The sequence below is a fragment of the Maricaulis virginensis genome (genome assembly GCF_027922185.1).
Classification (GTDB): domain Bacteria; phylum Pseudomonadota; class Alphaproteobacteria; order Caulobacterales; family Maricaulaceae; genus Maricaulis; species Maricaulis virginensis.
The window spans coordinates 169,117-223,922 of record NZ_BSFE01000002.1 but is presented as its reverse complement, the minus strand read 5'-3'; the positions used below and the strand labels follow the sequence as shown (position 1 = coordinate 223,922).

The window sequence follows — 54,806 nt, the reverse complement described above, 5'->3', positions numbered from 1 at the left end:
CGCCCAGGAAACGCTCCAGCTCACTGATGTGATAGCTCACCGTGGATGGCGCCACGCCGAGCCTGACCGCAGCCGCACGGAAGGAGCCTTCCTGCAGGACGGTCCCGAAGGTCGCCAGGGATTTGAGCCGATCCAGCATATCGATGATTTTTCGATCAATGAGTTTCAACTCGCCAGCCTAATCGACCGCAAAGCGAATTGATAGATCAGCTGAAACGGGAGACACGCGATGGGAAACCTGCTGGCGATGGGCATCTTCGCCCTGACAATGTCGATCTCGCCGGGACCGGCAAACATGATCACCCTGTCGGCCGGACTGCATCACGGCGCACGCCGGGCCCTGCCCTTCGTGCTCGGCTGCACGATCGGTTTCACGGCCCTGCTCGTGAGCATAGGTCTGGCAGCCAGTATTCTGGCCCGGCTTGGGCCGGTCTGGCAGATCGGCATGGCCGTCCTGGGCGCCGCTGTGATCGTCTATTTCGGTGTCCGCATCGCCTTCGCCCCGACCGGCTTGCAGACCGAAGACCGGCCGGCCCTGCCCGGCCTCTGGCAGGGTGTGCTGCTGCAATGGGTGAACCCGAAGGCCTGGGGTGCCTGCCTGGCGGCTGTGTCCCTGTTCGAACTGGCAGGAGCGGGTGACCGGCTGGCCGTATTCTCCAGCCTCTATTTCGTGATCTGTCTGTTCGGGATCGGCGCCTGGGCGGTGCTCGGACGCAGCATACGCCGCTTCCTGGTCTCACCCCTGCGCATGCGGCTGTTCAATCTGGCGATCGGCGGCACGCTGGTGCTGCTTGCGGCCGGCCTGGTCGCCGACGGGTTGATGCGATCTGCGGCGAGCTGACCCGGTCAGCTTTTCGGGCGGCAGCGAAACCGCGTCAGGCCAACAGCATCGGCATCGGGATAGGCGTCGACCTTGCGGGTGGTCACCTGGGCCGCGGCGACCGCCGCCGGTTCCAGGGCGATATCGAGAATGGTCCCGCACAAGCTTTCCTGCAGGTCGAACTGCTTCTCGCCCAGCGCCTTGATACCGTTGAGGATGTAGTCGTAATCGACGACCGTGGCGATGTCGTCCGTGCCGCACCAGGCCTTGGACACCAGGGTGACGACATCCACCAGCACGCGCTGTTTCACGCCGCGCTCATAGTCGTGAATGCCGATCTCGACATCCAGCTTCACGCCCTCCAGGCGGTAGACGAAGACATCCTCGCCGGTGGCACTGGCGAGCGCGTTCTCGATCACCTGATCCAGTCTCATGGCCGTCTCAGTCCTCCGGCACACCGGCGGCATACATCACATCCCCGTCGCGGGCGTCGAGATGCTGGCCGCCATCCACGATGATCGTCTCGCCCGTCATCGACGGTGTCGCAAGGATGAAGCGCACCGCGCGGATGATGTCCTCGGGCGTGGACCCGCCCTGCATCGGGTTCATCCGGTGCGCACGGGCGAATTCCTCGGGCGACTGGCCGCCGGATGGCAGGGTGATGCCCGGTGCCACCCCATTCACCCGCACGCGCGGGGCGAAAGCCATGGCCATGGTGGTGGTCGCACCGAGGAGCGCCTGTTTGGCCAGGGTATAGGAAAAGAAGTCGGGATTGAGGTTGAAGAGCTTCTGGTCGAGCAGGTTGATGATGCAGCCGGACGCGCGGTCCTCGTGTCGCCTTGCCATCGCAGACGCGAGCAATACCGGCGCCACAAGGTTTACACGCAGCGTGTGTTCGAGTTGCACAGGTGTGACCGTTTCCGGACGGTCGGGCTCGAAGATCGACGCGGAATTGATCAGCGCATCGACACGCCCCACCCCGTCCATGAACCCCGCGATGCCGGCCGTGTCGTCCATGTCGAACCGGACCGTGTCCGCCGAACCGCCCGCATCGCGGATCGCCGCGGCGACGGCCTCAGCGTCCGTGCCGGAGGTGTTGTAGTGCACGACGACGTGCCAGCCATCCGCACCGAGCGCGGCAGCTATTTTGGCACCCAGGCGCTTGCCGCCGCCGGTCACGAGGGCGATCTTGTCGGACATGGCAACCTCGAAGTCTCAATCCGGTCCGATAGATGGCCTTTCCGAACCGGCGAAGCAATCGCTCGCCGGACCGAAAGTCATCGCCGACTACGTCAAGCGGCTGCCGCCCAGGCCCGGCGTCTACCGGATGATCGGCGAGGACGGGCAGATTCTCTATGTCGGCAAGGCGCGCAATCTGAAGAACCGGGTGAGCAATTACGCCGCCGGCCGCGGCCATTCCAATCGCATCGCGCTGATGATCGCGCTGACGCACTCCATGGAGTTCGTGGTCACCCAGACCGAGACCGAGGCGCTGCTGCTGGAAGCCAACCTCATCAAGCGCCTGAAGCCGCGCTTCAACATCCTGCTGCGCGACGACAAGAGCTTCCCCTACATCCTGATCCGCAAGGACCATCCGGCGCCGCAATTGCTCAAGCATCGCGGCGTGCGCAAGACGAAGGGCGATTATTTCGGCCCCTTTGCCTCGGTCGGCGCGGTGAACCAGACACTGAACACGCTGCAGAAAGCCTTCCTGATCCGCACCTGTACCGACAGCGTCTATGAGGGCCGCTCGCGCCCCTGCATGCTCTACCAGATCAAGCGCTGTGCCGGGCCCTGTGTCGATCTGGTCGAACCGGCCGCCTATGACGAGCTGGTCAAGGAGGCGACGGACTTCCTGCGCGGCCGCTCCAACGCCCTGCGCCAGGAGCTGCAGGCCCGCATGAGCGAAGCGGCCGAGGCGATGGATTTCGAAACCGCCGCCAGGCTGCGCGACCGGATCCGCGCGATTGCGGCCGTGACGACCGATCAGGGCATCAATCCGGACGGGGTGGAGGAGGCCGATGTCATCGCCATCGCCCAGGATGGCGGCAAGTCCTGTGTCCAGGTCTTCTTCTTCCGGGCCGGCCAGAACTGGGGCAACCAGTCCTTCTTCCCGCGCCATGAAAGCGACGCCGAACCGGCTGACGTGCTGGCCGCCTTCCTGGCGCAATTCTACGACGACAAGCCGGCGCCGGGCCTGATCCTCCTGTCGCACGAGATCGAGGAAGCCGAGCTGCTGGCCGAGGCCCTGTCGCTGCGGGCCGAGCGCAAGGTGCAGCTGCACACGCCCCAGCGCGGCGAAAAGCGCAAACTGGTCGAGCGCACAGCGACGAACGCGAAGGAGGCGCTCGCCCGGCGGCTGTCGGAAAGTGCCACCCAGACCCAGCTCCTCAAGGGCGTGCAGCGGGTTTTCGAACTGGAGAACATCCCCCAGCGCATCGAGGTCTATGACAACTCGCATATCCAGGGCACGAACGCGCTGGGCGCGATGATCGTGGCGGGGCCGGACGGTTTCGAGAAGAACGCTTATCGCCGCTTCAACATGAAGGGCGACGACGCGGCCACCAACGACGATTTCGCGATGATGCAGGCCATGCTGCGCCGCCGCCTGTCGCGCCTGATCAAGGAGCGCGCGGAAGGCGCCCCCGTGCCCGACCTGATCCTGATCGATGGCGGCAAGGGGCAATTGTCGTCGGTGATGGAAGTCGCTGCCGAACTCGGCGTGACCGACATCACCATCGCCGCCATCGCCAAAGGGCCCGAACGCGATGCCGGCCGCGAGGCCTTCTACCTGCCGGGCAAGGCCCCGTTCAAACTGCCGCAGAAGGATCCGGTGCTCTACTATCTGCAGCGTCTTCGCGACGAGGCCCACCGCTTTGCCATCGGCGGCCACCGGGCCAAGCGCAAGAAGCAGATGGCGGAAAACCCGCTGGACGATATTCCCGGCATCGGACCGTCCCGCAAGAAGGCCCTGCTGGCCCATTTCGGCTCGGCGAAGGCGGTGCGAAATGCAGCTCTGGCCGATCTCGAAGCGGTTGACGGCGTGTCAAAAGCCATGGCCAAAAGGATCCACGACTGGTTCCAGAGGTAATCCGCGTGCTGAAAGCCCTGCCCAACATCATCACCATATTGCGCATCGCGCTGGCCGTCAGCGGCGCCTGGGCCCTGTGGCAATCCTATTTCTGGTCGATCGACTACAATGTTCCGCTCTGGCTGGGCGATGCCTCGGTCGCCGCCCGCTCGCTGGGCGCCTTTGCCATCGCCGCTTTCGTCGTCGCCGCCATCAGCGACTGGCTGGACGGCTGGCTCGCCCGGCGCCTGTCGGCCGAATCCCGCCTGGGCTCGGTGCTCGACCCCGTCGCCGACAAGCTGCTCGTCGATGCCTATCTGCTGGTCTACACGATGATCCTGGGCAGCCCTGTCACACTGGCCGTGCCGGTTGCCGCCATCGTGCTGCGCGATGCCGTCATCACGCTCACCCGGATGGTGGGCCGCGGCGGGGCGGAACCGGCCCTTCCCGTTTCCGCCTCGGCCAAGCTGAAGACCGCCATCGCCATGGTCGTGACGGCCTTTCCCCTCATTGCCGCCATCGCCGGCATCCATACCGTGCTGTGGGTGGTGGAGGGCTGGATCATTGCCGTCTGGCTGACCGCCGCACTGAGCCTAGCGACCGGGCTGGGTTATCTGCGCCGCAAGCCGCAGGCCTGAACTTGAGCCGCGCGGCGGCACAGGCCATTCTGGACAGGACACAGATCAGGAGACGGCATGGCGGAGCTGGCCGGCGGTGATGCCCATATTCTCGTCGTCGACGATGACGACCGGATCAGGACCCTTCTCAAGCGCTACCTCCAGGAACGCGGCTTCCGCGTCTCCACGGCGCCGAATGCCGCCAAGGCCCTGTCGACCCTCAACTCGCTCGCCTTCGATCTCCTGGTTCTCGATGTGATGATGCCGGGCATGAACGGGTTCGAGCTGACCGAAGCCGTGCGCAAGCGGGGCGATACGCCCATCCTGCTGCTCACCGCCCGCGGCGAGGCCGAGGACCGTATCAAGGGGCTGTCGCTGGGCGCCGACGACTATCTCGCCAAACCCTTCGAGCCGGAAGAACTGGTCTTGCGGATCAATGCGATCCTGCGCCGGGCGCGGCCGGTGACGGCGGCAATCCGGCAGGTCGCTTTCGGCGACTGGCATTTCGACATCGGCCGGGAAAGCCTGAGCCGGCGGGGCGAACCGGTGCGGCTCACCGGCGGGGAAGCCGCTCTGCTGGCGGCACTGGCCGCATCGGCCGGACAGACCGTCTCCCGGCTGTCCCTGTCCGAACGCACGGGTGGCGGTGAACGGGCCGTCGACGTCCAGGTCACACGGCTGCGGCGCAAGATCGAGACAGACCCCAAGGAGCCGCTCCACCTCCAGACCGTCCGCGGCGAAGGCTATCGCCTCGCGGCCGATCCGATCTTCGAGGACTGAGCCTCGTGGAAGTACGTCTTTTTTACTCGGAGTTTTTGCCCACCCCTTCTCCCCGGGGAGAAGGTGCCCGAAGGGCGGATGAGGGGGACATCCCGCTAGCGCCGGAGGAGGCGATGGCTGTGTCTTCCCCCTCTCCCCGGCCCTCTCCCAAGGGAGAGGGCGTGCCCGCCCGCGCCTGCGCAAGCTATCCGGCCGGGTTGGCGCAGAGAGGCACACTGCCATGGGCCTGATGCGCCGCTACCTGCCCAAGGGACTGTTTGCCCGCACCCTGCTGATCATCGTCCTGCCGGTGGCGCTGATGCAGGTCGCCGTCGCGTGGTCCTTTTTCGAGGAGCACTGGGAAACGGTGACCAGCCGGCTGTCGGAAGGTGTGGCCGGCGATATCGCCATGATGACGGCGCTCTACGAGTCCGACCAGGAAACACCCGCCGCCTTCGAACGCCACGCCGAGATGGCCTATGAGACGATGCGGCTCTCGGTCGATTTCCGCCCCGGCGAGACCCTGCCCACCTCGCGGCGCTCCTCCTTCTTCCGCACGCTCGACCGCACCCTGCGCAGCGCGCTGTCGGCCCAGATCGACAATGATTTCTGGTTCGATACCACGCGCTATCCCAGCTATGTCGATGTGCGGGTCGAGGTCGAGGGCGGCGTTTTGCGCTATATCGCCCTGCGCGAACGGGTGTTTGCCACCACGGGCCATATCTTCCTGTTGTGGATCATCGGCGCGACGACGCTGCTGACGGCCGTCTCGATCGTCTTCATCCGCAACCAGGTCAAGCCGATCCGCCGCCTCGCCGACGCGGCGGAACAATTCGGCCGCGGTCAGGATGTCGACCATTTCCGTCCGGCCGGCGCGACCGAGGTGCGCCAGGCGGCCCATGCCTTCCTGGAAATGCGCGCCCGTATCCGCCGCCACCTGGAACAGCGCACGGCCCTGCTGGCCGGGGTCAGCCACGACCTGCGCACGCCGCTCACCCGGCTGAAACTGCAGCTGGCCCTGATGCCGGAAAGCCCCGAGCGCGAAGACGCCAAGAAGGATATCGCGGAGATGGAGGAGATGCTGGACGAGTATCTCGACTTCGCCCGCGGTCAGGCGAGCGAAGAGACGGCTCGCAGCGACCTGGTCGAACTGGCCCGGGAAACCGTGGATGCCGCCGTGCGCCAGGGCGGCGATATCGAATTTGTCGCCGATGGCAGTATCGAAAGCGATATCCGGGCCGGCACGGTGAAGCGCTCGCTCGCCAATCTGATCTCGAACGCCCTCGCCTTCGGCAAGAAGGCGCGCGTCACCGTGCGCCGCGCCGGTTCACGGGTCGAGATCGTGGTCGAGGATGACGGTCCGGGTATTCCGCCGGATCAGTATGAAGAGGCGCTCAAACCCTTCAACCGGCTGGATGAGAGCCGCAACCAGAACCGCAAGGGCGTCGGCCTCGGCCTCGCCATCGCCCGCGACGTCGCCCGCAATCACGGCGGCGACATCCGCCTCGGCGAAAGCGATCTGGGCGGTTTGAAAGCGGTGATCAGCCTGCCGGGGTAACGCTGTACTGCACGCCAGTTTTCCCGGACGAGACACCAGGGGACACGACGCCAAGGGACACGTACCAAAGGTACATGTCCCTCTCGATGCCCCTAGCGTTCGCGGCCGCCATTGCCGCTATTGGCGGCCAGCTGGCGGGAGCGGCGCTCGGCCGCGGCCACGGCCTGGCGGACCAGCTCGGGCAGTCCGCCGCCACCGCCCATCAGCACATCGAGCGCAGCCTGGGTAGTCCCCCCGACCGGCGTGACGGCCCGGCGCAATTCCTGCGGCGACTTTTTCGACGAGGCGAGCAGCGCCCCGGCGCCCACGATCGTTTCGCGCGCCAGACGTTCGGCCAGGTCCCGCGGCAGGCCTTCGGCAACGCCGGCGCCTGCAAGGGCTTCGGCGAGCAGGAAGACATAGGCCGGACCGGCCCCGGACACGGCACCGACAGCACCGATCAGACGCTCGTCATGCACCCATTCCACACTGCCCGCCCCCTTGAGCAGGCGCGTGATTTCCGCTTCCAGCGCGTCACCCGCCTCGTTGGCCACGCACACCGTCACCCCGGCCCCGATTTCCGAGGCGGTATTGGGGATGGCACGCATGATCGGCCGGTCGCCAAAGGCCAGCGCCAGGCGGTTCAGCGACACGCCGGCAATGGTCGAGAGCAGCGCGGTGTCGTCGCGCATGACCTGGTTGAGATGGGCCGCGACAGTGTCGGCGGCCTGCACCTTGATGGCCAGGACGACGAGATCGGCCCGCTCGGCTTGCTCAAGACTCAGCGCTTCGCTGATCGTGAAATCGTGCTTCTCGGCCAGCGCCTGGATGGTCTCGCCCGGCGACGGGTCGACCACGATGAGGTTTTCGGCCGCGACCTTGGCGCGCTTGCCGCCGCGCAGCCAGGCGGCGGCCAGGGCCCCGCCCATATGACCCCCGCCGATAAGGGCAATCTTTTCAATCTTCGACATGGTGCGCCTCAGGCCTCACCTGCCGTTTCGAACATGGCGGCAGCGGCCGCCTCCTCGACATTCTTTCCGCCCCACACAAGGAAGTGGAAGGCCGGATAGAAGCGCTCGCCGGCCTCGCGCGCAGCCGAAATCATGGCGGCCGCCTGGGCCGGCGACACGGTCTCGCCATTGGGCAGGGACAGGGCGTGGCGATAGACGATCGAGCCGTCCTCGAACCAGACGTCGAAATGGCCCAGCCACAGCTTTTCGTTCAGGCGCGCCACCAGTTCGCAGACATCGCGGAACTTGTTGGAGGGCACTTTCAGGTCGAGACTGGCACAGATGTGCAGCGCTTCGAGCTCTTCACGCCAGGCGAACCAGATCTGGTGATCGCGCCACGCGCCGGAGGCCGTCAGGTGCAGCTCGCCCATCTCGTCGCGATCATAAGGATACTGCTCGGCAATAACCGCCTGTTCGACCGCGTCGAGGGGGTCGGTCACAGAGGGTGCGAATTCATCTGACAGGAGGTCCATGGAGTACGTTCCTTCGTCTGCGCTGCACATCACACCGTGCATGGACGGTATGACCGCGCTGCGTCAGGCGCAATAAAAAGCGGCCTGTGCGGCCGTGTCAGTTCGTGGATTTCGGCGCGCGGGCCTTCGTGGCCGGCTTCTTCGCGCGGCTCGCCGCCTTCGGCTGGGCCGGCGTTTCCAGCGCCTCGAGACGGGCTTTCAGCGCATCGATCTCGGCCCGCGAATCGTCGAGCGCCGCCTTCACGGCGTCGAATTCCTCACGGCTCACCAGATCCATGTCGGCGATCATGCGATCCGCACGCGCCCGGAAAACGGCGCGCGCCTCCTCGCCCATCGCCTGTGCGGCGCCGAAGGCGTCGGTCATCAGATCGGCAAAATCATTCAGAAGCGGGTTGCGCGTTTGCATCAAAGAAAGCCATTAGAGTGACGAACGGCCACCTATATGCGGCCCATGGCGGAAAAGCGCAACGCGCCGATCCGTCACATCTGCATGTGCCACCCGCAACCCGCTGAGTCATTCATGGAATTCTGTCCGCCCAGCTTCGACCTGATCGACCCCATCCTGTTCACGATCGGCCCGTTCGACCTGTTCGGCATGGAATTGCGTTTCGATCTGCGCTGGTACGCGCTGGCCTATATTGCCGGCCTGCTGCTCGGCTGGCGCTACATGATCGCCCTCGCCCGGCGGCCGCAGATCTGGCACCCGGCCGGCGCGAAGAAACCCAAGGCCCCCTTCACGGAAACCCAGGTGGACGATCTGCTGATCTGGGCCACGCTGGGCGTCATCGCCGGCGGGCGGCTGGGCTATGTCATCTTCTACATGCCCGACATGATCTGGGAACGGCCGCAGGACATTGTGCTGGGTATCACCGATGGCGGCATGGCCTTCCATGGCGGGTTGATCGGCGTCTCGCTGGCGCTCTTCGTCTTCGCCCGCCGCGAAAAGCTGGATCTGATGCGCATCGCCGATGCGGCTGCGGTGGTGACCCCGATCGGTCTCCTGTTCGGCCGGCTGGCCAACTTCATCAATGGTGAGCTGTGGGGCCGTCCGACCGACCTGCCCTGGGGCCTGCGCTTTGCCACCGACCCCTTGTGCACACCGCGCCATCCCAGCCAGCTCTACGAAGCGGCGCTGGAAGGCCTGGCCCTGTTCGCCATCGTCAATATCGCGACCTGGAAATTCCGCTCGCTGGAAAAGCCGGGCCTCAATGCCGGTCTCTTCCTGTTGAGCTACGGCCTGTTCCGGGCCCTGCTGGAAACCGTGCGCGAGCCGGATGCGCACATGCCCGAAGCCCTGCGCGGCTATGTCACCATGGGCATGCTGCTCTCGCTGCCGATGATCGCCGCGGGCGTCTGGCTGATCCGCCGCGCCCTCAAACCCGCCGCTGCCGCCAGGGCCTGAGCCATGATTGCCGACCGCCTGCGTGACCGGATCCGCCAGACGGGTCCGATGTCCATCGCCGCCTTCATGACCGAAGCGCTGTTCGATCCGCGCGAGGGTTACTACGCCACCAAGGATCCGATCGGCGCCGGGGCGGACTTCATCACCGCACCGGAAATCAGCCAGATGTTCGGCGAGCTGATGGGATTGTGGGCGGCGCAGTCCTGGATGGATATGGGCAAGCCTGCGGCCTTCCAGCTCGTCGAGCTGGGTCCCGGCCGCGGCACCATGATGGCGGATGCGCTGCGGGCCGCCCGCACGGTGCCCGGCTTCGTGGATGCGGCGCACGTCGTGCTGATCGAGGCCTCGGCCGCGCTGAAGGCCGTACAGGCGCAAACGCTGGGGCCGACCGGCGCACAGATCCGCTGGGTGGACCGGCTGGAGAGCGTGCCGGCGGGGCCCGCCATCGTACTGGGCAATGAATTCCTCGACTGCCTGCCCGTGCGCCAGGCCATCCGCCGCGGCGACGACTGGCATGAGCGGATGATCGGGCTGGACGCGGACGAGGCCTTCGTCTTCGTGCTCGGCCCGCCGCTGGGTGCCGATGCGGATCTCATTCCCGAACGCCTGCGCGATGCGCCCGAGGACAGCCTGGCCGAGCTGCGGCCCGGCGACCGCCAGGTCGTCGATGCGCTGGCCGCCCGCTTTGCCGAAGCACCCGGCCGCGCCCTCTTCATCGACTACGGCCCCGCCACGAGCGAGACCGGCGACACGCTGCAGGCCGTCAAGGCTCATAAGAAAGTACCGCCGCTGGAAGCGCCAGGCACAGCCGACCTCACCGCCCGTGTCGATTTCGAGAGCCTCGCAGCCGCTGCGCGCGCTGCGGGACTGACCGTCAGCGGTCCGGTGACCCAGGGCGATTTCCTTGTCGGACTGGGGCTGGAAGCGCGTGCTGCCGCGCTGTGCCAGGCCGCGCCGGACAAGCGCGCCGTCTTCGCCCGCCAGGTCTGGCGGCTGACCGATCCGGAGCAGATGGGCACGCTGTTCAAACTCGTCTGCCTCGACGCGGACGGCCTGCCGGCCCCGCCGGGATTCGCCGCACGCTGAGCATTTCAGCTTCAATCCCCGGCGTGCGTCTGTTAATCAGCGCGCGAGTGTGACTGCCGGGGACCACCAGCCATGAAACTGATGTCGGGAACGGCCAATCGCGAGTTGGCCAGAGCGATTGCCGATTACCTGGATGCGCCCCTGTGCGCGAGCGAGATCGAACGCTTCGCCGATGGCGAGATCTTCGTGCGGATCGACGAGAATGTGCGGGGCGAAGACGTCTTCGTCATCCAGTCGACCTCCTCGCCGGCCAATGACCATCTGATGGAGCTGCTGATCTGCATCGACGCGCTGGTGCGCGCCAGTGCGCGGCGGATCACGGCGGTCATTCCCTATTTCGGCTACGCCCGGCAGGACCGGAAAACCGGCGGCCGCACGCCGATCTCCGCCAAGCTGGTCGCCAATCTGATCGCCAAGGCCGGCGCCGACCGCGTTCTCACGGTCGACCTGCATGCCGGCCAGATCCAGGGCTTTTTCGACATCCCGACCGACAATCTCTTCGCCACCAAGGTGATGGAGGACGATATCCGCCGGCGCTACCAGACCGACAATCTGCTGATCGTCTCGCCGGATGTCGGCGGCGTGGTGCGCGCCCGGGCGCTGGCCAAGCTGCTCGATGCCGAGATCGCCATCGTCGACAAGCGCCGCCCCAAGGCCGGCGTGGCCGAAGTGATGAACATCATCGGTGAGGTCGAAGGCCGCCGCTGCATCCTGTTCGACGACATGTGCGATTCGGGCGGCACGCTGGTCAACGCCGCCGACGCGCTGCTGGCCAAGGGCGCGACCGAAGTGTCGGCCTATGTCACCCACGGCGTGCTGTCCAAGGATGCCCAGGGCCGGGTCGCCAAGTCGCAGCTGCGCGAACTGGTCGTCACCGACTCGATTCTCGAACCGCCGAATTCCACCCAGACCGAAAAGGTGCGCCGCCTCTCCGTCGCCCCGCTGCTCGGCGAAGCGATCCGCCGGATCGCCAATGACGAGTCGGTCTCCAAGCTGTTCGATTGACACAATCAAAGGCCGCTTGTACGTTTTTTCCCACCGATGATTGAAACGGATGGTGGTTGTGCGGACCTTATTGCTGGGGGCCGTTGGGCTTCTTTGCGGCGGCATCCTGCAGGATGCATGGGCGTCTCAGGACTCCGAACAGGAACACGCTTCCGGTGCATCTCCGGCAGAGTCCGCCTGCCCGGCTGCGAGCAACGGAATCTTCTATTACCGCGACCGGCAAACAGGCGTTGTTGCACGTGTTGACCGGTTTATCGGCCTCGCAGATGCCGACGCCGTGAGAGACGCGGCAGGTGCCGCCGAAGCTGCCTCCGGCCGCGACCTCGTTGATGCGATGTCCTCAATCGTCAGCGGCCGGGACTGCGACGGCAATAACGTCGTCGACGGATACGACCACATCTTCCTGCATGGGGCACCGGTCGGTTTCACGCCGGAACAGTGGGCAGAGGTGCAAACCACCCATGCAGACAGTTTGCGGTTCACACCGTGGTAGATTGTCTGAGTCGCTGACTCTTCCCTGCCGTCGCGGTTGCGCGGCGCTTGTGGATCGGTTATAGCCCGCCGCTCGAAATAACACTGTGGCACGAGGCCATGACAGATCGCCGCCCGCCTTGATCCGGCTGGAGGCGGCGTTTGCATTTAAGGAACAGGACCGATGAGCTCCAACATCGTTCTCAACGTCGACGTTCGTGAAGGCACCGGCAAGGGCGCAGCCCGCGCGGCTCGCCGTGAAGATCTGGTCCCGGGCGTCCTCTATGGCGGCGACCAGGATCCGGTCTCCATCAACCTGCGCGGCAACGAGATCCGCAAGGCCCTGCTGACCGGCCAGTTCATCTCCCACATGATGGAGCTGGAGCACGAAGGCAAGCGCCAGAAGGTCATCGCCCGCGACATCCAGTTCCACCCGGTGTCCGACGCCCCGATGCATGTTGACCTGTTCCGCGTGACCGAGAAGACCCGGATCGACGTGGAAGTCACCGTCCACTTCATCAATGAAGAGAAGTGCCCGGGCCTCAAGCGCGGCGGCGTGCTGAACGTGGTCCGCCACGTGGTCGAGCTGAACTGCCCGGCCGGCGCCATCCCGGAATCGATCGAAGCCGACCTGAGCGGCCTCGATATCGGCGACTCCATCCACATCTCGGCCATTCCGCTGCCGAAGGGTGTGACCTCCACCATCACCGACCGTGACTTCACCGTCGCCACCCTGCAGGGTTCGCGCGCCGTGCTGACGCCGGAAGCCGAAGACGAAGATGCGACCCCGGCCGAGCCGGAAGTCATCAACCAGAAGAGCGACGACGCGTAATCACTCGCCGCGACATTTCTGGAGCGTACAATCAGCGAAGCCGGGCCCGGCTTCGCTGATTTCATATCCGGCCTGCGCAATGACGGGAGCAGACGCCGATGATGATCCTCGCCGGCCTCGGCAATTACGAACCGAAATACCTGCGCAACCGGCACAATGTCGGCTTCATGGCACTGGACGTGATTGCCCATGCCTGGAGCGCCGGGCCCTGGCGCAAGCGCTTCCAGAGCCAGGCCTGCGAACTGGTGATCGGCTCGCAGAAGCTGCTCCTGCTCAAGCCGCAGACCTTCTACAACAATTCCGGACACGCTGTCGGCGAGGCCGCGAACTTCTACAGGGTTCCGCCGGAGAATGTTGTCGTCTTCCACGACGAGCTGGACCTGGCGCCCGGCAAGTTCCGCATGAAGACCGGCGGCGGCGCCGCCGGCAATAACGGCATCAAGTCGATCACCGCCCAGATCGGCCCGGACTTCCGCCGCGCCCGTATCGGCATCGGCCACCCCGGCGACAAGGGCCGGGTCACCGGCTATGTCCTCTCCGACTTCGCCAAGTCCGAGGAAGACTGGCTGATCGACCTGCTGGACGCGATCGCCGACAGTCTCGACCTGCTGGCCAGGGGCGAATTCGACGCTTTCCAGACCCGCGTGACGCACAAGGCGCCCGCACCGGAGCCGGCAAAGCGCGGACGGCCGGACGAGGTTTAGGCAGGTCGCCCGATTGCTTTTCCTCCCCATTCCACGGGGAGGTGGATCGCCGCCAAGCGGCGAGACGAAGGGGCGCCGCATCAGCGGTATCGTGTTCGAGACAAGCTCCGCCCCGGCAGATGATCTGCGCAGGCATGCTGAAACCGGCCGGCAGCGAAAGGGTTGGGGCCTTCACCCCGGACACGCTTTCCCCGGCCGTTTGCCGGGGCCTGTGATTGCGGACGGCCTGAACACAAACGCCTTCTTGTGCCGGGCCCCGGAACCGGGTCCGGGGAAAGAAGAAAGTATTTCCGGCGACCCGATGCTGCGCATCGGCCCACTTCCCCACGCGTGGGGAAGAAACCTCTCCCCCCACTGACACGGCAGTCGACCCCGCGGCCCATTCTTCTTATAAGGCGCGCTCGGACCAGCAAGGGACATCCATCATGGGATTCAAATGCGGCATCGTCGGTCTGCCGAATGTCGGCAAGTCGACCCTGTTCAACGCCCTCACCCAGACGGCGGCGGCGCAGGCGGCGAATTATCCCTTCTGCACGATCGAGCCGAATGTCGGCGATGTCGCCGTGCCGGAACCCCGCCTGAAAAAACTGGCCGAGATAGCCGGGTCCAAGGAAATCATCCCGGCGCGGATGAATTTCGTCGATATCGCGGGCCTTGTGGCCGGCGCGTCCAAGGGTGAAGGCCTGGGCAACCAGTTCCTCGCGAATATCCGCGAGACCGATGCCATCGCCTATGTGCTGCGCTGTTTCGACGATGACGACGTCACCCACGTCGCCAACAAGATCGACCCGCTCGCCGATCTGGAAACGGTCGAGACCGAGCTGATGCTGGCCGACCTGGAAAGCCTGGAGAAGCGCCGCGCCAATCTGGAAAAGAAGGCGAAGACCGGCGACAAGGAGGCGAAGGCCACCCTGTCCCTGATCGACCTGGCCCTTGAACAGCTGAACAATGGCCGCCCGGCACGCTTTGCCGAGGTGCCCAAGGAAGAGCGCAAGGCCTGGCGCGGCCTGCAGCTGCTGACCACCAAGCCCGTCCTGTTCATCGCCAATGTCGATGAAGACTCCGCCGCCACCGGCAATGCCTATTCCGAACTCGTCTTCAAGCGCGCCGAGGAAGAAGGCGCCGAAGCCGTCGTGATCTCGGCCAAGATCGAGAGCGAGCTGGCCCTGCTCGAGGACGAGGAGCGCGCGGAATATCTCGAGACGCTGGGCCTGGAAGAGGCCGGTCTCGATCGCCTGATCCACACCGGCTACAAGCTCCTGGACCTGCAGACCTACTTCACCGTCGGTCCGAAGGAAGCGCGCGCCTGGACGATCCGCGAAGGCTGGACCGCCCCCCAGGCGGCCGGCGTCATCCACGGCGATTTCGAGAAGGGCTTTATCCGCGCGGAGACGATCCCCTACGAGGATTTCGTCGCCTGCGGCGGTGAAAGCGCGGCCAAGGAAGCCGGCAAGATGCGGGCGGAAGGCAAGGAATACATCGTCAAGGACGGCGATGTGATGCATTTCCGCTTCAACGTCTGATCTGCGTCAGACCACCGCATCGCAATCGGACGCCGAGCTGCCTAAGTGAGGCGTCATGTCTGCGAATTATTCTCTCCGCGCCACAGAGGCCCGCGAGGCGGCCCGCGCCGAAGCGGCCGCTATGGGCATCACCGCCCGGACCGTCTCCGATCTGGTCGATACCTTCTACGGACATGTCCGGGCCGATGCGGATCTCGGTCCGATCTTCGAGAAGGCGATCGGCGACACGTGGGAGCCGCATCTGGACACGATGAAGCGCTTCTGGTCCGCCATCGTCTTCCATGACGGCGGCTATTCCGGACGGCCCATGCCGGCGCATGTGAAGCTGAAACCCGATATCGCGCCGGAGCACTTTGCCCGCTGGCTAGGCCTGTTCGAGCAGACGCTTGACGAGATCGGTGCGAGCGAGGCCGCCAAGGCCGCCTTCCTCGATCGCGCCAACCGGATCGCCAAGAGTTTCCAGCTGCAGCTTTTCTATTCGCCATACGAATAAGCCGGTCAGGCATGCATGCGCACGACTTGCACTTTCAGGCCGCAAGTCGCATGTGAAGGGGAGCGCTGTTCTGCGCCCGATCCCCGGAGACCGCCATGACTTCACCGAAACGCCCGGCGGGCGAGACGCTGCCGCTTCCGCTGTTCGAACTCGTTGCGCTCCTGGTGGCGATGACCTCCGTCGTGGCCCTGGCGATCGACATGATGCTGCCGGCGCTGGACGATATCGCCGGTGATCTCGGCGTGGCGCAGGCGAACGACCAGCAATTCGTGATCACCAGCTATCTGGCCGGCTTCGGCGCAGCACAGCTGTTCTACGGCCCGCTGTCGGACCGGTTCGGCCGCAAGCCGGTGATTATCTGGTCGCTCGTCTTCTTCATCCTGATGAGCGTGATCTGTACCTTCTCACCCTCCTACAGCCTGCTGCTGGTCGCGCGTTTCTTCCAGGGCGCCGCGGCGGCCGCCTGCCGTGTAATCGGCGTGGCCATCGCACGCGACCTCACCTCCGGCCGGCGCATGGCCGAGGTGATGTCGATGGTGATGACCGCCTTCATGGCCGTGCCGGTTCTGGCCCCGACGCTGGGCCAGATCATCCTGACCTTTGCCCCCTGGCGCTGGGTGTTCGGCTTCCTGATCCTGTTCGGCATCGGCCTGATCGCCTGGCTGCACATGCGCTTGCCCGAAACCCTGCATCCGGAATACCGGGTACCGTTGCGGCTGAAATCGACCATCTCGACTTTCATGGAGACCACCCGTCACCGGCTGATGGTGGGCTATACGCTGGCCGCCATGCCCTTCTTCGGCGGGCTCTACGGCTTCCTGGGCACGTCGCAACAGGTCTTTGTCGACCATTTCGGCCTGTCCGACGCCCATTTCCCCCTCGCCTTCGCCGTGATTGCGGGCGGGATCGGTGTGACCAGCTATGCCAATTCCCGGCTGGTGATGCGGGTGGGCCAGCGGCGCCTGTCGCACGGCGCCCTCGTCGCCTTCACCGTGATCAGCATCGTGCACACGATCATCCTGATGTCCGGCGTCGACAATCTCTACGTCTTCCTGGTGCTGCTGGCCTCGGCGATGGCCTTCATGGGGCTGATCGCGGCCAACTTCTCGGCCCTGGCGATGGAGCCGGTGGGTCATATCGCCGGCACGGCCTCGGCGGCCTATGGCTTCGTGACCGGCGTGGTGGGCGCGGCGATCGGCGGCTATATCGGCCATCTCTATGACGGCACGCCCGTGCCGCTGATTGCCGGCCAAGCGGCGATGTCGGCGATCGCGCTGGTGATCGTCTACATCACCGAGCGCCGCAAACTGTTTGCAGTGGTCGAGGACTGGGAAGACTAGCCCTGCCCGCCCCGGCCGGTCATGCTGGGCGGCAAGAGGGAGGACGCCCATGTCATTCGAGACCATCCGCTATGCGGTCGACGAGCAGATCGCGACGATCACGCTGCACCGGCCGCACCGGCTGAATGCCTTTACCCTGGAAATGGGCGAGGAGATCATCGCCGCCTTTGACGAGGCCGATGGCGACGACAATGTCCGCGCCGTCATCGTCACCGGCGAGTCCCCGGCCTTCTGCGCGGGCGCCGACCTCTCGACGGGGGCCGACACGTTCAACCGGGTCGCCGACGAAACCCAGAGCGGGGAATTCGATCCGGAAGATCCCAAATGGCGCGACAGGGGCGGCAAGCTGAACCTGCGCATCTGGGACAGCGTCAAGCCGGTGATCGGCGCCATCAATGGCGCGGCGGTCGGCATCGGGGCGACGATGATCCTGCCGATGGATATCCGGCTGGCCTCGATGGAGGCGAAATTCGCCTACCCCTTCGCCAGGCGCGGCATTGTCTGGGACGGTTGCGCCAGCTGGTTCCTGCCGCGCGTGGTGGGGATTTCCACCGCGATGGACTGGGGACTGACCGGGCGGACCTTCAACGCCGCCGAAGCCTTCGAGAGCGGGCTGGTAGCCCGGGTCGTACCGGCGGAAGACCTGATGGCGGAAGCGCGCGAGCGGGCCCGTCTGATCGCCGACAAGTGCGCCCCGGTCTCGGTGTCGCTGATGCGCCGCATGGCCTGGCGCATGCTGGGGGCGGCGCATCCGATGGAGGCCCACCGCATCGAAACCCAGGGCATTCTCCATGCCGGCATGGGCGCCGACGCGAAGGAAGGCGTGATGTCCTTCCTGGAGAAGCGCCAGCCGGACTTCCCGCTGCGCGTCTCCGAAGACATGCCGTCCTGGTATCCCTGGTGGGAGGCCGGCGAGGACGCCTACTGATCGAGCAGCAGGGTGCCCTCGGCGACTTTCACCGCATCGCCGCCGATCATCAGCTCGGTGAGCCGTGAGGCCTCGATACGCAGGCGCAGGCGGATATGGCTGGGCCGGCCCATCTCGACGCCCTGATAGAGGCTGACCGAATGCTCGCCATCGCCCAGCCCGGCCTGTTCGGCGATCAGGCCGGAGAGGGCTGCGGCGGCGCCACCGGTCGCCGGGTCTTCCATGATGCCCAGATGCGGTGCGAACATGCGCGTCCGCCAGTCGGTCGTGTGTTCGGTCTCGCTCGACTTGACCACGCAATAGACCCCGACCGGCCGCTCGCCGCCAAACACGTCGGCAAAGGCGACAGGGTCGAGCGCGATCGACTGCAGGGCCCCGGCATTGCGCAGCGGCACGATGGCAAACGGCACACCGGCCGACCAGATACCGCCCTGCACCGACGTGTCCATCAGATCGCCCGGTTTCAGCCCCAGCGCGGCGGCGATGCCGTCAAACTCCGGCAGATCGCCGATCTGCTCCGGCAGGCGCGGCACGAAGAAGCGGGCGGAGCCGTGGCGCGGCCCGTTGCGGCGGCCGTCGGCAGTGATGTCGCCAACGGTTTCCTCCAGCACGAAACGGCGCACATCGCCCTCCCTTGCATCGCTCTTCAGGGTCAGCGCGACGGTGGCGCCGACGGTCGGATGCCCGGCGAAGGGCAGTTCGCTTGTCGGCGTGAAAATGCGCAGGCCCCAGTCGGCCTCGCGTCCTTTCGGCTCGGTGATGAAGACCGTCTCGGACAGGTTGAATTCAGCGGCGATGGCCTGCATCGCATGATCGTCGAGCGCGTCTGCGCCATGCACCACAGCGAGCGCATTGCCCGCCCATTGGTGCCCCGTAAACACATCATAGATGTCGTATTGCAGTGACATTGCGTGCCCTAGTTTTTCAGCCGGTAGCCGGTGCGGAACATCCACCAGGCGATCGCCAGGCACGCGAGGAAGAAACCGAGGATCGCCACGAGGCTGATCCCGACATCGACATCGGACACGCCGTAGAAGCTCCAGCGGAAACCGGAGATCAGGTAGACGACCGGGTTGAACAGGGTGACCGTCTGCCAGAAGGGCGGCAGGACCGAGATCGAGTAGAAACTGCCGCCCAGGAAGGTCAGCGGCGTGACGATCAGCATCGGCACGATGTTCAGCTGTTCGAAATTGTCGGCCCAGATGCCGATGATGAAGCCGAACAGCGAGAAGGTCACCGAAGTCAGCACCAGGAAGGCCAGCATCGCGAACGGATGCTGCACCTCCAGCGGCACGAAGAAGGCGGCCGTGGCCAGCACCAGTACGCCGAGAATGAGCGATTTGGTCGCCGCTGCCCCGACATAGCCGATAACGATCTCGAAGGCCGAGACGGGTGCGGAGAGGATCTCGTAGACCGTGCCGGTGAATTTGGGGAAATAGATGCCGATGGCGGCGTTGGAGACGCTCTGCATCAGGATCATCATCATCACCAGGCCCGGCACGATGAAGGCGCCATAGCCGACCCCGTCAATCTCCTCGATGCGCGAACCGATGGCGGCGCCGAAGACGACAAAATACAGCGAGGTGGAGATCACCGGCGCCAGTACCGACTGCATCAGCGTGCGGCCGGTGCGGGCCATCTCGGCGTGGTAGATGGTTGCGATTGCGCGGAAATTCATCACTTGCCTCCCACCAGGCCGACAAAGATCTCCTCGAGAGAGCTCTGGCTGGTTTCCAGGTCGCGCACGGACAGGCCGGCCTCGTTGAGGCGGGCAAGCAGCGTGGTGATGCCGGTGCGTTCGGCCTGGGTGTCATAGTCGAAATGCAGCGCCGTCCCATCGGCCGCCAGTTCCAGCCCGTCGGCCTTCAGCGCCTCGGGCAGTTCGGTGAGCGGTTCGGCCAGCTGCAGGGTGAGACGCTTTTGCCCCATCTTGTGCATCAGCGCGCCGGTCTCCTCGACCACGACGATCTCGCCCTTGTTGATCACCCCCACACGGTCGGCCATCTGCTCGGCCTCCTCGATATAGTGGGTGGTCAGGATGATGGTGACGCCGCGCTCGCGCAGCCGGCCGATGACCTGCCACATGCTCTGGCGCAGCTCGACATCGACGCCCGCCGTGGGCTCGTCGAGGAAGAGGATGTCGGGTTCGTGGGCGAGCGCCTTGGCGATCATCACCCGGCGCTTCATGCCGCCGGACAGGGCGCGGATCTCCGAGTCCTTCTTGTCCCACAGCGACAGGTCTTTCAGCACCTGCTCGACATAGGCCGGGTCCGGCGCCTTGCCGAACAGGCCGCGCGAAAACGACACAGCCGCCTTCACCGAGCCGAACATGTCGATCGACATCTCCTGCGGTACCAGGCCGATGCGCGAACGCGTCTGGCGGAAATCGCGCAGGATGTCATGACCGTCGACGGTGACCGTGCCGGTCGTCGGCGTGACGAGACCGCAGATAATGCCGATCATCGTCGTCTTGCCGGCCCCGTTCGGGCCCAGAAGGGCAAAGATCTCGCCCTTCTCGATTTCAAAATCGACGGATTTCAGCGCGGTAAACCCGCCCTGATAGGTCTTCGAGAGACCCGAAATGGATATGATTGAAGACATGCGGAAAGGCGCCTTCCGGATAAGGGAGGCCAAAATGGCGTGGAGCGCCTAAGTTGGGAAGGGTCGCGGGCGATTCAACCCGGAAGGACGGGTTTTCCCTGAGTTTTTTGTTCGCGACCGTCTGCTTCCCCCGGACTTGTTCCGGGGTCTGGCACGGGAGACAGGTCGCTCTGAATGCGTTGCCCCTCAGTCACCGATCCCCATCAGGGTCATCGGCATTGGCAGGCCCCGGAACAAGTCCGGGGAAAACAAATCTGGCTGAACAGGGACGCCGCCCCTATTCCTCCAGCCCCTCCTCGACATCCTCGTCAGTCAGGCCGCCATCGACGCGCCAGCCGTATCCGTCGCCCTGGGCCAGGGTGTCGGCGAGCCAGGGCATGAGGCCGAGGAGTTTTTCCTCCAGCGTGAAGGGCGGGTTGATGACGACGACACCGGCACCGGCCAGCTTGCCCTCGCTGGCGAGGTCGCGCACCCAGAGGTCGGCGCGCAGGATCTTCTCCGGCTCGATACCCTTCTCGGCGATCAGCCATTCGGCAAGCCCGTTGTCGAACCGGTCGGCGGCCCAGAGATTCTTCAGCGAGCGCCAGAAGATATAGGTGCCTGTCGGCCATTGTCCGAACGCGCCGTTGACGGCCTCAGCCATATGCGCCAGCTCGTCGCGATCCTCGAAGGGCGGATCGATCAGCACCAGGCCGCGCTTTTCCTTCGGCGGCAGCAGGCTTTTCAGCGCCTTGTAGCCGTCGCGCCGCTCCACCTTCACACGCGCATCGCGGCGATAGCGGTCGTCCAGCGTCTTCGCGTCGGCTTCGTGCAGCTCGCACAGATGGATGCGGTCGTCGGCGCGGGACAGCCGGGCGGAGATTTCCGGCGAACCGGGATAGTGGCGCATACCGTCCGGATTGAGCGCGCGCACCACGTCGAGATACGGCGCCAGCGCCCCGGCAGCAGCCTCGGGCAGATCGGCGTTCAGCAGGCGGCCGATCCCGTCCTTCCATTCCGGCGAGCGCGCGGCCTCGCTGGAGGCGAGGTCATAGCCGCCGATCCCGGCATGGGTGTCGATCACCCGGAAGGGTTTGGGCTTGGACTTGAGATGCTCCAGGCACAGGGCGAGAACGCAGTGCTTGAGCACGTCGGCGAAGTTTCCGGCATGGAAGGCGTGGCGGTAATTCATGCCAGCGCTATAGCGTTTCTCAGGCAGCGTTTCCATCGCCCGCATCGGCGGGGCATGCTGAAAACCCGTCTCGCAACCGGCCGGGCTTTGGCCTAGCCTTTCAGGGCGCGTGAAGACGGAGGGGCCAGACCGCATGTTCGTGAAACTCTATCGCCGGATGCAGGACGAGGCGGATCGCGGGCCGCGCCGGGTCTACAAGGCCGGCTGGCTGTTCAAGGACGACAAGACAAGCCTGATCTGGGACGCGCCGAAACCGGTGAGTTTCGACCATCCACGGCCGGCGACCTCGAAATCGGCCCTGTCCTGCCCCGCCGCGATCGAGTTCGACCGCCGGCATTTCGCCATCCCCTGCCCGGTCGATCTGCGCCTGCGCATGGTACGCAACGCCCAGGGCCAGATGCAGCTGACCAATGTCGACGGGCCGCAGGCCTCGACCCGTCCGGCCGGTCTGCAGCAGATCCTCGTCCTGTCGCCGCCCAATGAGTGGCGCCATCCCGAGCGGCCGATGATCCAGCTCGTCACGCCCTATGTCTTCATTTCCGACGAGCCGCTCTACATCAACCAGTTCCCGCCCTTCCTGCATTACGAGACCCAGGCCCGGCCGGGCGTGATGCTGTGCGGCCGCTTCCCCGCCGACATCTGGCCGCGCCAGCACATGTGGGCGTTCGAATGGCACGATCTGGAAAAGGATCTGGTGCTCAAGCGCGGCGAACCGCTCTTCTATGTCCGCTTCGAGGGCGGCGATCCGGCCGCGCCGGTGCGCCTGGTCGAGGCGGAGAAGACGCCGGAGCTGGAAAGCTTCATGCGCTCCATCGTCGATGTCACCAATTTCGTGAACCAGAGCTTCCAGCTCTTCAAGACCGCCCGCGAACGCCGCCCGAAGACGCTGCTGGTGGAGAAGAAGCAGAAGTGAGAACACCCTCCCCCTTCTCCCCCGGGGAGAAGGTGCCCCGAAGGGGCGGATGAGGGGGAAGCCCCGGCATTGCCGGATCGCAGCCAGACCGCGCGCGGCCTGTGCCTCCCCCCTCTCCCTCGATCCCTCTCCCCAGGGGAGAGGGAGGACAGGCGCTATTTCCACCCACCCGACATTACCGCCGCACACCTGGTCTTCCCGCCGGGCGGATTGGCGCTTAGGGTCGCGGCGACGTCAATTTGGGGAGACAGGCATGATCCGCTTGATGACCGCCGCGCTGGGCGCGGTGCTTCTGGCTACCACCGTTCAGGCGCAGGAGAATTCCGGGGGCGATATCCCCGAGCCGCGCGTCTATGAGAGCACCGGCCAGGTCAACGCCAACGGCACGCGCGTGCGCTACACCGTCACCGCCGGCGAGACCTATCTGCGCGATGCCGACGGCAATCCGACCGCCTCGATCTTCTCGACCACCTATATCGCCGACGGCCATGCCGACCCGCGCACGCGTCCGGTCGCCTTCGTCTTCAATGGCGGGCCCGGTTCGGCCAGCCTGTGGCTGCACATGGGCATGTTCGGCCCGCAGCGCGTCGCCCTGCCGAATGTGCAGGACGATGGCGCCGCGCCCTACAACATCGTCGAGAACACGCATTCCATCCTCGACGTGGCCGATCTCGTCTTCGTCGATCCGGTCGGCACCGGCTGGAGCCGTCCGCTGGGCGAGAGCGAGGGCGACGATTTCTGGGGCGTCAACGAGGATGGCGAAAGCCTGGCCCAGTTCATCCGCATCTGGCTGACCGAGCACCGGCGCTGGAATTCGCCGAAATACCTGCTGGGCGAAAGCTATGGCACGCTGCGTATCGGCTCGCTGCTGAACCAGCTGGAAGGCAGCTATAACGATGTCGCGATCAATGGCGTCGCGCTGATCTCGACCGTGCTGGACTTCCGCTATGACGACACGTCCGAGGGCAATGATATCGGCTATGTCGGCCTGCTGCCGGGCTTTGCCGCCACGGCCTGGTATCACAACCAGGTCGACCGCTCGGCCTGGAATAATGATCTCGAGGCCTTCCTGGCCGAGGCACGCACCTTCGCCATCGAGGAATACATGCCGGCCCTGATGCATGGCGTGACCCTGCCGGCCGACCGCCAGGCGCGCGTGGTGCGCGAGCTGTCGCGCTTTACCGGCCTGTCGGAAGACTTCCTCACCCGCGCCAATATGCGCGTCTCGCTGCGCCGCTTCCAGCGCGAGCTGATGCGCGATGAAGGCGTGTCGGTGGGCCGTCTGGACGCCCGCTTCACCGGTGTCGAGGTTGACGGTGTCGGCGAGGATCCGGAAACCGATCCCAGCTTCTACGGCATCGATGGCAGCTATACCGCCGCCATGCTGGACTATTTCACCCGCACGCTGGGCGTCGACATGACCGAATTCTACACGGTGATCGGCGGCGTACGCGGCTGGAACTGGGATGCCGGCCGTTCGGGCAACAACAACTACATCAATGTCGCCCCGTGGATCGCCCGCGCCATGCGCCAGAATTCCGATCTTAAGGTGCTGGTCGCCCAGGGCTATTACGACCTGGCCACGCCCTTCTTCGCCGCCGAGCTGATGTTCAACCAGCCCGGCTTCGACCAGGACCGCGTGCAGTTCCGCTACTACGAAGCCGGTCACATGATGTATCTGCACGAACCGTCACTGGAAGCCTCCACGGCCGATGTGCGGGCACTGATCGCGAACTAGCCGAAATAGGGGAGCGGTGCGTTTAGTACGGGTGCAAACGTGGCACAGAAGGTGCCGGTCATCGCCTAAATGCACTGCTCCTTTTTATTTATTTTGAAGAGCAAGAAACTGCGACCATCTGTCTGTAAATTGCTCGGGGCTGGGCCCTGAATCTGGCAAAGCAATGGAACGACCATCAAACTCTTGATATGATTCAAGAATTGGGTTTACTTTCACCTTGATATCTTCCGGATCAACCGCAATCATGCCAATATCAAAGAGGCGATGAAGATCGACTCTTAAAATTATCGAGTTTTTGCGCGTCATCTGACCATACTGCGAATGAGGGCTCACATGAGCAGCCTCAAGAGCCTGCTCGTGCGCAACACCAGAAATCGCGCATTTCCCCTTCCAAATCTCAAGCGCCTGCTGCCGAAACCTAGACTGGCCCTGCCGAGCGAGGCGCAAAACACTCTCATATCGGCGCATTGAGTATGTATCGACAGCCTCTGAAGCCTTTTCGTCGATCACAGGAAAGCCCAGCTTTTCGAGCACATCGATCAGGGGGTCCGTATGCCACTCATAGACTTCCGATGCATCGTAACCCTTCCGGACCAGCGCTGCTTTAACAATAGCTTTAGCGTCTAGATGCTCACCGTTGTCGTACAGAAAATAGCGCCTACTTGGTCCACTTCTAAGATTCCCTAGCCAAACTTTTTTGTTATCTGATTGCCAGTACTCATCTATCGCGCCTTCGATATCCTCCGGCCCCAGCTCAGCCATCAGCCAAGCAACGTCGTCCGGTCGAGAGTTTGGTCGTAGCATCCTAGATATCCTCAATTTTGGCTGGCTGCCCAAGTTCCCTGCCGGGGCAAGGCTCATCTTACAAATTTCCCCTCTTCTAGCGCGCCCGCCGTGTCAGGTCGCAGACGGCGGCGAGGCCGGTGAAGACGAGGAAGGTCACGGCGGCGGAATAGCCGAAGGCGGCCGGGCTTTCCGGCAGCGGGCCGCCATGATTGGCGATTTCCGCCACGCCCAGCAGGCCCAGGAAGACCCAGGGCCAGATCCGGCCGATCAGGCCCTTTGCCTCGGTCACGCGCATGTAGAGCAGAAAGCCGAAGACCAGCACCGCGGCCTCCAGCGCCAGGGCGACGGGGTAATTGTTCCACAGGCCCAGCCCGACGCGCGGCCCGCCCGGCCAGAGCAGGAGGTCGGGCACATGGACGAGAAGGTCGAGGATCCAGTGGGAGAGGACGGCCGCGCCGACGACCAGCCCGCCCGGCATCTTCTCGCGCCGCGCCCAGATCGCATAGACGAGGCCTGCCGCCACCGACCAGGCCAGCGCGCCCGGCAGGGAATGGGTGATCGGCATGTCGTAGAGGTCGAGCGCATTGGCGTCGGTAAAGCCCGGCACGATGCGCACGTGCTCGATGCCGTTGGCGACAAATATGCCCCAGGCGATATCGACCAGCTGCACCGCCAGGAAGAGCGTCCACAACGGGACCGAACGCGCCACCGCCTTGCCGGCAAAGGCCGGACCGTAATGACCGACGAACATGCTGTGCCCTCCCCTGACCGGGCCCAGATTAGGGGCTGTGTCGATGCAGGCAAGGTGAGAGCCGGTTCTTTTCCCGCTCCCGCTCCATTTTCCCCGGCCCCCGTGCCGGGGTCTGGTTGAGCCTGCACCTGAAACGCCGCCGGGCCCCGGGATAAATACGGGGGAAGCAGCTGCCTCTTTCTTCCCCACCTCGTGGGGAAGTGGCCCCTCCGCAGCCTTGGCGAAGGAGGGGTCGAAGGGGCCGGCGCGGAGCGCCGGGAAACGGTAGAGCTTGGCATTGACGACTACGCCGCTGACGCGGCGCCCCTCCCCCGCTTCGCGGGTCCCCTCCCCATGGAATGAGGAGGAAAGCCAGCCTCAGCCCAAACCACCGTCATCCTGACACCCGCTTTCGCGGGCGCAGGCTTCAGTCAGGACCCAGATTACGCTTGTGGCCGCAGAGCGGTACAGGTGCGAGTTCGCCCCCATCGCGTTCTGTGAACTGGGCCCTGACTTTCGTCAGGGTGACGATGAATGGTGCAGTGAACGCCCCTCTCCCCCACCGGGGAGAGGAATCAAAGGTGAGGGGCGGCCGCGGGAGCGGCCCACTCAAAAGACTCTTTGTAGCGCTGTCGCGCGCGCCTCATCCGCCGCTTCGCGGCACCTTCTCCCCAGCCGGGAAGAAGGGGTGAGATCCGGCCTAATCGCCCTCGTACTGCACCAGCGAGGAGACCGGCACGCCCATCGCCTCGATGCGCTTCGCGCCGCCCAGGTCGGGCAGGTCGATGACGAAAGCCGCGCCCACGACGGTGGCGCCGGCGCGCTGCAGGAGGCGGATGGAGGCTTCGGCCGTGCCGCCGGTGGCGATCAGGTCGTCGACCAGCAGGACCCTGTCGTTTTCCTGGATCGCGTCGACATGGATCTCGATCGCGTCCTGGCCGTATTCCAGCTCGTATTCCTCGATCAGCGTGCGGTGGGGCAGCTTGCCGCGCTTGCGCACCGGCGTGAAGCCGACGGAGAGCTGGTGCGCCACGGCGCCGCCCAGGATGAAGCCGCGCGCCTCGGTGCCGGCCACCCGGTCGATCTTGGCGCCGGCCCAGGGCTGGACCATGCGGTCAACGGCGACGCGGAAGGCCCGCGCATCGCCGATCAGCGTGGTGACGTCGCGGAACATGATGCCCGGCTTGGGATAATCCGGAATCGTGCGGATGGCGGATTTCAGGTCCATGCGGAAAGATCCAGTTCGCTGTCGTTCAGCCTGCCGGGCCCGGCAGGGTCTCGGCCAGGGCGGCGCTGCGCCACGCGGCATAGTCTTCATCGGCCAGCAGCTTATCGCAATAGTCCTGGGCGCCGGCATGCAGCGGAATGTCAAAGGTGTAGAAACGCACCGCGACCGGCGTGAAGAAGGCGTCGGCGATGCTCCAGCGGCCGAACAGCCAGGGTCCGTCGACACTGCCGACATCATTCCACAGCGCCTGGATGGCGGCGATATCGGCACGGGTATCGGCATTGAGAGCGACCGCCTGCGGCGTGCGCGCAATGTCCATGGCGCACTGGCCGCGCAGGGCGGTGAAACCGGCATGCATGCGGCAAACGGCAGCGCGTGCCAGGGCCCGGCGGCCCTCATGCTCCGGCCAAAGGCCCGGCACCCGCTCGGCCGCCCATTCGGCAATGGCCAGCGAATCCCAGAAAGTGCCGTGCTGTGTGGTCAGGGCCGGCACGCTGCCGCCCGGCGACAGATCGCTCACCGCCTGCCGCGTCTGCGGCGTGTAGAGCGGCACCAGGGCCTCGTCGAAATCGATGCCCGCCTTGCGCAGGATCAGCCAGGCCCGCAAGGACCAGCTGGAGTAACGCTTGTTGCCGATATGCAGGACCGGCCGGTCCATCACATCGTCTCCAGTTCCTGTGTGCGGGCCCGGGTCAGGGTGATGCGGCAGTCCAGGCCGATCTCCTCGCGGCTGTCCTCGCCGATGAACATCAGCGCGGTACGCCGGTCGCATTCGGCATCGCGATAGGCGTGCCAGGCCGTCTGGGCGGCCTCGAAATGCGCTTCGGCGCCAAAATGACCACCGGAGTCGAAGTCGGATTCGCGGGCTTCCTCGAGGGCGGCGTCCGCGGCGCGCTCAAGGGCCGCTTCGGCGTCGTCGAGCAGGCCGCGCAGGCACCGGCGCCGGGCCGGCCAGTCGGTGAGGTGTTCGGAGCATTCCACCGCCGGGCGCGGCGGCGTGAATTCCGGCATCTGGACGGCCGCGACCGCCCAGCTGAGTGCAACCACCGTGATCATGGTGTCCCCTTCGTCCTTGCCCGTGCGGCCTTTATGGACGAGGCCGCGGCGCGGGGAAAGGGCGGCCTGCGGCTAGGGAATGGCCAGTTCGTGCAGATACTCGGCCAGGGTGGTGAGGAATTCACCATTCAGGCGGCGCGCGATGCCGTAGGAGTCCTGGGTCTCGCCGAACGGAATGGTGTGTCCGACATGGACAGCCACCACAAAGGGTTCGCCATCGATCTGCACGACCAGCGGCGTGCCCGACAGGCCCTGGCGCGACCGGCAGCCGTGGATCAGAAGTCCCGGATCGGAAAAGGCCGGCGGCGACTGCCGGACATCGCAGGGTGCCCGGTCGACGGGACGCACCAGCAGCGAGACCTCGCCCTGGTCGATGCCTTCGGCCGCCAGAACACGAAGCCGCGGCGTCTCGTCCGGCAAACGGCGGCGGGTGCGCAAAATGGCCCAGTCCGCGCTGAACTGCGGATGACTGTCTTCGGAAGGTGTGCCAGTGCGCACGTCCACGATCTCTCCCACCCACTCCGGAACGCCGCGCACGTGGCAGGTGCGCGGGCCGTTCCTTCCCTGCAGGGCATGACGGGTCGCCAGGAGTATGTCGAATTGCGGCCGGGCCCCGGGACGGGCGTCGAGCACGACGGCACGGCTGAGATAATACCGGCCGCTCTGTTCTTCATGACACAGGAGCTGGACGACGCTCTCGCGCGAGATGTCGTAGGTCTGCTCGTCCAGAGCGCGGAAGCTGACAATGTCGCTGGCCTCGGCGCGCGGTTGCGGCCCCAGGGTCAGAGCCGCGAAGAGGACAGTCAGGACGAAACGATACATGCAGCAAGTCTAGTCCCGCCGCGTGCGATCCGTCCAGATATTCGCCGGAGCAGGATCGTTTCCCGCTTCACCGGATCACGCTCGACTTGAGCGGTCGCGTGATCGAACCGGTGAACCCCTGATCACGCTTCAGAGCACCCGTCCGGCGATCGTGCGCAGGCGGGCGACGATTTCGGGGTCGCGCGCCTCCGGCGGTGTGATGATCGCGGTGTCGAGCACGGTATCGACCGGGTCCGGCGCGCGCTCGCGGCCGGCCAGCATGGCCGTCAGGCGCGTCAAAAGGGCCCTGGCCTTGACCGTATTGTCGCGCATCACCCGCAGCACGGCGGCCACGTCGACGCTTTCCTCGCCATCACGCCAGCAGTCGTAATCCGTCACCATGGCGATCGAGGCATAGGGCAGCTCGGCTTCACGCGCGAGCCGGGCCTCGGGCATGTTGGTCATGCCGATCACGTCCATGCCCCAGTGCCGGTAGAGCTCGCTCTCGGCGCGGGTGGAGAATTGCGGCCCCTCGATCGTGATATACGTGCCGCCGCGCTGCACCGGCACGCCGGCCGCCTCGCCGGCATCGCCGATCAGCCCCGCCAGGCGGGCGCAGACCGGCTGGGCCATGGGCACGTGTGCGACACAGCCCGCGCCGAAAAAGCTGCGCGCGCGGCCATCGGTACGGTCGACATACTGGTCGACGATCACGAAATGCCCCGGCGCGAGATGCTCGCGCAGCGAGCCGCAGGCCGAGATCGAGACGATGTCGGTACAGCCCGCCATCTTCAGCGCCGCGATATTGGCACGGAAGGGAATGTCCGACGGTGACAGGCGATGCCCGGCCCCGTGGCGCGGCAGAAAGACCAGCTCGACGCCGTTCAGCGTGCCGTGCGTCAGGGGCGCCGAGGGGGCGCCCCAGGGCGTCTCGACGGTCTCGCTGCGGACGGACTCCAGACCTTCCAGCGCATAGAGGCCGGAGCCGCCGATAATGCCGAGCTTCCAGTGTGTCATGTTGTCTTCCTTTCTTCGCGATCCCAGGGGCTCGCCCCGCTTGCGGGGGAGCTGTCCGCGTCAGCGGACTGAGGGGGCGGTGCGGAGCACCGCAGAGCGCAGCAGCGGGCAGACTTACCCCCATCGACCTCAACCGGCCTGGGGCCGGGTTCGGCCACTTCCCCCGCTTTCGCAGGGGAAGCCTGGTGTCGTTTGCAAAACAAAAAAGGCCGCGAACGTTTCCGCTCGCGGCCTCTTCAATCCGGTGCCAGGCGCAACGCCTAGTGCTTCACGTTCCGCCAGACCTGGCGGTAGGCCAGATAGACCAGGACGGCGAAGATGAAGAGATACATCAGCACCATCACGCCCATCTGCTTGCGCTCTTCCATGTGCGGATCGCCGGCCCAGGTGAGGAAGGTCACCACGTCCTCGGCCATCTGCTCCATGGACGCCGTCGTGCCGTCATCATAGGAGATGATGTCATCGACCAGCGGCGGTGCCATGGCGATCGCGCCACCGGCGAAATAGGCGTTGTAATACTGGCCCGGCGACAGATGGGAGTCTTCCGGAGCCTCTTCATAGCCCAGCAGCAGCGAGCGGATATAGTCCGCACCGCCCGAACGCGCCTTGACGATCAGCGACAGGTCCGGCGGATAGGCACCGCCATTGGAGGCCCGGGCCTGCTGCTCGTTCTCGAACGGCGCCGGGAAGGCGTCGGACGGCAGACCGTCGCGCATGAACATGTCGCCGTCATCGTTCGGACCGTCCTCGACCTGGTAGCCGGCGGCGATCTGCATCACGATCGGGTTGTCGTTCGGGTTCGGATATTCCTCCGACTCGAACGGACCGCCCTTCTGGCCCAGATTGCGGAAGCGCATCAGGTTCATCGAGTGACAGGAGGCGCAGACCTCCTGGTAGACCTGGTAGCCACGCTGGACCGCATTGCGGTCGAACGTGCCGAACGGGCCCTCGAATTCCCAGGCGTAGTTTTCCGGTGCGTGGGCGTCGCCCTCGACGGCCAGCGCCGCCGTGGCCGAGAGGCCGACAGCTGCCAGGGCAGCGGCGAAAATACGGGTCATCATCATGATCTCGTCGCTCCCTTAGGACTTGTCTTCACCGAGGACGGACGCCTCGATCGACGCCGGACGGTCCTTCGGCTTCTCGACAATGCCCATCACCGGCAGGATGACGATGAAGTAGGCGAAGTAGTAAGCCGTCAGGAATTGCGCCAGGTGCACGAATTTCAGGCCGCCGATGAACGGATCGTCCGGGTTCTTCGCGCCGCACCAGCCAAGGCCCAGTGCCGCAATCACGAAGAAGATGAAGAACCAGCGGGTCAGCGGACGGTAGCGCATGGAGCGAACCTTCGACGTGTCCAGCCAGGGCAGGACGAAGAGGATCGCGATGGCACCGAACATCGCCAGCACGCCGCCCAGCTTCGCATCGATCGGGCCGATGTCGAAGGTGATGGCGCGCAGGATCGCGTAGAAGGGCAGGAAATACCATTCAGGCACGATATGCGCCGGCGTCGAGAGCGGGTTGGCCTCGATATAGTTGTCGGCATGGCCCAGCACGCCCGGCATGTAGAAGACGAAGGTGGCGAAGACCATCAGGTAGACGATGATCGCGAAGCCGTCCTTCACCGTGTAGTACGGGTGGAAGGGCAGCGCGTCCTTCTTCGGGTCCTTGATTTCCAGACCGGCCGGATTGCCGTTGCCCGGCACGTGCAGCGCCCAGATGTGCAGGCCGACAACGCCGGCGATCACGAAGGGCAGCAGGTAGTGCAGGGAGAAGAAGCGGTTCAGCGTGGCCTGGCCGACCGAGAAACCGCCCCACAGCCATTCCCGGATCGCGTCGCCGACGAAGGGCAGCGCGCCGATCAGGTTGGTGATCACCATGGCGCCCCAGTAGGACATCTGGCCCCACGGCAGGACGTAGCCCATGAAGGCGGTTGCCATCATCAGGAGGTAGATCACGACGCCGAGGATCCAGAGGACCTCGCGCGGCGCCTTGTAGGATCCGTAGTACAGACCCCGGAACATGTGGAGGTAGACGGCGACGAAGAAGAAGCTCGCGCCGTTGGCGTGCATCGACTGGATCAGCCAGCCGAAGGGCACGTCGCGGGTGATGCGGGCGACCGACTGGAAGGCCATGTCCTCGTGCGCCACATAGTGCATGGCGAGCACGATGCCGGTGATGATCTGGATCATCAGGAAGACGGCGAGAATACCGCCGAAGGTCCACCAGTAGTTCAGGTTCCGCGGCGTCGGGAAGTCGACGAAGCTGTCATAGCCCAGGCGGATGATCGGAAGACGGGAGTCGAGCCATTTCTCGATTCCGGTCTTCGGCTCGTAAGTCGAATGTCCGCTCATGCCGCAGCCCCCGAAGCGTCAGCGACCTGCCATCCCGAGACAGCTGCCTCGTCGGGCGACAGGCCGATCTTCACCGTGTTTTCCGATTCGAAATAATAGTCGGGAACCGGAAGGTTCTCCGGCGCCGGTCCGCGACGGATCCGGGCCGAGGTGTCGTAGTGCGAACCGTGGCAGGGGCAGTACCAGCCGTCATAGTCGCCGGTATTGGCGCCAAGACCCAGCGGCACACAGCCGAGGTGCGTACAATTGCCCTTCACGATCAGGTATTCCGGGCGCAGGACGCGGTTGGCGTCAACGGCGGGAATGCCTGCCGGCAGGTTGTCATTGCGGGCGTCCTCGTCCGGGAGCGCGTTCAGCTCGACCGAGCGGGCCTCCGCGATCTCTTCCTCGGTCCGGTGCCGGATGAAGACCGGGCCACCGCGCCACATGACGGTGATCTCCGATCCCACCGGGACCAGCGAGACATCGACCCGGATGGATCCCAGCGCCAGCGTATCCGCTGCGGGATTCATCTGATCGATGAACGGCCAGGCCACGAGACCGCCACCGACAGCGGCCGCGCCGCCTGCAGCGATATAGATGAAGTCGCGGCGTGTCGGTTCTTCACCGTGTCCGCCAGGCGCGCCGTTCTCTTCCGTCACGAGCCGACCTCTTCTCTTGTCTATAACGGGCCTGCACAAAGCCGGGCCCTGCCCCAGAAACATGCGTCAATCTTGACGACCCCGTCCAAGACGGGGTTTGACGCGGTATAAACTAATCCCGGACCCACTGACCAGTAGGCGGCGCAATGCCGCATGCAGACAGATGGCTCCAGTCTGTGCGCGGCTTAGAATGCGGATCGTATTTTTTCAACCGGATATTCCGCAAAACCTTGGGGCTTCCATGCGGACGGCGGCCTGTTTCGGGGCCGGAATGGACGTTATCGAGCCCTGCGCCTTTCCCCTGACGGACAAGGGAATTCGCAAGGCCGCTATGGACTATGGCGCGGCCATTGCGCCGGTGCGCCATGCCAGCTGGAATACCTACACAGAAAGTGCAGAAGCTGGTGCGGGCCGCCTCGTCCTGTTCACGACTGCGGGTGCGACGGACCTGTGGGATTTCGCCTTCGAGCCGGACGACCGGATGCTCTTCGGCCGGGAAAGCGCCGGCGTGCCGGAGGCGATCCACGCCGCGGCGGATTGTCGCGTGCGGATTCCGATTCGCGCGGACATGCGCTCGCTCAATGTCGCGATGAGCGCAGGGATCGCGCTGGCGGAGGCAAGCCGGCAGCACCGGAACAACCCGTGAATCCGTTTGAACGCCGCTTCCATCTGAAGTAGCATTTCACGCATGTCCGGCACGGCTCTGGAGGGTGAGATGGCGCGGCACAAGCGTATCGTGATCTGTTGTGACGGCACCTGGAACGAGCTGGACTACAAGTCCCGCCCGGTGACGAATGTGGTCAAGCTCGCCCAGTCGATCCATCCGGAGGGCGATGCCGGCGACGGTGCCGATCCGGTCAAACAGGTCGTCTTCTACGACGAGGGCGTCGGCACGCTGGAAGGCGAGAGCCTGGATGGCGGCGGTTTCGGCGACGGACTGATCCAGAACATCGTCGATGCCTATTCCTTCCTCGTCTTCAACTATGATCCCGGCGACGAGATTTTCGTGTTCGGCTTTTCGCGCGGCGCCTACACGGCGCGCTCGCTGGTCGGCATGATCAGGAATTGCGGCATCCTGCGGCGCGATGCGGCGCCCTATGTCGACGACGCGCTGATGCTCTACAAGGACAAGCGGCGCAAACCCGACCATCCCGACAGCATCGAGTTCCGCCGCACCTATAATCATCCCGGCTGGTGGATCGATACCGCCGCCGACCTGTCACTGCAGGCCGACAATCCGGACCAGAAGATCATGGTCAGCTATCTGGGCGTCTGGGACACGGTCGGCCAGAACGGCGTGCCCGGCGTGTGGAATGCCATGGCCGGCAAGGCCGAGGATCACGGCTTCCACGATCTCAAGCTTTCCCGCATCGTGCAGCGGGCCCGCCACGCCGTGGCGCTGGACGAACCGCGCGCCGCCTTCAGGCCTGCCCTGTTCGACGCCGGCAAGATGGCGGCGCTGCAGACCGAAGCCGAAAGCGACGGGCGCGGCCGCGATGCCTACCAGCAGCTCTGGTTTCCCGGCGATCACGGCTCGGTCGGCGGCGGTGGCGACGTCACCGGCCTGTCCGACCACGCGCTCGCCTGGATTGCCGAAGGGGCCTGCAGCAATGGTGCCCGGCTGAGCTATGATGCCGAATTCAGCGCGGTGAATTTCCCGGTCACAGTGCGCGACCGCTCGCGAGGCAAGACCGGCACCCAGACGATCCGCTTCGCCCCCTCCCTCAACGCTCCGCTCAGCAATGTGTCCGGCGACTGGAAGCAGGCCAACCAGAGCGCGATGAACCGTCTGCTGGGCTATACGCTGGGCATGATCAGCCGCGACCGCATCACCCATCTGCGCGACATTGGCGAAGTCGCCGTACTGGCCAAGCAGTATGAGGGGTATGAGGGCGAGAACATGGATTATGTCCAGTCGCTCGCCGACCGTATCCGCCAGCAGACACGGATCCGCATCGCCGAAATCGAGGCCGCCTTCCCGACCTGGCGGCGCTGACCGGTGGCATCCGGTCGCGCAATGCGGAGCTCGCCCTCGCCGCCGGCTCGGATATCCAGTGTGCCTTCACTCAGGGCAGGTTCGAGGACCTGCGCGACCGTATCTGCACCAAGTCCGAACGCCTCGAGGACGAAGCGCCCGCCGCGCTTCATTGCGGCGAGCCGGGGGCCGGCAGTCCTATCGGGATGCGGAGACCTGCATCGCCTGACGCGCGAGCCAATAGACGACGAAGACCTCCAGCGCGATGTTCAGATAGCCGAAGGTCCCGTCATAATAGGGATTGGCACTCAGCGTGAGAAAGGCCGCGAGGTGCGGAATGATGGCGCTCGCCAGCAACACCACAGCCCCCTTCCGCCGGAACAGGACCGCGACGAGCGCAGCCATGAGCAGAGTCGTCCACAGCCACAGGGCCAGGCGTGTCCAGACCGGAAGAAGAGACAGGGCGTCAGAAACGTCCAATTGGAACACGCGCTCCGGTGTGATCCCCAGCCAGGCCAGCAGCACAAGGCCCGACCAGAAAGCCGAATAAAGCGCAAGCAGGCTGACGAGCGCCGTTGCGAACGTGCCGTAGGCGACGTGCTGTGCCCGCCTGTTGTTCGCTTTCGCCGGTTCAGGCACTGCATCCTCCCGATCAACGATCCCGCGATCAATCTGGATTATCGCCGCATGACGTGCAATTCCAGACGCCCTGTAGCGTTCGTACGTCGAAGGATTGTCGACAGATCAAATGACCGACCAACCCAAACCCGCCTCCGCCGGCTCCGACCTGCAATGCCAGTCCGCCCAGGCCTGGTTCGAGGATCTGCGCGACCGGATCTGCGCCGAATTCGAACGTCTGGAAGACGAGGCCCCGTCCGACCTCTATCCCGGCGAGCCCGGGCGTTTCGTGTTCGAGGACTGGAAACGCGGCGACGGATCTAAGGATGAGGGCGGCGGCCGCATGGGCCTGATGAAGGGCCGGCTGTTCGAGAAGGTCGGCGTCCACGTCTCTGCCGTGAAGGGCGAATTCTCCGACCTGTTCCGCCAGCAGATTCCCGGCGCCGAAGACGACCCGCGCTTCTTTGCCACCGGCATTTCGCTGATCGCCCATATGTGGTCGCCCAACGTGCCGGCGGTGCACATGAATACGCGCTTCATCACCACCACCCAGTGGTGGTTCGGCGGCGGCATGGATCTCACCCCCGTGCTAGACCGCAACCGCAGCCAGTCGCACCCCGACGCGAAGGATTTCCACGCCGCCTGCAAGGCCGCCTGCGACGCCCATGGCGAGGATTTCCATGAGCGCTTCAGGAAATGGTGCGACGAGTATTTCTACCTGCCCCATCGCGACGAACCGCGCGGTATCGGCGGGATTTTCTACGACCGCCACAATACCGGCGACTGGGATGGCGACTTCTCCTTCACCCGCGATGTCGGCCTGGCTTTCCTGGACATCTATCCGCAACTCGTGCGCCGGCGCATGGGCGAAACCTGGACGCCGGAAGACCGCGAGGAGCAGCTTGTCCGCCGCGGCCGCTATGCCGAGTTCAACCTGCTCTACGACCGCGGCACCAAGTTCGGCCTCGAGACCGGCGGCAATGTGAAGTCGATCCTGTCCTCGATGCCGCCCGAGGCGAAATGGCCCTAGCGGCAGCCCGGCAGATCCTGCCAGAAGGAAGAAAAAACCGGGCAATATCTGCCACCTGGCGGGAGGTCATACGCTATGACTGGCCTCTGCGCTGGCACCGCTCCTGCTAGGCAGGCAGTGCCCCGTGCGAATCCCGCGCCGGGGCCTACCGACGAGGAGCCCAGCGCGTGTCCTATATCGACGCCCTGTCACAACCGGCCCCGAGATGGCCGGGCGCCCGCTCTCCCGAGGCCGAGGAAGAAACCCGTCCGACGGAAGGTTTTGATGCCATCCCGCCCGAAGCGGCCGAATTGCCGCCCGAGGCCAGCCAGAAAATTGCCGAAGCCGCACCACCCGGCCAGTCCGGCGGCGAGCAGCCGCCCGGTTCCAACCTGGGCGGCGGCGTGGTCGAGGAATTCCTCAAATGGGCCCGGATGAGCCCGGCCGAGCAGGTCCGCGCCATGTACCTGGAAGAACAGGGCATGACCGAGGACACGCTCAAGGCCCTGCCGCCCGAGGAACGCCAGCGGATCGAGTTCGAGATCGCCAATCGCATCGAGCACGAGGTGCGCACCTCGGCGGAAAGCCCGGCGGAGCAGAATATCCGCGTCTCGATCAACGCCTCCTACGCGCAATCCATGCAGCGTGTGGAAGAGGGCGAGCAGGCGATGTGGGGCCGATAGGACACCGCACCGCACAGCCTGCATCCAGAACAGCCGCGTCCAAAACACCGGCGGCGGGCATCTTCTGCCTCGAAAGACAGGAGATGTCCGCCATGCCGGCATCCTGCTCCCGGCCCCTGCCCCGGATCGCCCGCGGGGGCAGTCGTAGCCCGCGTCTCATCGCCGCGATCGGCGCCTGCCGGTGATGACCGGCATGATCGGGGTCGTGCTGGGCACGCTCTACCTCGTCTTCAAGCGCAATCTCTGGCCGCTGATCCTGGCGCACGCGCTGGTCGACCGCTGGCCTTCACCGCGATGTATCTCGATCTGGATATCTAGGAGCAAAACCTCGGGCGGACTTGCACCCCGCAAGGATGCGGGATCTTACGGCCACGCCGCCTAGAAACGCCGTTGTCCGGCCGTCGGGTCCGTGGTGGGCTCGCAGCTACCTGAACTCTCATGCCGGAAGGACGTGCTTGTGCTCGGAATATCCGTGATGTTGTGGATCACTATACCGCCCGTCAGCCGGTTGATGATGACATCGTGACGGGCAACGGCGCCCGGCGTGGTCCGGCTCCTGCGGCTGATCACGTTTTCCGCATTGATTGTGCAGCTGGAGCTCGGAAATTCCTCATCGGGAGTGCATTGCGAGCGCCAGCTGATCGCGCCACCCGAATAGATATCGAAATCCGACCCGTTGAAACGATAGGTGAAGCGGGCCGGACTGCGCCCCTGATCACTGACTCCGCTCGGATCCCGCACCGTGAAGTGCGTCTCTAGCGAGCAGACGACATAGGTCCAGTTCTGCGCCTCGGCGGCACCCGCGGCCAGAACGGACGCGACAAGAGCGCTACCGGCCATCACTTGCCAAGCTTTCATGATCCAACTCCTTGTATTGCCGGGCATGCTGGCGCCGGCCCATCCCGCTGAACGGCCGGCAGCTGTGCAAGCTCAGGTATTCGGCATCGAGATACGGAAAATCTGTTGCTGCTGGTTGAGCCTCACATGGCGCGCCATGTGCTCGCGCAGACCGGCTTCGGCCTCCGCTGCCGAGCTGTAGCAATGGGACTCCCGCGCACTCGCGGACGGCAGGCCATGATTGGTGAGCTCCCGGTAGAAAACCGAGCTCGGATATTCGCCATTCCCGCCATTGTCGTGAAACACGTTGGAAATGATCAGGACCTGTGTCCCGCGCGCGCCGAGGCGGCCGTCATCACAGGGCAGCGATCCGGCAACACAGGTGGTGTAGGTGTACATGTATCCCGACCCCTGGCTCAGACAGTCGGCCTGACCGGCAGCGGAAAAAACGACAGCACCCAACACGGCGCTGCACATCATGGAAGCGAGTGTCGTCATCTTCAGATGTCTCACTGGACGACCGACGCCCTCCCCGGGGCCCCGGCCGCTCGTCCCGGCTCGGACAGAAGTTTATTCCGCAAAACGCCCGGCGCGCTACCAAAATCGTCAAGCCAATCATCCGCTTCTTTGCACCGCAGCGTCCGGTGCCACGCTAGCGGGACGCCAGCGGCGCGGGGTCGATGATCACTGGCACATCCGGTGGCGCCAACAGACCCTCGTAAAAGCCCACATAGACGAGCGCCGGAGCGTCCAGGCTGCTCAGCTGCAGCAGCAAGCGCGCATTGAGATCCGGACCGCCATCGTCGTCGCACGCCCAATATCCGTCCGGCAGCCGGATCAGCAGAACCGTGTCCGCCGCTATATCGCTGGTAATGCTCACCAGGCTGGACGTCTCGACCTGCACGGAGAACTGGGGCACAGGGTCAAAATATCCCTGGCAGAGTCCCTGCGGCCGCAGATCGAGACGGACCAGCTCCAGCGGCGCACCGACGACCGGCCAGGGTGTCCGGGAAAAGGCCGGTATGTGCACCTGCGTCCAGCGCGGCGCTGCCTCCAGATCCAGAGGGGCCACGACGCCTGTATCGCTCAGATAGATCCGCTGCGACGGCAAGGCGCTGATCCCGTCCGGCGCCGGCCGGTCCTGCTGGGACCGGGGCCGGGGCTGGGCCAGAACGACAGGCGTGTCGTCGACAGCGGCCGGTCCGCCCGTGTCTGCCGGGGCGGCAGCCGGCGGGCGGGTGCGGATCACATCCTGTCCAGCCAGAGCCCGGGCGCTACACACCCCCGAAGCCAGCGCAGCCGCAAACAGCATCGCCACGCATCCCGCCCGGCTGACCGGTGCAAAACCCTTGTTCATGAACGCTCCAGCTGTCCCGGAGGCCGGTTTTCCCGAACCGACCCCACCTTGTCCTTCGCGGTATCGACTATCGATCCACTCCCCGGTCCGGGCAACAAAAAACCCCGCCGCAGCGGGGTTTTTCGTGTTCGGATCAGGCCCGGGATCAGTGCGTTTTCAGACGCGCGATCAGCTCGTCCTTGCTCGGTTCGAAGCGTTCGGCGATCCAGTAGGCCTTCAGTTCGTCGAGCGCATCGCCGAGCATCGGGCCGGGCTCGTAGCCCAGCAGGATGAGGTCGCCGCCCTTGACCGGGAATTCCGGCTCGGCCCATTCGCGGGCGAATTTGGCGAGCAGGGTCCAGTCGCGCGGCGGCGGAGCCACCTCGCCGGCGGCCTGCAGGCGGGCCTGGTCCTCGAAAGCGCGGGCGCCCAGCGCCATGATGGCGCGTTCGGCGGCGGCCATGTCGGAAAAGGCCTTTGTGACGTCTTCGCGCGCCGACGGATCGACGGCACCCTCGAGGCGGCGCGTCTCTGCGTTCGACATCTTCAGCTTGGCTGCCATGGTCCTGATCCTTTCCGGTCCGCCATCGGCAAGCGCCACGAACCTCAAGAGCGAATCGGGCGCTAGACCATATTGTACATCCTGATCAACAATACCGCCGAGGACTCTTAAGGATCCGTTCACTCCAAGGATCAAATCCAGAATACCTGCCTTGGCCATCGCGGCGAGCGCCGCCCGAGGATCGCGTGCAGCCAGCAATTTCTTGAGTTCGGCCCAGACACGCTCGACCGATAATTTATGAAGCCCGTCCTTCAGCGCCGCCGCTGCCGCCAGACCCGCCGGGTCCGGATCGCCGGCGCCATACCAGGCCTCGAAGCGGAACAGGCGCAGGATGCGCAGATAGTCTTCGCGGATGCGGTTCTCCGGCGTGCCCACGAACACGAAACGCCGCGGCGCGACATCCTCGAGCCCGCCCGTCGGGTCGGTAACCGCGCCCGTGCGATCGGCATAGAGCGCGTTGAGGCGGAAATCGCGCCGCTGCGCATCCTCGGCCCAGTCCTCGGTGAAGGTCACCACCGCCCGCCGGCCGTCGGTCGACACATCGCGCCGCAGCGTCGTGACCTCGAAGGGCACGCCATCGGCAATGACGGTGATCGTGCCGTGCGCCTTGCCGGTGGGAACGGCCTTCAGGCCGGCCGCCTTCGCCGCAGCGATGGTCTCGTCGGGCAGAAGCTGCGTGGCGATGTCGATATCGGCCACCCGTTCGCCCAGCAGCGCATTGCGCACGCAGCCGCCGACAAAACGGCTGCCGCCGGGCCGGGCCGCGTCCAGGGCTTCCATCACGGCGACGGTCTCCGGCGCCTGCATCCAGGTCTGCCGGGCGGGATCGAGATGCGGCCGGGTCATTGCGGCGTGTCTTCGTTTTCCGTTTCCGGCGTATCCGCCTCGTCGCTCTCCGCGTCGCCCGCCGGAACGAAATGACCCGGCACGACCCGGCCATCGACGACACGCGGCGGCACATACCGGTCGCCCTCATGCCCGCCGCGCGAGGCGTCGAACATGGCCAGGGCGATCATCGCCGCGATCGCCAGCACGGCTCCGGCCACACCCAGTTTGAGCGCCGGCGTGGCCGTCAGCTTGACGTCGGACCGTGTCTGCCACCGCCAGATGAAGAACAGCAGGAAGGGCAGGAAGAAGGAGGCGATTTCGATAATTGTGATGCGGATCATGAGCTAACCATACAACCGGTCGTGCAGGGATTTAAGCATGCCTGCAGTCGCCCCCCAGATATAGCGGCCTTCCCAGGGCATGGCGTAGAAGTGCCGCCGGTGCCCCTGCCACTCGCGCGAATGGCGCTGGTGATTGACCGGGTCCATCAGGAAATCGAAGGGCGCCTCGAACACATCGGCCACCTCGCCCGGATCGGGACGCAGGACATAGCCGGGTTTCAGCACGCCCACGAAGGGCGTGACGTGGAAGCCGGTCACGGTCTCATAGCCATCGAAGCGGCCGATCAGCTCGACATGCCCGGCACCGATACCGACCTCCTCCTCCAGCTCGCGCACGGCGGCCTGGGCCGGGGTCTCGCCGGTCGGATCGACACTGCCGCCGGGGAAGGCGACCTGGCCGGCATGCTTGGCCAGATGGGCCGCGCGTTCGGTCAGCAGCAGGCGCGGCGGACCGTCATGTACGATCAGCGGCGCCAGCACGGCGGCATTGCGCAGCGCCGTCGTCGCCGTCTCGCGCAGCGGCAGGCCGCCATTGAGATCGCCATCGCCGAATCGCGGCGGCGTGGCCGGCGCATCCACCGGGTCCAGCCGGTCGCGCAAAAGCGCCAGCAGCCTGTCGGCGCTCTCCATCACACCGCCCCCAGCGGGTAGAATTCGCCGCCGCTCCACACGCCCATCACACCCTCATGCTCGACCGCCCGTTCGGCGAGCTCGTAGAAGACCGGACGTGCCATCAGCGCGTCCAGCTTGCCGCGCACCCGCACCAGCGGCGTCGGCTCGCCGGTCTCTTCATCGACTTCGACCGTGATCGGATGGTCCTGCCCTGCCTCGGCGAGATCGCCGACATTGGTGGTAAAGACCAGCGACTGGTCCTTGCCCTCGCCGACGACATCGACCCGCGTGGCGATGAAGGGCGCGACCTCGACCTCGATGCCGATCTTCTCGACCGGGGTCACGAGGTAGTGAATGCCATCGTCATCTTTCCGCAAGATCGTGGAAAACAGTCTTACAAGACGGTCACGTGTAATGCGCGTGCCTTCGTGCCACCAAGACCCGTCACGTTTGATGACCATGTCCATCTCGCCGCAATAGTCGGGATGCCACTTGTCCACCGGCGGCAGCCCGTCGCCAGCCTGGCGGGCGGCATCGAGGAGCGACTGCATCGGATCGCGGGTCGGAGGTGTGGAGGGCATGGACAGCTTTCGTGTGCAACGCCATGCTCGTAAAGAGCATATGGCCAATGGATCGTATCTGTATCGCAAAGGAATGTAGGACGATGACCGAGACGAATGAACCCGGTGCAGAACTGATTGCCGAGGCGGATGCCGCGACGGAACGTCTCAAGGCGGTGAAAGAGAGCATCGGCCGGGTGATCTTCGGGCTCGAGGACGAGATCGAGCTGTGTCTCGCCGCTGTCCTCGCCAGCGGTCATACCCTGCTGGTCGGCGCGCCGGGCCTCGCCAAGACGCGCCTGGTGCAGACGATCGCCACGGCCACCGGCCTGGACACCAAGCGTATCCAGTTCACCCCGGACCTGATGCCCGCCGATATCCTCGGCTCGGAAATCCTGGAAGAGAGCGATGACGGCAAGCGGCATTTCCGCTTCCTGCCGGGCCCGGTCTTCTGCCGCCTCTTGATGGCCGACGAGATCAACCGCGCCAGCCCGCGCACCCAGGCCGCGCTGCTGCAGGCCATGCAGGAAAGCCATGTCACCGTCGCCGGCGAGCGCCACGACCTGCCCAGGCCCTTCCACGTCCTGGCCACCCAGAACCCGATCGAGCAGGAGGGCACCTATCCGCTGCCCGAAGCCCAGCTCGACCGCTTCCTGCTGCGCGTCGACATCCCCTACCCCAAGCGCGAGGCCGAACGCGCCGTGCTGCTGGCGACGACGGGGGCCGAACAGGCCGAAGCGATTGAAGTGCTGAACCCGGACGAGATCCTGAAACTGCAATCGCTCGTGCGCCGCCTGCCGGTCGGCGAGCGCGTGCTCGACGCGATCCTCGACCTGCTGCGTTCGGCCCGCCCGGACGAGAGCGATGTCCCGGCCGTGCGCGACGGCGTGTCCTGGGGTCCCGGCCCGCGTGCCGGCCAGGCGCTGATGCTGGCCTGCCGCGCCCGCGCCCTGCTGCGCGGACGGCTTGCCCCGTCCACCGAGGACGTCGCCGCGCTGGCCGAACCGGTGCTGAAGCACCGCATGGCGCTGTCCTTCGCGGCGCGCGCCGACGGTCATACGCTGGAAGGCCTGATCAAGACGCTCGCAGACCAGGCGGCCTGATCCATGGTCCAGGGCGCAGACCGCAATACCGAGCGCCGCGTCGTCGCCCTGCGTCACGAGGGTGAGGATGCGGCTGCGCGCCTGCCGGCCCTGCTGGCCGAAGCCGATCGCATTGCTGCGACGGTCGCCCAGGGTGTGCATGGCCGCCGCCGCTCGGGCATTGGCGAGACCTTCTGGCAATACCGACATCACCGTCCCGAAGACGGCCGCGCCGCGGTCGACTGGCGCCAGTCGGCCAAGTCCGACCAGCTCTTCGTGCGCCAGAATGAGTGGGAGGCCGCCAACACCGTCTCGCTGTGGCGCGACGGCTCGGCCTCGATGCAGTTCGCCTCCAGCCGCAATGTGCCGACCAAGGCCGACCGGGCCGCGGTCTGCCTGATCGCCGTCGCGGCCCTGCTCACCCAGGGCGGGGAGCGGGTCTCCGTGCTGGGCGAATCGGCGATTGCCCGCACCGGCGCTCTGGGGCTGGAACGCGTGTCACGGCGGCTCATCCTGGGCCCCGGCGCCGCACAATCGGTCGAGGCGCCCCATATTTCCCGCTTCAGCCGCATCGTGCTGTCGAGCGACTTCCTCGATCCGCCGGAGACCTGGGCGGCCCGCCTGTCGCGCTTCGCCGCCCAGGAAGCCAATGGCGTCCTGCTGCGTATCGTCGATCCGGCGGAAGAGGACTTCCCCTATTCCGGCCGCACCCGCTTCGAGGCCCCCGGCAGCGGCGAGACCCTGCTGTTCGGCCGCGCCGAAGAGGCCCGCAACGCCTATCGCGCCCGCTGGGCCCAGCACGGCGAACAGCTGGCGGCCCTTGCCCGGCAGTTCGGCTGGACCATGATCACCCACCGTACCGACCGCCCGGCGACCAGCGCCGTGCTATCCTTGTTCAAAACCCTGGCACGAGACGTCTGACGCATATGTTCGCCCTGGGCCCTCTTTCCTTCGCAGCTCCGCTGGCGCTGGCCGGCCTCCTCGCGCTGCCCGCGCTGTGGTTCCTGCTGCGCGCGACCCCGCCTGCACCGCGCCGGGCCGTTTTCCCGCCGCTGCGCCTCCTTATGGGGGCGCCGGACGATGCCGAGACGCCGCAACACGCGCCCTGGTGGCTGATCCTGTTCCGTCTCCTGATCGCCGCCCTGATCATCATCGCCCTGGCCCGTCCGGTCTGGACGCCGGCGGCGGTCGAGACCGAGACACGCCCCTCCCTCCTGGTGCTGGACAATGGCTGGACGGCCGCCTCGGCCTGGGACGACATGCGCCGCGAAGCCGAACGCCTGATCGACCAGGCCGATCGCGACGGCCGCGTCATTGCCGTCACAGGCACAGCGGACAGTGGCAATGCGCCCCTGCCCGTGCGCCTGGGCAATGCCGATGCCGCCCGCCGCCAGCTGGAAACCCTGTCGCCCCAGCCCTGGCCTGCCGATCGCGAGGCCACGGCCGATCGCCTGCGCAATGCGCGCGACGCCGGCCAGCTGGACGGTCCGCTGGCCGTGACCTGGCTGAGCGACGGCCTGAATTCCGGCGATGCCGCCCGCCTGGCGCAGACATTGTCGGGCCTGGGCCGCTTGCGGGTGATCGAACCGGACAGCGGCCGTGCCGCGCTTGGCCTTGCGCCGCCGGAAGCCGCGGCCGACGGGCTGACCGTGGAAGTCCGCCGCGCCGCGACCGACCTGCCCCGCACCGCCGGTGTCACGGCACTGGGCGCAGATGGCCGCGCCATTGCCCGCCGCGACGTTACCTTCGAGGCCGGTTCGGGCATTGCCTCGGCGACGCTGTCGCTGCCGCTCGACCTGCGCAACCGCATCGCAAGCCTGCGCCTGGACGGCACCTCGACCGCCGGGTCGGTGCATCTGCTGGGCGATAGCTGGCAGCGTCCGCGCGTCGGCCTGATCGAGCTGACCGCCAGCGAGGGCCAGCCCCTGCTGTCCGACCTGCACTATATCCAGAGCGCCCTGGCGCCGCGCGCCGAGCTGATCCGCGGCACGCTGGACGATCTTCTGGCGGCCGAGCCGTCCGTCCTGGTAATGACCGACGATGCGCGCAGCGACGATCCGCGCATTGCCGACTTCATCGACAATGGCGGCGTGCTGATCCGCTTTGCCGGCCCGCGCCTGGCCGCCCGCGGCGACGCGCTGCTGCCCGTCGACCTGCGCCAGGGCGGCCGTCTGTTCGGCGGCGCGCTGAACTGGGAGGAGCCGCAGACGCTGGCGCCCTTCCCCGACACATCGCCCTTCGCCGGCCTGCCGGTCGATCGCAATGCGACCGTCGACCGGCAGGTCCTTGCCCAGCCCGGCTCGGCGACGCCGGACCGCGTCTGGGCCCGCCTGGACGACGGCACGCCGCTGGTGACCGCCGAACGCCGTGCGCGCGGCTGGATCGTGCTGTTCCACGTCACGGCGAGCCCGGAATGGTCGGACCTGCCGCTGACCGGCCTCTTCCCGCGCATGCTGCAGCGCCTGATGGGCCTCGCGCACAGCGGCAGTGCGTCCTCGCCGGCCAATGGCGCCTGGGTGCTCGACCGGGCGCTGGACGCCGAAGGCCAGCTGGCCCCGGCCCCCGCCTCGGCCCGGCCGATCCCGGCCCAGGCCTTCGAGACCACGACGCCGGGCCCGGTCTCGCCGCCCGGCCTCTACCGGCTGGGGCCCGCATCGGCCGCCCTCAACGTGATTGCCCGCGACACGCGCATGGTGCCGCTGCCGCGCAATCTGCCCGGTGCCGAATTTGCCGGGCTGGACGGTCCGCGCGTATCGCAGTTCGATGCCCCGCTGCTGGCCGCCGCGCTGATCCTGCTGGCGCTGGACATCCTGATCGCGCTTGCCCTGGCCGGCCGCCTGCCCGTGCGGCTGGGCGGCACGGCTGCGGCTGTCCTTGTCGCGGTGGCCATCCTGCCCGGCGCTCCGATGGCGGACGCCCAGGACACCGATCCCGACGCCTACGCGCTGGAGGCTGCGCTCAGCCTGCGCTTTGCCTATGTCCGCACCGGCAATGCCCAGACCGACGGCCGCAGCGAAGCGGGCCTGGCCGGCCTCGGCCGCGAGATCACCCGGCGCAGTGCCATGGAACCGGACGCGCCGATGGGGATCGATATCGAGACCGATCCGCTGCTCTTCTTCCCGATGATCTACTGGCCGGTCTCCACCGATGTGCAGCCGCTCTCGCCGGAGACGGCCGGGAAGGTGAGCGCCTATCTCCAGTCCGGCGGGCTGATCGTGTTCGACACCCAGGATGCCGACGTGGCCATGCTGCGCACAGGCGCGCCGCACCCCGGCCTCGTCACCCTGCTGGAAAGCATCGACATTCCGCCGCTGGCCCAGATCCCGCCGGATCACGTGCTCACGCGCACCTTCTACCTGCTGCAGGATTTCCCGGGACGCTTCTCGGGCAGCCCGGTCTGGGTGGAGGCCAATCCCGACGGCGCCTCGCGAGACGGCACGTCCGGCGTGATCATCGGCGCCAATGACTGGGCCTCGGCCTGGGCCCGCAATGCGAACGGCGAGGCCATGGTGCCTGTCGAGGGCGGCGACCGCCAGCGCGAGATGGCCTACCGCTTCGGCGTGAATATCGCGATGTATGCGCTGACGGGGAATTACAAGGCCGACCAGGTCCATGTGCCGGAAATTCTCGAGAGGCTGGGCCAATGAACGCGACCGTCACTGCGCTCGACTTTGCTCCGCTCCTGCCCTGGAGCGTGATCGCGGCCCTCACCGGGCTCGCCCTGATCGCCACACTGGCCGGCGGTGTGATGCGCCTGTCCGGCTGGATCTGGCGCACGCTCGCCATTCTGGGCATCGCCCTGGTGCTGGCCAATCCCTCGCTGGTCGAGGAGGAGCGCGACCCGCTGGCCGATGTCGCCATCCTGGTGACCGATACCTCGTCCAGCATGGATATCGGCGGCCGCAATGACGCCGCCAACGCCATGGCCGAGGCGCTGCGCCGCGAGGCCGAGACCGATCCCCTGCTCGATCTGGTCGAGGTGGAAGCCGGCGAAAGCGCCGACGGCACCATGCTGTTCGACGGCGTCAATGCCGCCCTCGCCAGCGCACCGCCGGACCGTATCGCCGGCGTGGTCCTGGTCACTGACGGCCAGGTGCATGACGCGCCGGCCAGCCTGGACGCGATCAATGTCGATGCGCCGATCCATCACGTCATGCCCGGCGACCGCGAGGCCGGCGACCGCCGCCTCGTGATCGAGGAAGCCCCGCGCTACGGCATTGTCGGCCAGACGGTACAATTCATGATCCGCGTCGAGGACGATGCGATGCAGGGCACTGCCGCGGTGGATTTCCGCTTCGAAGGCGGCGAGCCCCAGCGCTTCACCATCCCGATCGGCCGCTCGACCCGCGTCGAAGTCCCCGTCGAACGCCGCGGCCAGAATGTCATCGAGGCCGAAGTCGAGGCGGGACCGGAAGAACTCTCCCTGATCAACAATCGGGCCGCCGTGTCGGTGAACGGTGTGCGCGACCGGCTGCGCGTGCTTCTGGTCACCGGCGAGCCGCACAATGGTGCGCGCGCCTGGCGTGACCTTCTGAAGTCCGACCCCTCGGTCGACCTCGTCCACTTCACCATCCTGCGGCCGCCAGACCGGCGCGACTCCACCCCGGTGGACGAGCTGGCCCTGATCGGCTTTCCGGTGCAGGAATTGTTCGTGGAGCGCCTGGAAGAATTCGACCTGGTGATCTTCGACCGCTATCGCCGGCGCAATATCATGCCGCCGCTCTATTTCGACTATATCGCCCGCTATGTGGACAATGGCGGTGCACTGCTGGTGACGGCCGGGCCGCCGTTTGCCGGGGCGCCGAGCCTTTACCGCACGCCGCTGGCCGCGGTCCTGCCGGTGCGTCCGACGGGCTATATCACCGATGGCGGCTTTACCCCCGAAACGACGGAGACCGGCCTGCGGCATCCCGTGACGGCCGGCCTGGCCGGCGGCGGCGAGATCCCGCAATGGGGCCGCTGGCTGCGTCACATCCACGGCACGGCGCTGGGCGGCGACACGCTGCTGGAGACGCCGGACGGGCATCCGCTTCTGGTACTGCAGCGTTCCGGCGAAGGCCGGGCCGCCATCGTGATGAGCGACCAGACCTGGCTGTGGGCGCGCGGCTTCGAGGGCGGCGGTCCCTATGCGGAAATGTTCCGCCGCGTCGCCCACTGGCTGATGCGCGAACCCGAGCTCGACGAGGAACGCCTCACCGCCTACGCCACCGAGGGTGAGCTGCATGTCGACCGGGTCACCCTGGCCGACGACGCCCCGCCGCTGGAAATCACCTGGCCGGACGGCCGCGAGGAAACGGTCGCGATGGGCCGCACCGAGGACGGCCGCTTTGCCGCGGTCATGCCGGCGGAAGGTTCCGGACTGGTGCGGCTGCGCTCTGGCGATCTGACGACGGTGGCCGCGCTGGGACCGATCAATCCGGTGGAATATGCCGACCTGCGTCCCACCGGCGATGCGCTCGATCCCTTCGTCGAGGCAACCGGCGGCGGCTGGTATCCGGTTGGCGACGGCGCCGACGCGGACCTGCCGGCCCTGCGCCGCACGCGGGCGGGCGCCGATCAGGCCGGACGGACCTGGCTGGGCCTGACCCGGAACGAGCGCTATGTGGTCGAGGCCTCGACCCGCACACCGCTTCTGCCGGGCTTGCTGGCGGTCCTGCTGCTGGCGGCTTTCCTGGGCCTGGGCTGGTGGCGCGAGGGACGCTAAGACCAACGTCTTCATCTTGTGGAAACCCTGTCAGTGCGACGAGGGAGGCGTTCAACCGGAGACCGATCCATGCGCCGCATCCGCATCCTGCTCGCCATGCTTTTCCTCAGCCCGCTCCTGTCGGGATGCCTGGTCATTGCCGCAACCGATGTCGCCGTCGGCACGGTCGGCGCTGCGGTCGGTGCCGCCGGCGCGGTAGGCGGTGCCGCGATCGACGTTGTCACCCCCGGAGACGACGATGACGACGGGGACGAGGACTGAGCGCCTCCCCGTCTGTCCGCGGTTTCATTTTCATCGGCAATTCCTATGTGTTAGTCTGGTTGCGAGGGACTCGTTGCCAACTTTGTTAGGAGGCGCACAATGAGACGTACCATGACCGCGCTGCTGGCGATCGGAGCCCTGGCGGTTCCGGCACTGGCACAGGATCCCGTTTCCATTTCCCCGATCGGCTTCGGACCGGAGCTGACCGAGAAGGCCGACGAATACGGCCAGCGCGAGCTGGACTATCTGGCCAACGAGATGCGTGAGGATCTCGAGCGCGAACTGTCCGGCATGCTCGGCGAGAACGGGCTTCGCCTGGAAGTCACCATTCTCGACGCCACGCCCAACCGGCCGACCATGGAACAGATGGCCGCCCGCAGCCTGCACCATTCATCCATCAGCATCGGCGGGGCAAGCCTTGAGGCCCGCCTTCTCGACGCCAGCGGCGCCGAGCTGGAGACGTTCAGCTATTCCTGGCGCTCGCATAACATCCAGGATGTCGTGGGCTATTCCCGCTGGACCGATGCACGCCGCGCGATGGACCGGTTTGCCAGCGATATCGGCGAGAGCCTGAGCGAACGGAACGGTTCCGGCTCCTGATCCCGGGGCCAGGCTTCAGCGAACAAGCGGGGCGCATCCGGCGGGTGCGCCCCGTTTTCGTTCGCGACCGCACAACACCCTTCGCTCACGCACACGCCGCGCCCCGTGCTAGTCTCTCTGCCACAAGGGGGACCTGATGCGAGGAGAGACACGATGCGTGTGCTCGCTTTAGTCCTTGTAGGTGCGTTCATCGGGACTGTGCCGGCGGCAGCCCAGACAAGCGGCTTTCAGTCCAGCTATCGCAGCGAGGCGACCGGTTCGATCGAAATCGGCCGGATCGACGTCGCTCCAGGGCTGCGCGAAAAGGCCGAGCTTCTCGGCGAAGCCGAGCTGGGACGGTTGACCGGCTATCTGCGCGACGTTCTGCAGAACACCCTGGTCGCCGCCGACTGGCATGGTGTCTCGGCGCACGAGACGGTGCTCAATGTCACCCTGATCGATGTCGTCCCCAGCCGGCCGACCCTGTCGCAGATCCAGGAGATGGATACCGCACACTATACCAGTGAGGCCTCCGGCGGCGCCGAGCTGACGGCCGAACTTGTCGGAGCGGACGGACGGGCGATCGGGCAGTATTCCTTCCGCTGGTACAATACCGAGCCGACAGGCCACGACACCGGCATCTGGAGCGATACCCGCCTGGCCTTCAGCCTGTTTGCGCGGGAGCTGACCGATAGCCTTGGCGAAGCCCCGATGCCCCGGCGCCTGTCGGAAAGCCGCTAGAGCAATTGCATCGCAATTGATGTCGATGAAATTGCTCTAGTTTTTGAGTGGTCGCATTTTCGAACCGCAAAACCGGTTCCCACTTTTGCTGAAAATGCTCCGGCGGCGACAATGTCACTCAGGGCGCGCCGATCCATTTATGGGTCTGCAGGCTCAAGGACCATTGCGGATGCGCCAGGCAGTATTCGAATGCGGCCTGGGCATTCTGCATCATGTGTGCGCCATCCATCGGCTGCAGGGAGAAGCGCCGGAAGTCCCAGGCCGTGAACGCTGCCGGATCGAGGCCGGGCTGCGGATAGACGAGTTTGAGCTCGTGGCCGGAACGCTGGACGACCTGAGCGGTGCCCTTCGGACTGACGGTGATCCAGTCGATCCCTTCGGGCGCCGGCAACGTGCCATTGGTCTCCACGGCAATCTCGAACCCGGCCGCGTGCAATGCCTCGATCAGCGGCGCGTCGAGCTGCAGCAGGGGTTCGCCGCCCGTGCACACGACCAGCGGCTTGCCGCCGCCCGGCCAGAAGCCGCGAACGTGACCGGCGACATCCTGCGGCGTCGCAAAGCGTCCGCCGCCCGGACCGTCCATGCCGACGAAATCCGTGTCGCAGAAATTGCAGACCGCCCTGGCCCGGTCCTGCTCCCGGCCACTCCACAGATTGCAGCCGGCAAAGCGCAGGAAGACCGCCGGACGCCCGGCCTGGGCGCCCTCGCCCTGCACCGTCAGGAAGGTTTCCTTGACCGAATAGCTCATGCCGTCCGCGCCTCCTGCCAGGCCTGCCATCCTGCAGCGCGCAGTTCGCACGCCGGACAGGTGCCGCAGCCATGGCCCCAGTCGTGCAGCGCACCGCGCTCGCCGCGATAACAGGTATGGGACCGGACGCGGATCAGCTCGACCAGGTCCGCACCGCCCAGCTCGGCCGCCAGCGCCCAGGTCTGGCCCTTGTCCAGATGCATCAGCGGCGTTTCGACACGCATCGGCACGTCCAGGCCCAGTGTCAGCGCCTGCTGGGTTGCGTCGATGGTGGCGCGACGGCAGTCCGGATAGCCGGAATAGTCGGTCTCGCACATGCCGCCGACGAGCACGCCGTGCCCGCGGCGATAGGCCAGGGCCGACGCCACCGTGAGGAAGACCAGATTGCGGCCCGGCACGAAGGTGGAGGGCAGACCGTTGGCCTGCATCTCGATCTCGCGCTCGGCGGTGAGTGCGCTTTCCGCAATGGCGCCATAGCCGGTGAGGTCGATGACAAAGTCCTCGCCCAGCCGGTCGCCGCCAGGCAGGGCCTGCATCCCCTTGCGCACATCCTGCCGCGCGCTCATCTCGACGGCGTGACGCTGGCCATAATCGAAACCGACCGTCTCGACCCGGTCATACCGGTCGAGTGCCCAGGCAAGGCTGGTCGCGGAATCCTGGCCGCCGGAGAAGAGGACCAGGGCCGTGGGGGCGGGCATTGGGTTCGTCATGCGCGGCTTATATAATGAAGACAGCGAGGATGACCATGAGCCATAGCTGGACCTACACAACCTGGCCCGATCCCGACAGCGCCGAGGCGGCCGCAAAACAGCTGATCGAGGAGAAGCTGTGCGCCTGCGCAAACGTGTTCCGCGGCATGATCAGCGTCTATCGCTGGCAGGGCAAGGTGGAGACCGCGCAGGAGGCCATCATGGTCCTGAAAACGCGGACCGATCTGGCGCCCGCCCTGTGCGAGCGCATCGTCGCGCTGCATCCCCATGACGAACCGTGCGTGCTCTCCCTGCCGGTTGACACGGCCGGAAGTGCGGCCGGTTTTCTCGACTGGATCGATCGGGAAACGCGCCCGTCTTCGTGACGTTTCGGTGAAGTTTCCATGAAACCGTTCAGGCGTTTAAGCCTTGGAAAGCAGGCCCGGACAATCTCCCCCGCAGATTTCAGGGGGAAACGGGATGAGCCGCCTTGTTCGCGATGTGATGACAGATGCGCCGGTGGTTTCGCCGGACACTTCGGGTGAGTTCGTCTACGACCTGTTCTCCGACGACAAGGACCTGCTGGTCGTTGCCGTGGTGCAGGACGGCCAGCCTGTGGGCATGGTGTCGCGCGACCGCTTCTTCGTGAAAATGGCCGACCGGCACGGCCGCGCACTGTTTTCCAAACGCCCGGTCACCTTCCTGATGAACAAGGATCCGCTGCTGGTCGAGGCGTCGACGCCGATCGCCGAGCTGAACATGCTGATCGTACGGGACCGGCCGTCAGCCCTGATGGAAGGCTTCCTGATCACCCGCAATGGCGACTATTGCGGTGTCGGGACCGCGCTGGACCTGTTCCGCGAGACCTCGCGGGAAAGCGCCGAGCGCAGCCACAAGCTCTCCGCCCTCGCCGAACAGCTGGGTCATGCGCGCATCGAGGCTCTGGCGGCGTCGAAGGCCAAATCGGAATTCCTGGCCACGATGAGCCACGAGATCCGCACGCCGCTGAACGGTGTGCTCGGCGTCGCGCAATTGCTGATGTCGACCGAGCTGAACGACGAACAGACCGAATTCGTGCGCGTGATCAATGACAGCGGCCAGATTCTCCTGCGCCTGCTGAACGATGTCCTCGACCTCTCGAAGATCGAGGCCGGCAAGATGGACCTCGACATCCAGGTCTTCGATCCCCACCGCATGGCCGCCGACGCCCGCACGCTCTGGCAGGCCCGCGCGCGGGAAAAGGCGATCGGCTTCTCCATCGAGGTGCAGGCTGGCAAGGACGACCGCTTCGAGGGCGATCCGGTGCGGCTGAAACAGGTCCTGTTCAACCTGGTCAGCAATGCGATCAAGTTCACCGAGACCGGTTCGGTCGATGTGGAAATGGGCTTTCACGCCATCGGCCGCCGCCGTCATGTCATGCGGGTCGAGGTGCGAGACACGGGCTGCGGCGTGCCCGAGGCTGCGCAGACGAAACTCTTCTCCGCTTTCACCCAGGCCGATGCCGAGACCACGCGCGCCCATGGCGGGACCGGGCTCGGGCTGACGATCTGCAAGCGCCTCGTCGAGCTGATGGGCGGCACGATCGGTTTCCGCACCACGGCCGGCCAGGGCTCGACTTTCTGGTTCGAAGTGCCCCTGAAGCGCGATATTGCCGAGCCGGCACCCGCCGCCGGGACGCCGGAGCCCGTCCAGGCCGCCCTGCCTGCGGGCGGTGTCCGTATTCTCGTCGCCGAGGACATTGCCGTGAACCGGGCCGTCGCCAGGGGCTTCCTGAACCTGCGCGGCTATGAGGCCGACTTCGTGGAAAACGGCGCTGCCGCACTCGAGGCGGTCCAGGCGCAACACTACGATCTCGTGCTGATGGATATGGAGATGCCGGTGATGGACGGCCTGCAGGCAACCGCCGCCATCCGCGCCCTGCCCGGGCCGGCCGGCCAGGTTCCGATTGTCGCCCTGACCGCAAACGCCCTGTCGAGCGCCCGGACGCGCTGCCGCGAAGCGGGCATGAATGATGTCGTCACCAAGCCGATCAACCAGGCCGAGTTCTTCGGCGCCATCGATGCCTGTCTCGGCGATCCGGCGAAACGGCAGACCAGCGCCGCAGCCTGATCCGGGTTGAAAGACCTGTCGCGCGGATGAAATAGGCTGCGTGATTTCGAAAACGCGCAGACGCCGCGCCCCCGGCGCTGTCATGCATCGGCCTGCCAACCACGGAGGTCGATATGGCTTTTCTCCCCGGCGCCCTTTTTGCCGCCACCTTGCTGCTCTCCCCCGCAGCACCCCAGACCGACACGACCCAGGACCGGCTGGACCGGCTGCACCAGCGTGTGCTGACCGCGTGCCGGCACGAAAATCGCCACGGTGCCATGGCCGCGCGCGGTGTGCGCTCCTGCGTCCGCGATACACTCGACCGCGCCGTCGAAGCGTCCGGCGACCGCTGTCTCCAGGCCCTGCATGCGGGCGCCGCGCTTCCCGCAACGCATGCAAGCTGCGATAACCGCTACCGGATTGCACAGCAGACCGGACCAGCACGGGATG

Annotated in this window: 63 protein-coding genes (3 of these 63 cut by a window edge); 33 read left to right on the top strand and 30 right to left on the bottom strand. The window is 65.9% G+C overall.

Translation table 11 applies throughout. The features are described from left to right. Positions 1-139, bottom strand: the 5' end (the start) of a protein-coding gene (locus PKE71_RS04465; RefSeq protein WP_271185758.1) for a LysR family transcriptional regulator. The gene continues 755 nt to the left of window position 1, outside the view; 139 of the gene's 894 nt are visible here — the first part of the coding sequence; the start codon lies at positions 137-139; the stop codon falls past the left edge of the window. Positions 140-229: 90 nt separating this feature from the next. Here PKE71_RS04465 and PKE71_RS04460 point away from each other — a divergent pair, with 90 nt between their 5' ends. Next, positions 230-841: a LysE family translocator gene (locus PKE71_RS04460; RefSeq protein ID WP_271185757.1), complete on the top strand. Its 612-nt coding sequence runs from the start codon at positions 230-232 to the stop codon at positions 839-841. A gap of 5 nt (positions 842-846) precedes the next feature. On the opposite strand, the gene PKE71_RS04455 is transcribed toward PKE71_RS04460, so the two are convergent. Further along, complete coding sequence (locus tag PKE71_RS04455; protein ID WP_271185756.1) at positions 847-1,254, bottom strand: dihydroneopterin aldolase; 408 nt, start codon at positions 1,252-1,254, stop codon at positions 847-849. A 7-nt stretch (positions 1,255-1,261) separates the two neighbouring features. Continuing rightward, positions 1,262-2,020, bottom strand: coding sequence for an SDR family oxidoreductase (locus tag PKE71_RS04450; protein ID WP_271185755.1), 759 nt, complete (start codon positions 2,018-2,020; stop codon positions 1,262-1,264). Between PKE71_RS04450 and uvrC the strand changes: the two genes are divergently transcribed. The 4 genes from uvrC to PKE71_RS04430 all read left to right on the top strand — a co-directional run bounded on the left by uvrC (position 2,019) and on the right by PKE71_RS04430 (position 6,824). Then, on the top strand, positions 2,019-3,911 hold the full coding sequence (uvrC, locus tag PKE71_RS04445; RefSeq protein WP_271186076.1) for an excinuclease ABC subunit UvrC: 1,893 nt from the start codon (positions 2,019-2,021) through the stop codon (positions 3,909-3,911). The two genes, PKE71_RS04450 and uvrC, sit on opposite strands and share 2 nt — an antisense overlap. 5 nt (positions 3,912-3,916) lie before the next feature. Further along, entirely contained in the window at positions 3,917-4,528 is a 612-nt protein-coding gene (locus PKE71_RS04440) for a CDP-alcohol phosphatidyltransferase family protein (RefSeq protein WP_271185754.1), read from the top strand. A gap of 57 nt (positions 4,529-4,585) precedes the next feature. Continuing rightward, entirely contained in the window at positions 4,586-5,287 is a 702-nt protein-coding gene (locus PKE71_RS04435; protein ID WP_271185753.1) for a response regulator, read from the top strand. A gap of 220 nt (positions 5,288-5,507) precedes the next feature. Continuing rightward, positions 5,508-6,824: an ATP-binding protein gene (locus PKE71_RS04430; protein ID WP_271185752.1), complete on the top strand. Its 1,317-nt coding sequence runs from the start codon at positions 5,508-5,510 to the stop codon at positions 6,822-6,824. A gap of 92 nt (positions 6,825-6,916) precedes the next feature. Here PKE71_RS04430 and proC read toward each other — a convergent pair whose 3' ends face one another. From proC to PKE71_RS04415, 3 genes are all read right to left on the bottom strand, one after another. Further along, on the bottom strand, positions 6,917-7,774 hold the full coding sequence (gene proC, locus PKE71_RS04425) for a pyrroline-5-carboxylate reductase (RefSeq protein WP_271185751.1): 858 nt from the start codon (positions 7,772-7,774) through the stop codon (positions 6,917-6,919). Positions 7,775-7,782: 8 nt separating this feature from the next. Further along, complete coding sequence (locus tag PKE71_RS04420; RefSeq protein ID WP_271185750.1) at positions 7,783-8,286, bottom strand: type III secretion system chaperone family protein; 504 nt, start codon at positions 8,284-8,286, stop codon at positions 7,783-7,785. Between the two features lie 97 nt (positions 8,287-8,383). Continuing rightward, complete coding sequence (locus PKE71_RS04415; RefSeq protein ID WP_271185749.1) at positions 8,384-8,692, bottom strand: accessory factor UbiK family protein; 309 nt, start codon at positions 8,690-8,692, stop codon at positions 8,384-8,386. A gap of 114 nt (positions 8,693-8,806) precedes the next feature. Here PKE71_RS04415 and lgt point away from each other — a divergent pair, with 114 nt between their 5' ends. The 10 genes from lgt to PKE71_RS04365 all read left to right on the top strand — a co-directional run bounded on the left by lgt (position 8,807) and on the right by PKE71_RS04365 (position 18,070). Beyond that, positions 8,807-9,688 carry a prolipoprotein diacylglyceryl transferase gene (gene lgt / locus PKE71_RS04410; RefSeq protein WP_271185748.1) on the top strand — a complete coding sequence of 294 codons (882 nt, stop codon included), beginning with the start codon at positions 8,807-8,809 and terminating at the stop codon, positions 9,686-9,688. Positions 9,689-9,691: 3 nt separating this feature from the next. Further along, positions 9,692-10,774: a class I SAM-dependent methyltransferase gene (locus PKE71_RS04405; protein WP_271185747.1), complete on the top strand. Its 1,083-nt coding sequence runs from the start codon at positions 9,692-9,694 to the stop codon at positions 10,772-10,774. 72 nt (positions 10,775-10,846) lie between these two features. Beyond that, complete coding sequence (locus PKE71_RS04400) at positions 10,847-11,779, top strand: ribose-phosphate pyrophosphokinase (protein WP_271185746.1); 933 nt, start codon at positions 10,847-10,849, stop codon at positions 11,777-11,779. Between the two features lie 49 nt (positions 11,780-11,828). Next, entirely contained in the window at positions 11,829-12,272 is a 444-nt protein-coding gene (locus PKE71_RS04395) for a hypothetical protein (protein WP_271185745.1), read from the top strand. Between the two features lie 162 nt (positions 12,273-12,434). Further along, on the top strand, positions 12,435-13,082 hold the full coding sequence (locus PKE71_RS04390; protein WP_271185744.1) for a 50S ribosomal protein L25/general stress protein Ctc: 648 nt from the start codon (positions 12,435-12,437) through the stop codon (positions 13,080-13,082). A gap of 98 nt (positions 13,083-13,180) precedes the next feature. Beyond that, positions 13,181-13,786, top strand: coding sequence for an aminoacyl-tRNA hydrolase (gene pth, locus PKE71_RS04385; protein WP_271185743.1), 606 nt, complete (start codon positions 13,181-13,183; stop codon positions 13,784-13,786). A 425-nt stretch (positions 13,787-14,211) separates the two neighbouring features. Then, positions 14,212-15,309: a redox-regulated ATPase YchF gene (gene ychF / locus PKE71_RS04380; protein WP_271185742.1), complete on the top strand. Its 1,098-nt coding sequence runs from the start codon at positions 14,212-14,214 to the stop codon at positions 15,307-15,309. Positions 15,310-15,364: 55 nt separating this feature from the next. Beyond that, on the top strand, positions 15,365-15,802 hold the full coding sequence (locus tag PKE71_RS04375) for a group III truncated hemoglobin (RefSeq protein WP_271185741.1): 438 nt from the start codon (positions 15,365-15,367) through the stop codon (positions 15,800-15,802). Positions 15,803-15,897: 95 nt separating this feature from the next. Next, entirely contained in the window at positions 15,898-17,142 is a 1,245-nt protein-coding gene (locus PKE71_RS04370; RefSeq protein WP_271185740.1) for a multidrug effflux MFS transporter, read from the top strand. A 49-nt stretch (positions 17,143-17,191) separates the two neighbouring features. Then, positions 17,192-18,070 carry a crotonase/enoyl-CoA hydratase family protein gene (locus tag PKE71_RS04365; RefSeq protein WP_271185739.1) on the top strand — a complete coding sequence of 293 codons (879 nt, stop codon included), beginning with the start codon at positions 17,192-17,194 and terminating at the stop codon, positions 18,068-18,070. Here the strand turns inward: PKE71_RS04365 and PKE71_RS04360 are convergent. The 4 genes from PKE71_RS04360 to PKE71_RS04345 form a co-directional block, all read right to left on the bottom strand. Continuing rightward, complete coding sequence (locus tag PKE71_RS04360; RefSeq protein ID WP_271185738.1) at positions 18,064-18,978, bottom strand: PhzF family phenazine biosynthesis protein; 915 nt, start codon at positions 18,976-18,978, stop codon at positions 18,064-18,066. The genes PKE71_RS04365 and PKE71_RS04360 overlap by 7 nt on opposite strands. Before the next feature lie 8 nt (positions 18,979-18,986). Then, a complete protein-coding gene (locus PKE71_RS04355; protein WP_271185737.1) occupies positions 18,987-19,748 on the bottom strand; it encodes an ABC transporter permease in 762 nt (253 codons plus the stop codon). After that, positions 19,748-20,671 carry an ABC transporter ATP-binding protein gene (locus PKE71_RS04350; protein WP_271185736.1) on the bottom strand — a complete coding sequence of 308 codons (924 nt, stop codon included), beginning with the start codon at positions 20,669-20,671 and terminating at the stop codon, positions 19,748-19,750. The genes PKE71_RS04355 and PKE71_RS04350 overlap by 1 nt, the downstream gene beginning before the upstream one ends. A gap of 277 nt (positions 20,672-20,948) precedes the next feature. Continuing rightward, positions 20,949-21,878, bottom strand: coding sequence for a 23S rRNA (adenine(2030)-N(6))-methyltransferase RlmJ (locus PKE71_RS04345; RefSeq protein WP_271185735.1), 930 nt, complete (start codon positions 21,876-21,878; stop codon positions 20,949-20,951). 97 nt (positions 21,879-21,975) lie between these two features. On the opposite strand from PKE71_RS04345, the gene PKE71_RS04340 reads away from it, so the two are divergent. Then, positions 21,976-22,755, top strand: a complete 780-nt coding sequence (locus tag PKE71_RS04340; protein ID WP_271185734.1) for a hypothetical protein — start codon at positions 21,976-21,978, stop codon at positions 22,753-22,755. A 253-nt stretch (positions 22,756-23,008) separates the two neighbouring features. Then, positions 23,009-24,493 (top strand): S10 family peptidase, encoded by a 1,485-nt coding sequence (locus PKE71_RS04335; protein WP_271185733.1) that lies wholly within the window; start codon positions 23,009-23,011, stop codon positions 24,491-24,493. An 84-nt stretch (positions 24,494-24,577) separates the two neighbouring features. Here PKE71_RS04335 and PKE71_RS04330 read toward each other — a convergent pair whose 3' ends face one another. From PKE71_RS04330 to petA, 10 genes are all read right to left on the bottom strand, one after another. Then, positions 24,578-25,297, bottom strand: coding sequence for an HNH endonuclease (locus tag PKE71_RS04330; RefSeq protein ID WP_271185732.1), 720 nt, complete (start codon positions 25,295-25,297; stop codon positions 24,578-24,580). Between the two features lie 76 nt (positions 25,298-25,373). After that, on the bottom strand, positions 25,374-26,030 hold the full coding sequence (locus PKE71_RS04325) for a metal-dependent hydrolase (protein WP_271185731.1): 657 nt from the start codon (positions 26,028-26,030) through the stop codon (positions 25,374-25,376). 679 nt (positions 26,031-26,709) lie between these two features. Then, positions 26,710-27,237, bottom strand: coding sequence for an adenine phosphoribosyltransferase (locus PKE71_RS04320; RefSeq protein WP_271185730.1), 528 nt, complete (start codon positions 27,235-27,237; stop codon positions 26,710-26,712). Between the two features lie 25 nt (positions 27,238-27,262). After that, entirely contained in the window at positions 27,263-27,895 is a 633-nt protein-coding gene (locus PKE71_RS04315) for a glutathione S-transferase family protein (protein ID WP_271185729.1), read from the bottom strand. Then, positions 27,895-28,293: a lysozyme inhibitor LprI family protein gene (locus PKE71_RS04310; protein ID WP_271185728.1), complete on the bottom strand. Its 399-nt coding sequence runs from the start codon at positions 28,291-28,293 to the stop codon at positions 27,895-27,897. The genes PKE71_RS04315 and PKE71_RS04310 overlap by 1 nt, the downstream gene beginning before the upstream one ends. A 72-nt stretch (positions 28,294-28,365) precedes the next feature. Beyond that, the gene (locus tag PKE71_RS04305) at positions 28,366-29,115 is read right to left on the bottom strand and encodes a trypsin-like serine peptidase (RefSeq protein WP_271185727.1); all 750 of its coding nucleotides are present in this window, start codon (positions 29,113-29,115) and stop codon (positions 28,366-28,368) included. Between the two features lie 129 nt (positions 29,116-29,244). After that, positions 29,245-30,111: an S-methyl-5'-thioadenosine phosphorylase gene (locus PKE71_RS04300; RefSeq protein ID WP_271185726.1), complete on the bottom strand. Its 867-nt coding sequence runs from the start codon at positions 30,109-30,111 to the stop codon at positions 29,245-29,247. A gap of 260 nt (positions 30,112-30,371) precedes the next feature. Next, entirely contained in the window at positions 30,372-31,175 is an 804-nt protein-coding gene (locus tag PKE71_RS04295; RefSeq protein WP_271185725.1) for a cytochrome c1, read from the bottom strand. A gap of 15 nt (positions 31,176-31,190) precedes the next feature. Further along, positions 31,191-32,462 (bottom strand): cytochrome b, encoded by a 1,272-nt coding sequence (locus PKE71_RS04290; RefSeq protein ID WP_271185724.1) that lies wholly within the window; start codon positions 32,460-32,462, stop codon positions 31,191-31,193. Then, a complete protein-coding gene (gene petA, locus PKE71_RS04285; protein ID WP_271185723.1) occupies positions 32,459-33,103 on the bottom strand; it encodes a ubiquinol-cytochrome c reductase iron-sulfur subunit in 645 nt (214 codons plus the stop codon). Before petA ends, PKE71_RS04290 begins: the two co-directional genes overlap by 4 nt. Before the next feature lie 163 nt (positions 33,104-33,266). Here petA and PKE71_RS04280 point away from each other — a divergent pair, with 163 nt between their 5' ends. After that, a complete protein-coding gene (locus PKE71_RS04280) occupies positions 33,267-33,749 on the top strand; it encodes a tRNA (cytidine(34)-2'-O)-methyltransferase (RefSeq protein WP_309297593.1) in 483 nt (160 codons plus the stop codon). A 42-nt stretch (positions 33,750-33,791) separates the two neighbouring features. Continuing rightward, complete coding sequence (locus PKE71_RS04275) at positions 33,792-35,099, top strand: DUF2235 domain-containing protein (RefSeq protein WP_271185722.1); 1,308 nt, start codon at positions 33,792-33,794, stop codon at positions 35,097-35,099. A gap of 177 nt (positions 35,100-35,276) precedes the next feature. On the opposite strand, the gene PKE71_RS04270 is transcribed toward PKE71_RS04275, so the two are convergent. Further along, complete coding sequence (locus tag PKE71_RS04270) at positions 35,277-35,717, bottom strand: hypothetical protein (RefSeq protein ID WP_271185721.1); 441 nt, start codon at positions 35,715-35,717, stop codon at positions 35,277-35,279. 109 nt (positions 35,718-35,826) lie between these two features. Between PKE71_RS04270 and hemF the strand changes: the two genes are divergently transcribed. The 3 genes from hemF (at position 35,827) to PKE71_RS04255 (ending at position 37,770) form a co-directional block, all read left to right on the top strand. Then, complete coding sequence (gene hemF / locus PKE71_RS04265) at positions 35,827-36,726, top strand: oxygen-dependent coproporphyrinogen oxidase (protein WP_271185720.1); 900 nt, start codon at positions 35,827-35,829, stop codon at positions 36,724-36,726. Positions 36,727-36,893: 167 nt separating this feature from the next. Then, positions 36,894-37,388 carry a hypothetical protein gene (locus tag PKE71_RS04260; RefSeq protein WP_271185719.1) on the top strand — a complete coding sequence of 165 codons (495 nt, stop codon included), beginning with the start codon at positions 36,894-36,896 and terminating at the stop codon, positions 37,386-37,388. A 184-nt stretch (positions 37,389-37,572) separates the two neighbouring features. Further along, positions 37,573-37,770 (top strand): hypothetical protein, encoded by a 198-nt coding sequence (locus tag PKE71_RS04255; RefSeq protein ID WP_271185718.1) that lies wholly within the window; start codon positions 37,573-37,575, stop codon positions 37,768-37,770. Here the strand turns inward: PKE71_RS04255 and PKE71_RS04250 are convergent. The 7 genes from PKE71_RS04250 to PKE71_RS04220 all read right to left on the bottom strand — a co-directional run bounded on the left by PKE71_RS04250 (position 37,767) and on the right by PKE71_RS04220 (position 42,485). Continuing rightward, a complete protein-coding gene (locus tag PKE71_RS04250) occupies positions 37,767-38,246 on the bottom strand; it encodes a hypothetical protein (protein ID WP_271185717.1) in 480 nt (159 codons plus the stop codon). The two genes, PKE71_RS04255 and PKE71_RS04250, sit on opposite strands and share 4 nt — an antisense overlap. Positions 38,247-38,318: 72 nt before the next feature. Next, positions 38,319-38,723 (bottom strand): hypothetical protein, encoded by a 405-nt coding sequence (locus PKE71_RS04245; protein WP_271185716.1) that lies wholly within the window; start codon positions 38,721-38,723, stop codon positions 38,319-38,321. 154 nt (positions 38,724-38,877) lie between these two features. Next, complete coding sequence (locus PKE71_RS04240) at positions 38,878-39,582, bottom strand: hypothetical protein (RefSeq protein ID WP_271185715.1); 705 nt, start codon at positions 39,580-39,582, stop codon at positions 38,878-38,880. A gap of 145 nt (positions 39,583-39,727) precedes the next feature. After that, positions 39,728-40,969 carry a CCA tRNA nucleotidyltransferase gene (locus PKE71_RS04235; protein WP_271185714.1) on the bottom strand — a complete coding sequence of 414 codons (1,242 nt, stop codon included), beginning with the start codon at positions 40,967-40,969 and terminating at the stop codon, positions 39,728-39,730. Further along, a complete protein-coding gene (locus PKE71_RS04230) occupies positions 40,966-41,292 on the bottom strand; it encodes a DUF6111 family protein (protein WP_271185713.1) in 327 nt (108 codons plus the stop codon). Before PKE71_RS04230 ends, PKE71_RS04235 begins: the two co-directional genes overlap by 4 nt. Positions 41,293-41,295: 3 nt before the next feature. Beyond that, positions 41,296-41,922, bottom strand: coding sequence for a CoA pyrophosphatase (locus PKE71_RS04225; protein ID WP_271185712.1), 627 nt, complete (start codon positions 41,920-41,922; stop codon positions 41,296-41,298). Then, positions 41,922-42,485, bottom strand: a complete 564-nt coding sequence (locus tag PKE71_RS04220) for a DUF1285 domain-containing protein (RefSeq protein ID WP_271185711.1) — start codon at positions 42,483-42,485, stop codon at positions 41,922-41,924. Before PKE71_RS04220 ends, PKE71_RS04225 begins: the two co-directional genes overlap by 1 nt. Positions 42,486-42,568: 83 nt before the next feature. Here PKE71_RS04220 and PKE71_RS04215 point away from each other — a divergent pair, with 83 nt between their 5' ends. From PKE71_RS04215 to PKE71_RS04185, 7 genes are all read left to right on the top strand, one after another. Then, positions 42,569-43,567 carry an AAA family ATPase gene (locus PKE71_RS04215; protein WP_271185710.1) on the top strand — a complete coding sequence of 333 codons (999 nt, stop codon included), beginning with the start codon at positions 42,569-42,571 and terminating at the stop codon, positions 43,565-43,567. 3 nt (positions 43,568-43,570) lie between these two features. After that, on the top strand, positions 43,571-44,467 hold the full coding sequence (locus PKE71_RS04210; RefSeq protein WP_271185709.1) for a DUF58 domain-containing protein: 897 nt from the start codon (positions 43,571-43,573) through the stop codon (positions 44,465-44,467). Positions 44,468-44,472: 5 nt separating this feature from the next. Further along, positions 44,473-47,193, top strand: a complete 2,721-nt coding sequence (locus tag PKE71_RS04205; protein ID WP_271185708.1) for a DUF4159 domain-containing protein — start codon at positions 44,473-44,475, stop codon at positions 47,191-47,193. Then, positions 47,190-49,250 carry a glutamine amidotransferase gene (locus tag PKE71_RS04200; protein ID WP_271185707.1) on the top strand — a complete coding sequence of 687 codons (2,061 nt, stop codon included), beginning with the start codon at positions 47,190-47,192 and terminating at the stop codon, positions 49,248-49,250. Before PKE71_RS04205 ends, PKE71_RS04200 begins: the two co-directional genes overlap by 4 nt. A 69-nt stretch (positions 49,251-49,319) precedes the next feature. After that, the gene (locus PKE71_RS04195) at positions 49,320-49,511 is read left to right on the top strand and encodes a hypothetical protein (protein ID WP_271185706.1); all 192 of its coding nucleotides are present in this window, start codon (positions 49,320-49,322) and stop codon (positions 49,509-49,511) included. A 99-nt stretch (positions 49,512-49,610) separates the two neighbouring features. Then, positions 49,611-50,111, top strand: a complete 501-nt coding sequence (locus PKE71_RS04190; RefSeq protein WP_271185705.1) for a DUF3313 family protein — start codon at positions 49,611-49,613, stop codon at positions 50,109-50,111. A 153-nt stretch (positions 50,112-50,264) separates the two neighbouring features. Continuing rightward, positions 50,265-50,831 (top strand): hypothetical protein, encoded by a 567-nt coding sequence (locus tag PKE71_RS04185; RefSeq protein WP_271185704.1) that lies wholly within the window; start codon positions 50,265-50,267, stop codon positions 50,829-50,831. Positions 50,832-50,949: 118 nt separating this feature from the next. Here the strand turns inward: PKE71_RS04185 and queE are convergent, their stop codons facing one another. Further along, positions 50,950-51,579, bottom strand: coding sequence for a 7-carboxy-7-deazaguanine synthase (gene queE / locus PKE71_RS04180; RefSeq protein ID WP_271185703.1), 630 nt, complete (start codon positions 51,577-51,579; stop codon positions 50,950-50,952). Next, positions 51,576-52,289, bottom strand: coding sequence for a 7-cyano-7-deazaguanine synthase QueC (queC, locus tag PKE71_RS04175; protein WP_373878788.1), 714 nt, complete (start codon positions 52,287-52,289; stop codon positions 51,576-51,578). The genes queE and queC overlap by 4 nt, the downstream gene beginning before the upstream one ends. A 29-nt stretch (positions 52,290-52,318) precedes the next feature. Here queC and cutA point away from each other — a divergent pair, with 29 nt between their 5' ends. Further along, the gene (gene cutA, locus PKE71_RS04170) at positions 52,319-52,654 is read left to right on the top strand and encodes a divalent-cation tolerance protein CutA (protein WP_271185701.1); all 336 of its coding nucleotides are present in this window, start codon (positions 52,319-52,321) and stop codon (positions 52,652-52,654) included. Positions 52,655-52,748: 94 nt separating this feature from the next. Further along, a complete protein-coding gene (locus PKE71_RS04165; RefSeq protein ID WP_271185700.1) occupies positions 52,749-54,377 on the top strand; it encodes an ATP-binding protein in 1,629 nt (542 codons plus the stop codon). Between the two features lie 113 nt (positions 54,378-54,490). Next, positions 54,491-54,806 carry the 5' portion of a hypothetical protein gene (locus tag PKE71_RS04160; RefSeq protein ID WP_271185699.1) on the top strand. 20 nt of this gene lie beyond the right edge of the window, so 316 of the gene's 336 nt are visible here — the first part of the coding sequence; its start codon is at positions 54,491-54,493; the stop codon falls past the right edge of the window. Next, positions 54,804-54,806: the 5' portion of a helix-turn-helix domain-containing protein gene (locus PKE71_RS04155; RefSeq protein ID WP_271185698.1), read on the top strand. The gene runs 1,050 nt beyond the window's last position; only the first 3 of its 1,053 coding nucleotides appear in the window; the start codon lies at positions 54,804-54,806; the stop codon falls past the right edge of the window. The genes PKE71_RS04160 and PKE71_RS04155 overlap by 23 nt, the downstream gene beginning before the upstream one ends.

Coding starts and splice junctions, on each gene's coding strand:
- PKE71_RS04320 (WP_271185730.1), bottom strand. CDS start 27,237: ATGGACCTGAAATCCGCCATCCGCACGATTCCGGATTATCCCAAGCCG.
- PKE71_RS04435 (WP_271185753.1), top strand. CDS start 4,586: ATGGCGGAGCTGGCCGGCGGTGATGCCCATATTCTCGTCGTCGACGAT.
- PKE71_RS04365 (WP_271185739.1), top strand. CDS start 17,192: ATGTCATTCGAGACCATCCGCTATGCGGTCGACGAGCAGATCGCGACG.
- PKE71_RS04255 (WP_271185718.1), top strand. CDS start 37,573: ATGACCGGCATGATCGGGGTCGTGCTGGGCACGCTCTACCTCGTCTTC.
- PKE71_RS04305 (WP_271185727.1), bottom strand. CDS start 29,115: ATGTATCGTTTCGTCCTGACTGTCCTCTTCGCGGCTCTGACCCTGGGG.
- PKE71_RS04450 (WP_271185755.1), bottom strand. CDS start 2,020: ATGTCCGACAAGATCGCCCTCGTGACCGGCGGCGGCAAGCGCCTGGGT.
- PKE71_RS04340 (WP_271185734.1), top strand. CDS start 21,976: ATGTTCGTGAAACTCTATCGCCGGATGCAGGACGAGGCGGATCGCGGG.
- PKE71_RS04315 (WP_271185729.1), bottom strand. CDS start 27,895: ATGGACCGGCCGGTCCTGCATATCGGCAACAAGCGTTACTCCAGCTGG.
- PKE71_RS04280 (WP_309297593.1), top strand. CDS start 33,267: ATGGCTCCAGTCTGTGCGCGGCTTAGAATGCGGATCGTATTTTTTCAA.
- PKE71_RS04360 (WP_271185738.1), bottom strand. CDS start 18,978: ATGTCACTGCAATACGACATCTATGATGTGTTTACGGGGCACCAATGG.
- PKE71_RS04460 (WP_271185757.1), top strand. CDS start 230: ATGGGAAACCTGCTGGCGATGGGCATCTTCGCCCTGACAATGTCGATC.
- PKE71_RS04395 (WP_271185745.1), top strand. CDS start 11,829: ATGGTGGTTGTGCGGACCTTATTGCTGGGGGCCGTTGGGCTTCTTTGC.
- cutA (WP_271185701.1), top strand. CDS start 52,319: ATGACCATGAGCCATAGCTGGACCTACACAACCTGGCCCGATCCCGAC.
- PKE71_RS04415 (WP_271185749.1), bottom strand. CDS start 8,692: ATGCAAACGCGCAACCCGCTTCTGAATGATTTTGCCGATCTGATGACC.
- ychF (WP_271185742.1), top strand. CDS start 14,212: ATGGGATTCAAATGCGGCATCGTCGGTCTGCCGAATGTCGGCAAGTCG.
- PKE71_RS04400 (WP_271185746.1), top strand. CDS start 10,847: ATGAAACTGATGTCGGGAACGGCCAATCGCGAGTTGGCCAGAGCGATT.
- uvrC (WP_271186076.1), top strand. CDS start 2,019: ATGGCAACCTCGAAGTCTCAATCCGGTCCGATAGATGGCCTTTCCGAA.
- PKE71_RS04325 (WP_271185731.1), bottom strand. CDS start 26,030: ATGTTCGTCGGTCATTACGGTCCGGCCTTTGCCGGCAAGGCGGTGGCG.
- PKE71_RS04275 (WP_271185722.1), top strand. CDS start 33,792: ATGTCCGGCACGGCTCTGGAGGGTGAGATGGCGCGGCACAAGCGTATC.
- PKE71_RS04330 (WP_271185732.1), bottom strand. CDS start 25,297: ATGCTACGACCAAACTCTCGACCGGACGACGTTGCTTGGCTGATGGCT.
- PKE71_RS04370 (WP_271185740.1), top strand. CDS start 15,898: ATGACTTCACCGAAACGCCCGGCGGGCGAGACGCTGCCGCTTCCGCTG.
- PKE71_RS04420 (WP_271185750.1), bottom strand. CDS start 8,286: ATGGACCTCCTGTCAGATGAATTCGCACCCTCTGTGACCGACCCCCTC.
- PKE71_RS04455 (WP_271185756.1), bottom strand. CDS start 1,254: ATGAGACTGGATCAGGTGATCGAGAACGCGCTCGCCAGTGCCACCGGC.
- PKE71_RS04310 (WP_271185728.1), bottom strand. CDS start 28,293: ATGATCACGGTGGTTGCACTCAGCTGGGCGGTCGCGGCCGTCCAGATG.
- PKE71_RS04430 (WP_271185752.1), top strand. CDS start 5,508: ATGGGCCTGATGCGCCGCTACCTGCCCAAGGGACTGTTTGCCCGCACC.
- PKE71_RS04405 (WP_271185747.1), top strand. CDS start 9,692: ATGATTGCCGACCGCCTGCGTGACCGGATCCGCCAGACGGGTCCGATG.
- hemF (WP_271185720.1), top strand. CDS start 35,827: ATGACCGACCAACCCAAACCCGCCTCCGCCGGCTCCGACCTGCAATGC.
- proC (WP_271185751.1), bottom strand. CDS start 7,774: ATGTCGAAGATTGAAAAGATTGCCCTTATCGGCGGGGGTCATATGGGC.
- PKE71_RS04165 (WP_271185700.1), top strand. CDS start 52,749: ATGAGCCGCCTTGTTCGCGATGTGATGACAGATGCGCCGGTGGTTTCG.
- PKE71_RS04225 (WP_271185712.1), bottom strand. CDS start 41,922: ATGGAGAGCGCCGACAGGCTGCTGGCGCTTTTGCGCGACCGGCTGGAC.
- PKE71_RS04240 (WP_271185715.1), bottom strand. CDS start 39,582: ATGAACAAGGGTTTTGCACCGGTCAGCCGGGCGGGATGCGTGGCGATG.
- PKE71_RS04295 (WP_271185725.1), bottom strand. CDS start 31,175: ATGATGATGACCCGTATTTTCGCCGCTGCCCTGGCAGCTGTCGGCCTC.
- PKE71_RS04215 (WP_271185710.1), top strand. CDS start 42,569: ATGACCGAGACGAATGAACCCGGTGCAGAACTGATTGCCGAGGCGGAT.
- PKE71_RS04245 (WP_271185716.1), bottom strand. CDS start 38,723: ATGACGACACTCGCTTCCATGATGTGCAGCGCCGTGTTGGGTGCTGTC.
- PKE71_RS04355 (WP_271185737.1), bottom strand. CDS start 19,748: ATGAATTTCCGCGCAATCGCAACCATCTACCACGCCGAGATGGCCCGC.
- PKE71_RS04230 (WP_271185713.1), bottom strand. CDS start 41,292: ATGATCCGCATCACAATTATCGAAATCGCCTCCTTCTTCCTGCCCTTC.
- PKE71_RS04235 (WP_271185714.1), bottom strand. CDS start 40,969: ATGACCCGGCCGCATCTCGATCCCGCCCGGCAGACCTGGATGCAGGCG.
- PKE71_RS04375 (WP_271185741.1), top strand. CDS start 15,365: ATGTCTGCGAATTATTCTCTCCGCGCCACAGAGGCCCGCGAGGCGGCC.
- PKE71_RS04390 (WP_271185744.1), top strand. CDS start 12,435: ATGAGCTCCAACATCGTTCTCAACGTCGACGTTCGTGAAGGCACCGGC.
- lgt (WP_271185748.1), top strand. CDS start 8,807: ATGGAATTCTGTCCGCCCAGCTTCGACCTGATCGACCCCATCCTGTTC.
- PKE71_RS04205 (WP_271185708.1), top strand. CDS start 44,473: ATGTTCGCCCTGGGCCCTCTTTCCTTCGCAGCTCCGCTGGCGCTGGCC.
- PKE71_RS04290 (WP_271185724.1), bottom strand. CDS start 32,462: ATGAGCGGACATTCGACTTACGAGCCGAAGACCGGAATCGAGAAATGG.
- queE (WP_271185703.1), bottom strand. CDS start 51,579: ATGAGCTATTCGGTCAAGGAAACCTTCCTGACGGTGCAGGGCGAGGGC.
- PKE71_RS04300 (WP_271185726.1), bottom strand. CDS start 30,111: ATGACACACTGGAAGCTCGGCATTATCGGCGGCTCCGGCCTCTATGCG.
- PKE71_RS04345 (WP_271185735.1), bottom strand. CDS start 21,878: ATGGAAACGCTGCCTGAGAAACGCTATAGCGCTGGCATGAATTACCGC.
- PKE71_RS04190 (WP_271185705.1), top strand. CDS start 49,611: ATGAGACGTACCATGACCGCGCTGCTGGCGATCGGAGCCCTGGCGGTT.
- PKE71_RS04195 (WP_271185706.1), top strand. CDS start 49,320: ATGCGCCGCATCCGCATCCTGCTCGCCATGCTTTTCCTCAGCCCGCTC.
- pth (WP_271185743.1), top strand. CDS start 13,181: ATGATGATCCTCGCCGGCCTCGGCAATTACGAACCGAAATACCTGCGC.
- queC (WP_373878788.1), bottom strand. CDS start 52,289: ATGACGAACCCAATGCCCGCCCCCACGGCCCTGGTCCTCTTCTCCGGC.
- PKE71_RS04185 (WP_271185704.1), top strand. CDS start 50,265: ATGCGTGTGCTCGCTTTAGTCCTTGTAGGTGCGTTCATCGGGACTGTG.
- PKE71_RS04200 (WP_271185707.1), top strand. CDS start 47,190: ATGAACGCGACCGTCACTGCGCTCGACTTTGCTCCGCTCCTGCCCTGG.
- PKE71_RS04220 (WP_271185711.1), bottom strand. CDS start 42,485: ATGCCCTCCACACCTCCGACCCGCGATCCGATGCAGTCGCTCCTCGAT.
- PKE71_RS04250 (WP_271185717.1), bottom strand. CDS start 38,246: ATGAAAGCTTGGCAAGTGATGGCCGGTAGCGCTCTTGTCGCGTCCGTT.
- PKE71_RS04350 (WP_271185736.1), bottom strand. CDS start 20,671: ATGTCTTCAATCATATCCATTTCGGGTCTCTCGAAGACCTATCAGGGC.
- PKE71_RS04335 (WP_271185733.1), top strand. CDS start 23,009: ATGATCCGCTTGATGACCGCCGCGCTGGGCGCGGTGCTTCTGGCTACC.
- PKE71_RS04210 (WP_271185709.1), top strand. CDS start 43,571: ATGGTCCAGGGCGCAGACCGCAATACCGAGCGCCGCGTCGTCGCCCTG.